Source organism: Escherichia marmotae (genome assembly GCF_002900365.1).
Classification (GTDB): domain Bacteria; phylum Pseudomonadota; class Gammaproteobacteria; order Enterobacterales; family Enterobacteriaceae; genus Escherichia; species Escherichia marmotae.
Genome location: NZ_CP025979.1, coordinates 4,597,085 through 4,650,618, shown reverse-complemented (window position 1 = coordinate 4,650,618; position 53,534 = coordinate 4,597,085). Strand labels below are relative to the sequence as shown.

The 53,534-nt window shown below is 49.1% G+C and carries 65 protein-coding genes, 5 tRNA genes and 3 pseudogenes (2 of these 73 running past the window's edge); 37 read left to right on the top strand and 36 right to left on the bottom strand.

Annotation, left to right across the window (positions count from 1 at the left end; genetic code table 11):
* The 14 genes from C1192_RS23730 to C1192_RS23665 form a co-directional block, all read right to left on the bottom strand.
* A protein-coding gene (locus C1192_RS23730; RefSeq protein ID WP_000144614.1) for a phage NinH family protein crosses the window boundary here: on the bottom strand, positions 1-172 show its 5' portion. It extends 35 nt beyond the left edge of the window; only the first 172 of its 207 coding nucleotides appear in the window; the start codon lies at positions 170-172; the stop codon falls past the left edge of the window.
* A complete protein-coding gene (locus C1192_RS23725) occupies positions 169-780 on the bottom strand; it encodes a recombination protein NinG (RefSeq protein ID WP_038355541.1) in 612 nt (203 codons plus the stop codon). Before C1192_RS23725 ends, C1192_RS23730 begins: the two co-directional genes overlap by 4 nt.
* Positions 780-1,049: a hypothetical protein gene (locus C1192_RS23720; RefSeq protein ID WP_001279421.1), complete on the bottom strand. Its 270-nt coding sequence runs from the start codon at positions 1,047-1,049 to the stop codon at positions 780-782. The genes C1192_RS23725 and C1192_RS23720 overlap by 1 nt, the downstream gene beginning before the upstream one ends.
* Positions 1,042-1,218 carry a protein NinF gene (locus tag C1192_RS23715; RefSeq protein WP_000950973.1) on the bottom strand — a complete coding sequence of 59 codons (177 nt, stop codon included), beginning with the start codon at positions 1,216-1,218 and terminating at the stop codon, positions 1,042-1,044. Before C1192_RS23715 ends, C1192_RS23720 begins: the two co-directional genes overlap by 8 nt.
* Positions 1,218-1,577 (bottom strand): phage protein NinX family protein, encoded by a 360-nt coding sequence (locus tag C1192_RS23710; protein ID WP_000386657.1) that lies wholly within the window; start codon positions 1,575-1,577, stop codon positions 1,218-1,220. The genes C1192_RS23715 and C1192_RS23710 overlap by 1 nt, the downstream gene beginning before the upstream one ends.
* Before the next feature lie 2 nt (positions 1,578-1,579).
* Positions 1,580-1,756, bottom strand: coding sequence for a NinE family protein (locus C1192_RS23705; RefSeq protein WP_000113772.1), 177 nt, complete (start codon positions 1,754-1,756; stop codon positions 1,580-1,582).
* Positions 1,723-1,893 carry a protein NinD gene (gene ninD, locus C1192_RS23700; RefSeq protein ID WP_223368622.1) on the bottom strand — a complete coding sequence of 57 codons (171 nt, stop codon included), beginning with the start codon at positions 1,891-1,893 and terminating at the stop codon, positions 1,723-1,725. Before ninD ends, C1192_RS23705 begins: the two co-directional genes overlap by 34 nt.
* Positions 1,893-2,765 (bottom strand): phosphoadenosine phosphosulfate reductase domain-containing protein, encoded by an 873-nt coding sequence (locus tag C1192_RS23695; protein ID WP_038355542.1) that lies wholly within the window; start codon positions 2,763-2,765, stop codon positions 1,893-1,895. The genes ninD and C1192_RS23695 overlap by 1 nt, the downstream gene beginning before the upstream one ends.
* Complete coding sequence (locus C1192_RS23690; RefSeq protein WP_000736903.1) at positions 2,762-3,202, bottom strand: recombination protein NinB; 441 nt, start codon at positions 3,200-3,202, stop codon at positions 2,762-2,764. Before C1192_RS23690 ends, C1192_RS23695 begins: the two co-directional genes overlap by 4 nt.
* A 76-nt stretch (positions 3,203-3,278) precedes the next feature.
* Positions 3,279-4,715 carry a DnaB-like helicase C-terminal domain-containing protein gene (locus C1192_RS23685; protein ID WP_000131484.1) on the bottom strand — a complete coding sequence of 479 codons (1,437 nt, stop codon included), beginning with the start codon at positions 4,713-4,715 and terminating at the stop codon, positions 3,279-3,281.
* Complete coding sequence (locus tag C1192_RS23680) at positions 4,705-5,538, bottom strand: hypothetical protein (protein WP_038355543.1); 834 nt, start codon at positions 5,536-5,538, stop codon at positions 4,705-4,707. The genes C1192_RS23685 and C1192_RS23680 overlap by 11 nt, the downstream gene beginning before the upstream one ends.
* The gene (locus tag C1192_RS23675) at positions 5,531-5,677 is read right to left on the bottom strand and encodes a DUF2740 family protein (RefSeq protein WP_000166207.1); all 147 of its coding nucleotides are present in this window, start codon (positions 5,675-5,677) and stop codon (positions 5,531-5,533) included. The genes C1192_RS23680 and C1192_RS23675 overlap by 8 nt, the downstream gene beginning before the upstream one ends.
* A gap of 32 nt (positions 5,678-5,709) precedes the next feature.
* Positions 5,710-6,003, bottom strand: coding sequence for a CII family transcriptional regulator (locus C1192_RS23670; protein WP_000251073.1), 294 nt, complete (start codon positions 6,001-6,003; stop codon positions 5,710-5,712).
* A gap of 119 nt (positions 6,004-6,122) precedes the next feature.
* The gene (locus tag C1192_RS23665) at positions 6,123-6,338 is read right to left on the bottom strand and encodes a helix-turn-helix domain-containing protein (protein ID WP_001194218.1); all 216 of its coding nucleotides are present in this window, start codon (positions 6,336-6,338) and stop codon (positions 6,123-6,125) included.
* A gap of 106 nt (positions 6,339-6,444) precedes the next feature.
* Here C1192_RS23665 and C1192_RS23660 point away from each other — a divergent pair, with 106 nt between their 5' ends.
* The 17 genes and pseudogenes from C1192_RS23660 to torI all read left to right on the top strand — a co-directional run bounded on the left by C1192_RS23660 (position 6,445) and on the right by torI (position 14,018).
* Complete coding sequence (locus tag C1192_RS23660) at positions 6,445-7,077, top strand: LexA family protein (RefSeq protein WP_000028392.1); 633 nt, start codon at positions 6,445-6,447, stop codon at positions 7,075-7,077.
* An 89-nt stretch (positions 7,078-7,166) separates the two neighbouring features.
* Positions 7,167-7,478: a hypothetical protein gene (locus C1192_RS23655; RefSeq protein WP_241482968.1), complete on the top strand. Its 312-nt coding sequence runs from the start codon at positions 7,167-7,169 to the stop codon at positions 7,476-7,478.
* 352 nt (positions 7,479-7,830) lie between these two features.
* On the top strand, positions 7,831-8,163 hold the full coding sequence (locus tag C1192_RS26235) for an antitermination protein N (protein WP_023146901.1): 333 nt from the start codon (positions 7,831-7,833) through the stop codon (positions 8,161-8,163).
* An 8-nt stretch (positions 8,164-8,171) separates the two neighbouring features.
* The gene (locus tag C1192_RS23645; protein ID WP_038355545.1) at positions 8,172-8,537 is read left to right on the top strand and encodes a hypothetical protein; all 366 of its coding nucleotides are present in this window, start codon (positions 8,172-8,174) and stop codon (positions 8,535-8,537) included.
* Positions 8,538-8,724: 187 nt separating this feature from the next.
* Positions 8,725-9,036: a superinfection exclusion protein gene (locus tag C1192_RS23640; RefSeq protein ID WP_000776961.1), complete on the top strand. Its 312-nt coding sequence runs from the start codon at positions 8,725-8,727 to the stop codon at positions 9,034-9,036.
* A 75-nt stretch (positions 9,037-9,111) separates the two neighbouring features.
* On the top strand, positions 9,112-9,282 hold the full coding sequence (locus C1192_RS25365; protein ID WP_001183771.1) for a hypothetical protein: 171 nt from the start codon (positions 9,112-9,114) through the stop codon (positions 9,280-9,282).
* Positions 9,283-9,366: 84 nt separating this feature from the next.
* Complete coding sequence (locus tag C1192_RS23635) at positions 9,367-9,675, top strand: hypothetical protein (protein ID WP_000604110.1); 309 nt, start codon at positions 9,367-9,369, stop codon at positions 9,673-9,675.
* Positions 9,672-10,574, top strand: a complete 903-nt coding sequence (locus C1192_RS23630; RefSeq protein WP_038355546.1) for a RecT family recombinase — start codon at positions 9,672-9,674, stop codon at positions 10,572-10,574. The genes C1192_RS23635 and C1192_RS23630 overlap by 4 nt, the downstream gene beginning before the upstream one ends.
* Positions 10,558-11,040, top strand: a complete 483-nt coding sequence (locus C1192_RS23625; RefSeq protein WP_000041322.1) for a siphovirus Gp157 family protein — start codon at positions 10,558-10,560, stop codon at positions 11,038-11,040. The genes C1192_RS23630 and C1192_RS23625 overlap by 17 nt, the downstream gene beginning before the upstream one ends.
* Positions 11,041-11,051: 11 nt before the next feature.
* The gene (locus C1192_RS23620; protein ID WP_000753556.1) at positions 11,052-11,366 is read left to right on the top strand and encodes a hypothetical protein; all 315 of its coding nucleotides are present in this window, start codon (positions 11,052-11,054) and stop codon (positions 11,364-11,366) included.
* 16 nt (positions 11,367-11,382) lie between these two features.
* Entirely contained in the window at positions 11,383-11,547 is a 165-nt protein-coding gene (locus tag C1192_RS23615) for a DUF2737 family protein (protein WP_001214456.1), read from the top strand.
* Positions 11,544-11,975 (top strand): YfdS family phage-associated protein, encoded by a 432-nt coding sequence (locus C1192_RS23610; RefSeq protein WP_038355547.1) that lies wholly within the window; start codon positions 11,544-11,546, stop codon positions 11,973-11,975. The genes C1192_RS23615 and C1192_RS23610 overlap by 4 nt, the downstream gene beginning before the upstream one ends.
* 29 nt (positions 11,976-12,004) lie before the next feature.
* Positions 12,005-12,343, top strand: a pseudogene (locus C1192_RS26135) (ead/Ea22-like family protein); the annotation flags it as partial.
* Positions 12,344-12,524: 181 nt separating this feature from the next.
* Positions 12,525-13,244 (top strand): hypothetical protein, encoded by a 720-nt coding sequence (locus C1192_RS23600; protein ID WP_038355549.1) that lies wholly within the window; start codon positions 12,525-12,527, stop codon positions 13,242-13,244.
* Positions 13,237-13,520: pseudogene (locus tag C1192_RS23595) on the top strand (ASCH domain-containing protein). Before C1192_RS23600 ends, C1192_RS23595 begins: the two are co-directional and overlap by 8 nt.
* 72 nt (positions 13,521-13,592) lie before the next feature.
* Positions 13,593-13,760, top strand: a complete 168-nt coding sequence (locus C1192_RS23590) for a hypothetical protein (RefSeq protein WP_000545737.1) — start codon at positions 13,593-13,595, stop codon at positions 13,758-13,760.
* A gap of 57 nt (positions 13,761-13,817) precedes the next feature.
* A complete protein-coding gene (gene torI / locus C1192_RS23585; RefSeq protein WP_001163428.1) occupies positions 13,818-14,018 on the top strand; it encodes a response regulator inhibitor TorI in 201 nt (66 codons plus the stop codon).
* 101 nt (positions 14,019-14,119) lie between these two features.
* Here torI and C1192_RS23580 read toward each other — a convergent pair.
* Positions 14,120-14,360 (bottom strand): annotated as a pseudogene (locus C1192_RS23580) (YfdY family protein).
* A 385-nt stretch (positions 14,361-14,745) separates the two neighbouring features.
* Between C1192_RS23580 and lpxP the strand changes: the two are divergent.
* Both lpxP and ypdK read left to right on the top strand, forming a co-directional pair.
* A complete protein-coding gene (gene lpxP, locus C1192_RS23570; RefSeq protein ID WP_000484419.1) occupies positions 14,746-15,666 on the top strand; it encodes a kdo(2)-lipid IV(A) palmitoleoyltransferase in 921 nt (306 codons plus the stop codon).
* A gap of 355 nt (positions 15,667-16,021) precedes the next feature.
* The gene (gene ypdK / locus C1192_RS23565; protein ID WP_010723117.1) at positions 16,022-16,093 is read left to right on the top strand and encodes a membrane protein YpdK; all 72 of its coding nucleotides are present in this window, start codon (positions 16,022-16,024) and stop codon (positions 16,091-16,093) included.
* Positions 16,094-16,156: 63 nt separating this feature from the next.
* On the opposite strand, the gene alaC is transcribed toward ypdK, so the two are convergent.
* A complete protein-coding gene (gene alaC / locus C1192_RS23560; protein WP_000785926.1) occupies positions 16,157-17,395 on the bottom strand; it encodes an alanine transaminase in 1,239 nt (412 codons plus the stop codon).
* Between the two features lie 376 nt (positions 17,396-17,771).
* On the opposite strand from alaC, the gene ypdA reads away from it, so the two are divergent.
* The 3 genes from ypdA to C1192_RS23540 are packed head-to-tail and all read left to right on the top strand — an operon-like array spanning position 17,772 to position 21,089.
* Entirely contained in the window at positions 17,772-19,469 is a 1,698-nt protein-coding gene (ypdA, locus tag C1192_RS23550) for a two-component system sensor histidine kinase YpdA (RefSeq protein ID WP_000544386.1), read from the top strand.
* A 14-nt stretch (positions 19,470-19,483) separates the two neighbouring features.
* Positions 19,484-20,218 carry a two-component system response regulator YpdB gene (gene ypdB / locus C1192_RS23545; RefSeq protein ID WP_001516812.1) on the top strand — a complete coding sequence of 245 codons (735 nt, stop codon included), beginning with the start codon at positions 19,484-19,486 and terminating at the stop codon, positions 20,216-20,218.
* A 13-nt stretch (positions 20,219-20,231) separates the two neighbouring features.
* Positions 20,232-21,089 (top strand): AraC family transcriptional regulator, encoded by an 858-nt coding sequence (locus C1192_RS23540; protein WP_038355550.1) that lies wholly within the window; start codon positions 20,232-20,234, stop codon positions 21,087-21,089.
* A gap of 2 nt (positions 21,090-21,091) precedes the next feature.
* Here the strand turns inward: C1192_RS23540 and ptsP are convergent, their stop codons facing one another.
* The 6 genes from ptsP to glk all read right to left on the bottom strand — a co-directional run bounded on the left by ptsP (position 21,092) and on the right by glk (position 28,527).
* On the bottom strand, positions 21,092-23,587 hold the full coding sequence (ptsP, locus tag C1192_RS23535) for a phosphoenolpyruvate--protein phosphotransferase (protein WP_038355551.1): 2,496 nt from the start codon (positions 23,585-23,587) through the stop codon (positions 21,092-21,094).
* 24 nt (positions 23,588-23,611) lie between these two features.
* Positions 23,612-24,649 carry an aminopeptidase gene (gene ypdE / locus C1192_RS23530; RefSeq protein WP_001516815.1) on the bottom strand — a complete coding sequence of 346 codons (1,038 nt, stop codon included), beginning with the start codon at positions 24,647-24,649 and terminating at the stop codon, positions 23,612-23,614.
* Positions 24,649-25,734, bottom strand: coding sequence for an aminopeptidase (ypdF, locus tag C1192_RS23525; RefSeq protein ID WP_038355552.1), 1,086 nt, complete (start codon positions 25,732-25,734; stop codon positions 24,649-24,651). The genes ypdE and ypdF overlap by 1 nt, the downstream gene beginning before the upstream one ends.
* 14 nt (positions 25,735-25,748) lie before the next feature.
* Positions 25,749-26,996 (bottom strand): PTS fructose transporter subunit IIC, encoded by a 1,248-nt coding sequence (locus C1192_RS23520; RefSeq protein WP_038355553.1) that lies wholly within the window; start codon positions 26,994-26,996, stop codon positions 25,749-25,751.
* 20 nt (positions 26,997-27,016) lie between these two features.
* The gene (locus tag C1192_RS23515; protein WP_000038452.1) at positions 27,017-27,343 is read right to left on the bottom strand and encodes a PTS fructose transporter subunit IIB; all 327 of its coding nucleotides are present in this window, start codon (positions 27,341-27,343) and stop codon (positions 27,017-27,019) included.
* Between the two features lie 218 nt (positions 27,344-27,561).
* A complete protein-coding gene (glk, locus tag C1192_RS23510; RefSeq protein WP_000170363.1) occupies positions 27,562-28,527 on the bottom strand; it encodes a glucokinase in 966 nt (321 codons plus the stop codon).
* A gap of 203 nt (positions 28,528-28,730) precedes the next feature.
* Here glk and C1192_RS23505 point away from each other — a divergent pair, with 203 nt between their 5' ends.
* Complete coding sequence (locus tag C1192_RS23505) at positions 28,731-29,987, top strand: ion channel protein (protein ID WP_038355554.1); 1,257 nt, start codon at positions 28,731-28,733, stop codon at positions 29,985-29,987.
* Positions 29,988-30,101: 114 nt separating this feature from the next.
* Positions 30,102-30,428 carry a DUF2502 domain-containing protein YpeC gene (ypeC, locus tag C1192_RS23500; protein ID WP_000490087.1) on the top strand — a complete coding sequence of 109 codons (327 nt, stop codon included), beginning with the start codon at positions 30,102-30,104 and terminating at the stop codon, positions 30,426-30,428.
* Positions 30,429-30,570: 142 nt separating this feature from the next.
* Here ypeC and C1192_RS23495 read toward each other — a convergent pair whose 3' ends face one another.
* A complete protein-coding gene (locus C1192_RS23495; protein ID WP_000186376.1) occupies positions 30,571-31,809 on the bottom strand; it encodes an Nramp family divalent metal transporter in 1,239 nt (412 codons plus the stop codon).
* Complete coding sequence (locus C1192_RS26230; protein WP_420842036.1) at positions 31,790-31,849, bottom strand: hypothetical protein; 60 nt, start codon at positions 31,847-31,849, stop codon at positions 31,790-31,792. Before C1192_RS26230 ends, C1192_RS23495 begins: the two co-directional genes overlap by 20 nt.
* Positions 31,850-32,147: 298 nt before the next feature.
* Here C1192_RS26230 and nupC point away from each other — a divergent pair, with 298 nt between their 5' ends.
* Complete coding sequence (nupC, locus tag C1192_RS23490) at positions 32,148-33,350, top strand: nucleoside permease NupC (RefSeq protein WP_001516818.1); 1,203 nt, start codon at positions 32,148-32,150, stop codon at positions 33,348-33,350.
* Between the two features lie 53 nt (positions 33,351-33,403).
* Here nupC and C1192_RS23485 read toward each other — a convergent pair whose 3' ends face one another.
* The 3 genes from C1192_RS23485 to C1192_RS23475 all read right to left on the bottom strand — a co-directional run bounded on the left by C1192_RS23485 (position 33,404) and on the right by C1192_RS23475 (position 35,991).
* On the bottom strand, positions 33,404-35,593 hold the full coding sequence (locus C1192_RS23485) for a bifunctional diguanylate cyclase/phosphodiesterase (RefSeq protein WP_038355562.1): 2,190 nt from the start codon (positions 35,591-35,593) through the stop codon (positions 33,404-33,406).
* A 207-nt stretch (positions 35,594-35,800) separates the two neighbouring features.
* Positions 35,801-35,876, bottom strand: a tRNA-Ala gene (locus tag C1192_RS23480).
* Between the two features lie 39 nt (positions 35,877-35,915).
* A tRNA-Ala gene (locus C1192_RS23475) sits at positions 35,916-35,991 on the bottom strand.
* A 220-nt stretch (positions 35,992-36,211) separates the two neighbouring features.
* On the opposite strand from C1192_RS23475, the gene C1192_RS23470 reads away from it, so the two are divergent.
* Entirely contained in the window at positions 36,212-36,571 is a 360-nt protein-coding gene (locus C1192_RS23470; RefSeq protein ID WP_000472019.1) for a YfeC-like transcriptional regulator, read from the top strand.
* A 1-nt stretch (position 36,572) separates the two neighbouring features.
* Complete coding sequence (locus C1192_RS23465) at positions 36,573-36,965, top strand: MerR family transcriptional regulator (RefSeq protein WP_038355555.1); 393 nt, start codon at positions 36,573-36,575, stop codon at positions 36,963-36,965.
* A gap of 57 nt (positions 36,966-37,022) precedes the next feature.
* On the opposite strand, the gene gltX is transcribed toward C1192_RS23465, so the two are convergent.
* A complete protein-coding gene (gene gltX / locus C1192_RS23460; protein ID WP_038355556.1) occupies positions 37,023-38,438 on the bottom strand; it encodes a glutamate--tRNA ligase in 1,416 nt (471 codons plus the stop codon).
* Positions 38,439-38,697: 259 nt separating this feature from the next.
* Between gltX and C1192_RS23455 the strand changes: the two genes are divergently transcribed.
* The 3 genes from C1192_RS23455 to C1192_RS23445 all read left to right on the top strand — a co-directional run bounded on the left by C1192_RS23455 (position 38,698) and on the right by C1192_RS23445 (position 38,973).
* Positions 38,698-38,773, top strand: a tRNA-Val gene (locus C1192_RS23455).
* A 44-nt stretch (positions 38,774-38,817) separates the two neighbouring features.
* Positions 38,818-38,893 (top strand) — tRNA-Val (locus C1192_RS23450).
* Between the two features lie 4 nt (positions 38,894-38,897).
* Positions 38,898-38,973, top strand: a tRNA-Lys gene (locus C1192_RS23445).
* 108 nt (positions 38,974-39,081) lie between these two features.
* Here the strand turns inward: C1192_RS23445 and xapR are convergent.
* The 4 genes from xapR to xapA are packed head-to-tail and all read right to left on the bottom strand — an operon-like array spanning position 39,082 to position 42,367.
* Complete coding sequence (gene xapR, locus C1192_RS23440; protein ID WP_001516822.1) at positions 39,082-39,966, bottom strand: DNA-binding transcriptional regulator XapR; 885 nt, start codon at positions 39,964-39,966, stop codon at positions 39,082-39,084.
* 40 nt (positions 39,967-40,006) lie between these two features.
* Complete coding sequence (locus C1192_RS23435; RefSeq protein WP_000651752.1) at positions 40,007-40,165, bottom strand: DUF1427 family protein; 159 nt, start codon at positions 40,163-40,165, stop codon at positions 40,007-40,009.
* A gap of 52 nt (positions 40,166-40,217) precedes the next feature.
* Positions 40,218-41,474: a xanthosine/proton symporter XapB gene (gene xapB / locus C1192_RS23430; RefSeq protein WP_000020394.1), complete on the bottom strand. Its 1,257-nt coding sequence runs from the start codon at positions 41,472-41,474 to the stop codon at positions 40,218-40,220.
* 59 nt (positions 41,475-41,533) lie between these two features.
* Positions 41,534-42,367, bottom strand: coding sequence for a xanthosine phosphorylase (gene xapA, locus C1192_RS23425; protein ID WP_000084579.1), 834 nt, complete (start codon positions 42,365-42,367; stop codon positions 41,534-41,536).
* Positions 42,368-42,615: 248 nt separating this feature from the next.
* Between xapA and C1192_RS23420 the strand changes: the two genes are divergently transcribed.
* Positions 42,616-43,380: a nucleoside-specific channel-forming Tsx family protein gene (locus C1192_RS23420; RefSeq protein WP_038355557.1), complete on the top strand. Its 765-nt coding sequence runs from the start codon at positions 42,616-42,618 to the stop codon at positions 43,378-43,380.
* Between the two features lie 38 nt (positions 43,381-43,418).
* Here C1192_RS23420 and C1192_RS23415 read toward each other — a convergent pair whose 3' ends face one another.
* Complete coding sequence (locus C1192_RS23415) at positions 43,419-44,345, bottom strand: LysR family transcriptional regulator (protein ID WP_001109778.1); 927 nt, start codon at positions 44,343-44,345, stop codon at positions 43,419-43,421.
* Positions 44,346-44,434: 89 nt separating this feature from the next.
* Between C1192_RS23415 and C1192_RS23410 the strand changes: the two genes are divergently transcribed.
* Positions 44,435-45,430 (top strand): bile acid:sodium symporter family protein, encoded by a 996-nt coding sequence (locus C1192_RS23410; RefSeq protein WP_000765619.1) that lies wholly within the window; start codon positions 44,435-44,437, stop codon positions 45,428-45,430.
* Here C1192_RS23410 and C1192_RS23405 read toward each other — a convergent pair.
* The 3 genes from C1192_RS23405 to zipA form a co-directional block, all read right to left on the bottom strand.
* On the bottom strand, positions 45,427-45,645 hold the full coding sequence (locus C1192_RS23405) for a DUF3820 family protein (RefSeq protein WP_000410201.1): 219 nt from the start codon (positions 45,643-45,645) through the stop codon (positions 45,427-45,429). The genes C1192_RS23410 and C1192_RS23405 overlap by 4 nt on opposite strands.
* 1 nt (position 45,646) lies before the next feature.
* Complete coding sequence (gene ligA, locus C1192_RS23400; RefSeq protein ID WP_038355558.1) at positions 45,647-47,662, bottom strand: NAD-dependent DNA ligase LigA; 2,016 nt, start codon at positions 47,660-47,662, stop codon at positions 45,647-45,649.
* 70 nt (positions 47,663-47,732) lie between these two features.
* Positions 47,733-48,725, bottom strand: a complete 993-nt coding sequence (zipA, locus tag C1192_RS23395; RefSeq protein ID WP_038355559.1) for a cell division protein ZipA — start codon at positions 48,723-48,725, stop codon at positions 47,733-47,735.
* A gap of 229 nt (positions 48,726-48,954) precedes the next feature.
* On the opposite strand from zipA, the gene cysZ reads away from it, so the two are divergent.
* The 5 genes from cysZ to crr all read left to right on the top strand — a co-directional run.
* Entirely contained in the window at positions 48,955-49,716 is a 762-nt protein-coding gene (gene cysZ, locus C1192_RS23390; RefSeq protein ID WP_000626012.1) for a sulfate transporter CysZ, read from the top strand.
* 183 nt (positions 49,717-49,899) lie between these two features.
* On the top strand, positions 49,900-50,871 hold the full coding sequence (gene cysK / locus C1192_RS23380; RefSeq protein WP_000034402.1) for a cysteine synthase A: 972 nt from the start codon (positions 49,900-49,902) through the stop codon (positions 50,869-50,871).
* A 382-nt stretch (positions 50,872-51,253) separates the two neighbouring features.
* The gene (gene ptsH / locus C1192_RS23375; protein ID WP_000487600.1) at positions 51,254-51,511 is read left to right on the top strand and encodes a phosphocarrier protein Hpr; all 258 of its coding nucleotides are present in this window, start codon (positions 51,254-51,256) and stop codon (positions 51,509-51,511) included.
* 44 nt (positions 51,512-51,555) lie between these two features.
* Entirely contained in the window at positions 51,556-53,283 is a 1,728-nt protein-coding gene (ptsI, locus tag C1192_RS23370) for a phosphoenolpyruvate-protein phosphotransferase PtsI (protein ID WP_000623129.1), read from the top strand.
* Positions 53,284-53,323: 40 nt separating this feature from the next.
* Positions 53,324-53,534, top strand: partial view of a PTS glucose transporter subunit IIA gene (crr, locus tag C1192_RS23365; RefSeq protein ID WP_000522247.1) — the 5' end (the start) only. It continues 299 nt past the right edge of the window; the window shows 211 of its 510 coding nt (coding positions 1-211); its start codon is at positions 53,324-53,326; the stop codon falls past the right edge of the window.

Here is a 53,534-nt window from a genome sequence, read left to right as displayed (position 1 = left end):
ATCCGCGATGAACCATAAGAACGTCGTTGACGATGGCGTGCATTTTCCCGTCTTTATCATCAACGTATTTTCTGACCGTGCCGCGACTACATTTCAGTCTGCGTGCTACTTCTGTCTGGTTTCCGTATGCTTCAACGAGCATGTCTGGAATGGTTTTTACTGAGAACGTCATGCGGCCTCACTTCTGCTATTTCGCAGGTCTTTGAGTTTCTGTTGGTACTCTGCCTTGATCGCCTTGCACTCTTCGATAGTCCAGCGATGGCGGTTATGGTTTGATTCGATTTCGTCTACTGCTTCCTGCCCGATGCGGCTAATCAGTTCGACGCGATACGGAACGAGATTTCCGCTTTTGTGCTGGTTGCACACCACGCATTGCTTGTGAATATTGCGTTCATCAAATCGGAGTTGAGGTGCCGCAGCAGTTGTCCGGTAATGTCCGGCATCCCACTGAGCAGACGTGATCGTTCCGCATGAGATACATGGTAAGTCGCGGTCTCTTTCTCTGATGAAGGCGTTTACGGCTTGTTGGGCTTGTTTAATCCAGTAACTGCGGGGCTTTAAGGCGAGTTTTCGAATCTTAAGTTTATCTTTCTGTTTCTGCTCCTCTCGTCGTCGTTTCTTCTCTGCTGCTTTTTCCGCTTTTTCGCGTTCTTTGCTTCGTCGTTCGAGTGCTATCTTTGTTCCACACTCTGGAGAACACCACCACTGATTAGCGAATGCAGGGTGAAACCATTCCCGACATTCTTCGTTTTTACATCGTCTTCGCGCTGGTTTAGCCATTATGGTTCGCTCCAGTAATTCTCAATTGCAGCAGCCATTCTCTGCATCCACTCTGCCAGCTTTAACGCGGCTTCTCTTTCAGAACCACATTTAGGGAAATCCTTCATTTCCATGCTGGCCTTATATGTTCTGAATGCAAGGTCTCCGGTAATAACCAGCTCCTGATCAAGCACCGAGCGTTTATTCCGGTGTTGAACGTAATAGACAGATTCAGTACGCATTTCTTCTCTGTCTTTTTTGAAGGAAATAAGCTCAGAGAAATCACTCATCGTCTTCTTCCTCGTACATTGAGCTATTCGGATCGCTCATCAGTTCTGCGCAGCAATCGGAGCACACGTGAACTTCCAGCACATGCAGTTTCTGACCGCAGTTAGCGCACGTTAAAGCTCGCTCGACGCTTTCTTTCTGGTATTGAAGGGATTGGGATGGGCTAAGCATTATTGGATTCTCTGCATCATGAGAAAGACAATCATGGCGGCGCGGAGGGGATTTTCATGTATAGCTCGCTTAGATTTACAGTAGGCCACACCACGTGCACCCCACTCGTCTTCATCGAGATTGATAATGCTAATCCTGTATTTTTCAATAATCGGCCATGCGTCTGCTGGGTTTGCGCATGGGTTAAAGGATCCGCGCTCAACCTCTACTTCAACTGCGTCTCCGTTTACAATGTCTCCCTCAAATGAGACAAACACCATATCGCCATTCTCACCTTCTTTGTAATCCGGTGATCCGTTATGAATGGCTTCGAATACCGCCACGTTAATTTCAAAATCACTTAACTGTGAATAATCCATTGTCATTTCCTCGCACGATGTCTTAGCCACCGGATATCCCACAGATGAGCCGTGTAATTGAAGGTTTTTACGTCAGATTCTTTTGGGATTGGCTTGCGTTTATTTCTGGAGCGTTTCGTTGGAAGGTATTTGCAGTTTTCACAGATTATGTCGGTGATACTTCGTCGCTGTCTCGCCACACGTCCTCCTTTTCCTGCGGTAGTGGTAACACCCCTGTTGGTGTTCTTTCACACCGGAGACACCATCGATTCCAGTAAGGTTGGTTTGGTCGGAAGCGGTTATCTTCTTTGCATTCACCGCACCGATAACATCGCATCATGCAGCCTCCCTCCCGAAGTCGAAATCAAGCTGCCCTCCAAATATTTCGCATGACTCAGAACAAGAGCCGGTATCGAATCTTTTAGCTCGTACCATGTCCTGATACAGGGCTTGATAATCATTTTCTGAATACATTTTCGCGATACCGTCCAGCGACATTCTTCCTCGGTACATAATCTCCTTTGGTGTTTCCCGATGTCCGTCACGCACATGCGATCCCGTGATGACCTCATTAAAAACACGCTGCAATCCCTCCTCATCTTTGCAGGCAAGTCCGATTTTTTGCGTTGATTTTTTAATGCAGAATATGCAGTTACCGAGATGTTCCGGTATTTGCAAATCGAATGGTTGTTGCTTCCACCATGCGAGGATATCTTCCTTCTCAAAGTCTGACAGTTCAGCAAGATATCTGATTCCAGGCTTTGGCTTTAGCCGCTTCGGTTCATCAGCTCTGATGCCAATCCACGTGGTGTAATTCCCTCGCCCGAAATGGTCATCACAGTATTTGGTGAAGGGAACGAGTTTTAATCTGTCAGTGCAGAACGCACCGCCGACGTATGGAGTGCCATATTTCTTTACCATATCGATAAATGGCTTCAGAACAGGCAGTCGCGTCTGAATATCCTTTGGTTCCCATACCGTATAACCATTTGGCTGCCCAAGCTCTGGGTTGATATCAACCTGCAATACGGTGAGCGGTATATCCCAGAACTTCACAACTTCCCTGACAAACCGATATGTCATTGGATGTTCACAACCTGTATCCATGAAAACGTAATGCACGTCTTCACCTGCCCGTCGCTTTTGCTCCATTAGCCAGAGCAAATATGCTGACGTCCTGCCACCGGAGAAACTAACGACATTTATCATGCAGCCCTGTCTCCCCATCTCGCTTTCCACTCCAGAGCCAGTCTCGCTTCGTCTGACCACTTAACGCCACGCTCTGTACCGAATGCCTGTATAAGCTCTAATAGCTCCGCAAATTCGCCTACACGCATCCTGCTGGTTGACTGGCCTATTACCACAAAGCCATTCCCGGCAAGGTTAGGAACAACATCCTGCTGCTTTAATGCTGCGGTAAACACACACTTCCAGCTTTCTGCATCCAGCCAGCGACCATGCCATTCAACCTGACGAGAGACGTCACCTAAGCAGGCCCATAGCTTCCTGTTTTGGTCTAAGCTGCGGTTGCGTTCCTGAATGGTTACTACGATTGGTTTGGTTGGGTCTGGAAGGATTTGCTGTACTGCGTGAATAGCGTTTTGCTGATGTGCAGGAGATCGAATTTCAAAGGTTAGTTTTTTCATGACTTCCCTCTCCCCCAAATAAAAAGGCCTGCGATTACCAGCAGGCCTGTTATTAGCTCAGTGATGTAGATGGTCATCAGAATCCTCCTTTCTTCTTGGACTGCGGTTCCTCACGTTCACGGCGGCGCATTTCAGCAGACTGTTGGTCTGTGTCATAAATAGCGCCATTTGCCTGAATGCAATACACCGTGCCGGTATTGCCATGACGATTGAGACGAAGGATTAGTTCGGTTTCACCAGGTGGAACACTGTCATCAAAAGCACCTTCACGATGGATCCCCACCCAATAATCGCAATCCTGTTCAATCTGCCCTGTATCTCGTGAGTCACTTGGTAATGGGCGTTTATTGGTTCGGCTTTCCAGTGCGCGGTTAAGCTGTGTCAGAAGCACAACAACGCAATCAAGCTCTTTGGCAAGGTTCTTCAGTCCTTTGGTGATCATGCCGTAAGCAAGGTCGTTGCGATCAGCCTTCTCTGCGGTCATTAGTGTCAGGTAATCGACCAGAATCATGCCAACACATCCTTTTTCTCGCTTGATTCGACGGCTTTCGCTGACGATTTGAGCCAGAGATAATCCCGGCGTGTCGTCGATGTAAAGCAGGTCGATTTCACTCAAGCGATTGGCTGTTTCGATCGCCCTGTTGAAGTCACCATCGTAATCACCCTGATAGCCGTCATCAGCGTCATTTGTCGCCGGAAGGTAAAAAATATTCGGGTTAACACCTGACTTCTGTCCTACCAGTTTTTCCAGTATCTGGTCACCTGGCATTTCAAGGCTGAACATCAGAGCGGGCTTTTTCTCATGCACTGCGCAGTTGATTGCCATCTGGCTGTATAGCGTCGTTTTCCCCATCTTAGGGCGAGCGCCAATGACAAACAGAGAGCCTTTCACCAGACCTTTCGGTGACAGCATCCTGTCCAGCGATGGGATCCCTGTGCTCATTCCTCGTTGTTCGCCTGACGGGTCAAATCGCTTCTCAAGGTCGCTAACCCAGTCTTCCATGACCTCACCAAATGAGCGAAGGCCGCGACGCGATCCGGTTTTTGCATGGTCTGTCAGTTGCGTGAAAATCGCCTGAATAGCTTCGTACTTCTGCGTCGCAGTCATTCCGTTGCGGGAATAGAGCAATTCCGTCGCTTCAGTCATGCGGTTGATGGCGTAGCGTTCCATTGCGGTTTCGCGAACCTGCATTGCATAGGCAACGATGTTTGCGGCGCTTGGCGTGTTCTTTGCGATCTCAGCGATATAAGCAAAACCGCCAACAGACGCCGTTAACGATTTACGCTCCAGTTCATCGAAAAGCGTCAGGCCATCTACTGGCTTTTGCTCCCGGTGCATTCTGGTTATTTCTTCGAAAATGATTTTGTGTGGTCGGCTGTAAAATGAATCAGGCTTCAGCATCGCCAGAACTTTCTGGACGCGCTCACTGCTGTCATCATCCAGAAGCAATCCACCAATCACCGCCTGCTCTGCCTCGATGCTATGGGGCGGCGCATAAAAATTATCGGTCATCGTGTTCACCCTCACGAACTTTCAGGTAGGTATTGTCGTTAAGCAGGAAATCAAATCCCTTTTTGTGCCAGACGGTTCCGCGTTGATGGTTTGGGCGTTCTTCGAACATCCATCGGCAATTTTCGCCTACGTAGCTCAAATAATTTCTCCAGTCCTGCATCGTGAACCCATGCCCGTCAAGCTGGCGGGTTATCACTCCGGCTTTGCGCCAGAACGTTCGGATCTGGTTTTTACGCTTGTCATTCAGTGCGCGGATTCTTGGCGCTTCAGGAAGGATTTCGTGGTAAGCATCGACAACATCCTGACAGCTAACGGAAGGTTTTTTCTTGTCAGACTTTTTGTCTGCTGTGGCACTCTCTAATACGTCAGTATTAGAGATAATATTATTATATTCTTTATCTGTGGTAATTTGCTGGTAATCTGCTGGTACAAAATTTGACTGATAATCGTCATATTTCTCTACCGAGAAAACTGAGAATTTACCGTGTGAAACCCAGTCAATCATGCCGAGTTTTTTGAACTTTCTAAGCAGGTACTGAACGCGATCTGGTTTGAGTCCTGTTTCAAACGCCAGAGAGTTTCTACCGCCAAGTAGCTTTCCTCTTCCTACCAGAATTTCTCCTGCGTCAGTCATTACATACTCAGGCGTATGCTTTGCTTTGAGGATTAAGTGAACCCACAGATGCGCTGCTTCTGCATCCTTGTAAAACGGCACATCCATAATTTTACGGTGCAGCAAGGCATACCCCTTACCGCTGCTTTGATGCGGTTGTTGGAGCCTTCTGGCCTCTCTGGCTTCGGCTAGATTAGATATGTTACTCATGACCTTTCTCCTTCTGCATCAGCTTCACTTTTTCCAACTCAGCCCTGAATCGACCAGGCTGCTTGAAGCTGGACAGGAAGCGATCACGTAGTATGTGTTTGTGAATTTTGTCCTGGTAAGGACTGAGTTGTTTTGTCATAATGACTCCTGTGGATTGATCCAGTAATGACCTCAGAACTCCATCTGGATTTGTTCAGAACGCTCGGTTGCCGCCGGGCGTTTTTTATTGGTGAGAATCGAAGCAACTTGTCGTGCCAATCGAGCCATGTCGTCGTCGACGACACCCCATTCAAGAACAGCAAGCAGCATTGAGAACTTTGGAATCCAATCCCTCTTCCACCTGCTGATCTGCGACTTATCAACTCCCACAGCTTCCGCTGTCTTCTCAGTTCCAAGCATTGCGATTTTGTTAAGCAACGCACTCTCGATTCGTAGAGCCTCGTTGCGTTTGTTTGCACGAACCATATGTAAGTATTTCCTTAGATAACAATTAATTGAATGTATGCAAATAAATGCATACACCATAGGTGTGGTTTAATTTGATGCCCTTTTTCAGGGCTGGGATGTGTAAGAGCGGGAATGTCTTAAGCGGCTTTACCGCGTTTAGTTCCGTACTGTAACCAAACCGGATCACAGTTAAGCGCCATAGCAATCTCAAACAAGAAGCGCGGCCGCTTAGTTACTCCAGCTTCAATCAGTTGAATTGATTGCTGTTTAACACCGGCTTTGGTTGCCAGTTCGGTTTGCGTCATTTTTAACGCAATTCGCCTCTTCTTGAGGCGTTCAGAAAGAGTTTGCATATCGCCTCCATCAACAAACTTTCTTGTATTTTCATACAATGTATCTTGTTTGTCAAATACAGTTTTTCTTGTGAAGATTGGGGGGGGTAAATAACAGAGGTGGCTTATGAGTATTTCTTCCAGGGTAAAAAGCAAAAGAATTCAGCTTGGACTTAACCAGGCTGAACTTGCTCAAAAGGTGGGGACTACCCAGCAGTCTATAGAGCAGCTCGAAAACGGTAAAACTAAGCGACCACGCTTTTTACCAGAACTTGCGTCAGCTCTTGGCGTAAGTGTTGACTGGCTGCTCAATGGCACCTCTGATTCGAATGTTAGATTTGTTGGGCACGTTGAGCCCAAAGGGAAATATCCATTGATTAGCATGGTTAGAGCTGGTTCGTGGTGTGAAGCTTGTGAACCCTACGATATCAAGGACATTGATGAATGGTATGACAGTGACGTTAACTTATTAGGCGATGGATTCTGGCTGAAGGTTGAAGGTGATTCCATGACCTCACCTGTAGGTCAAAGCATCCCTGAAGGTCATATGGTGTTAGTAGATACTGGACGCGAGCCAGTGAATGGAAGCCTTGTTGTAGCCAAACTGACTGACGCGAACGAAGCAACATTCAAGAAACTGGTTATAGATGGCGGTCAGAAGTACCTGAAAGGCCTGAATCCTTCATGGCCTATGACTCCTATCAACGGGAACTGCAAGATTATCGGTGTTGTCGTGGAAGCGAGGGTAAAATTCGTATGATCAGGATTGCGGCGCTACTCTCAATACTCTTAACTACCAGCGCCAATTCTGAATGCTGGATTGTCACAAACCTGCACGGGTACGGGGCAATGAATGGCGATCGTTACGAGTTTACAAAAGACAGCACGGAAGATTCCGTTTTCCACGTAACAATAAATGGCGATAAATCATCAGTTTATGAATCAGTTTCTGGTGTCTATCCAGAGATGAAATACACTACTTTGTCATCGAACACTATGGTAGGAGAATACCAGTCTGGAGGAGGAATAACCGTTGAAACCTGGTCAATCACTACTGACAAAAAAGCTCTTTACTCCAAAGTAATGAACATCCCAGGCATGCAACAACTTACATCAACCAAATCCTTTGTTGGTGATGTAGTCGGAACCTGCAACCAGTAATCCTCACCTCGATTTCGACAGCCAAAAAACAAACTATTTTCCGTTTAAAAACAATGGAGTTTGTTTTTCACGCCCATTTTTACAATATTTCTTGTTTACAATATACAATCTTTCTTGTAATTTTAAGCCATCAGCAGGACGCACTAACCACCATGAAGGTGATGCTCTTAAAAATTAAGCCCTGAAGAAGGGCAGCATTCAAAGCAGAAGGCTTTGGTGTGTGTGTGATACGAAACGAAGCATTGGCCGGAAGTGCGAATCCGGATTAGCTGCCAATGTGCCATTGCGGGGTGTTTTCGTTCAGGACTACGACTCCCACACACAACCAAAGCTAACTGACAGGAGAATCCAGATGGATGCACAAACACGCCGCCGCGAACGTCGCGCAGAGAAACAGGCTCAATGGAAAGCAGCAAATCCCCTGTTGGTTGGGGTAAGCGCAAAACCAGTTAACCGCCCTATTCTCTCGCTGAATCGCAAACCGAAATCACGAGTAGAAAGCGCACTGAATCCGATAGACCTTACAGTGCTGGCTGAATACCACGAACAGATTGAAAGCAACCTGCAACGTATTGAGCGCAAGAATCAGCGCACATGGTACAGCAAGCCACGCAGTGAAATGGGTGTGACTTGCTCAGGCCGCCAGAAGCAACGCGGAAAATCAATTCCAGCTTATTACGATTGAGGTGAGATATGGAAGAACAAGCAAACAAGATTCTCGTAGAACTACTGCAAAAAGCCAGCAATGGAATAGATGCGGCTGTTTCATTTAGCCAAGTACAGATTCCTGATGTCATACATCAGCTTTTGATGTGGCACGCCGTATCATCAGCTGGGATTCAGGCTCTCTGTGTATTGGTGATTATAGCATGTGTTTATCTGATGATTTTTGCATGGAATAAAGGAGATGATGCGGATGTCGTTATTTTATCGCTACTTGTCACATCAGGAATAGCGATTACTTCTATTGTTGTTTTCTTCAATTATTTCGACTGGTTGAAAATTTGGCTAGCTCCAAAGCTTTACCTTATCGAATATGCAGCATCATTGGTTAAGTAATTTTAGGCCGCATAGTCGGCCTTTATTTTTGGCATAAACAACAGAATAAACACTGCACTGTGTATTCATTCCAACGAGTGAATACACGGAGCAATGTCGCTCGTAACTAAACAGGAGCCGACTTGTTCTGATTATTGGAAATCTTCTTTGCCCTCAGATTGAGGGCAATTTTTTTGACGGAGGAAATATGAAATTACGTGTCTGGCATATCCCGCAAGTACCTATGAAGCCGTTCATTGTAGAAGTGGCAAGTGTTGAAGAGGGTGTTCGCCTGATGGATGCACTGGCTGATTATGACGCCTTTCAGTATGACAACAACATCAAGCCTGACTACTGCAATGCTAACGGCCTTGAGATGTGGGATGAGAGCCTTACCGATGAAGATTTATCAGAAATGGGGCTTACTGATCGCTGGGTGGATTGGTACAGCGAATGCCAATGTTACGACGACCCACGTAAATATCTCGAAAGCCTGAAAGAAGAAACATCAGCCGCCTAAGCGCGGCTTTACCGCATACCAATAACGCTTCACTCGAGGCGTTTTCGTTATGCAATCAAACAGAAGGAGCATCCTATGCAACAGTTCGCTATTGCAGGGGCGGCATCGGTTCGCCCTTTCAACCCGATTTTATCGGTACAGCATTCACGAAAAAACATTTTAACCGGAGCAGACTTTAAACAACCAAGAATGAAAAGCTTGCTCGAAAAGCTTTGGGATATTTTGAAACAACAAGGCCGTCCATGAGTTTTACAGATAACTGGTCAGACGAAGAATTCATTCGTCAGATGAACAAAATGCTCAATCAGCACAAAGAACAGGAGAAAGATGATGATTCTGACTCTGAATGATAAGCGTGAAATATCGCAAATAATCGCAAGTTTTACTGATGAAGATTACGAACGAATCAACAGTGAAGTTGATCGCCTCTGCAAACGTTGCGACCCAATAAGCGAAATGCTTCGCTCATATAAACCAGATGAACACACTAAGGACGCTATCGACTGGCTGGAAGATGATGACTGTAACTATCAGGAAAAAGCCGCTGAATGGTTCTGGGATGCAATAACCGAAAGAGTTAAGGCTGAATATGCCTTCGCAATATTCAAACGCAGACACATTTTTGGAGAAGCAGCATGAGCAATATCGTTGAATTCGTTAAACAGCAAGAGCAGTTATTCTGCGGAGCATTGACTGAACAGACGGTGACATGGGCTAAGGAAAGCCAGTTTGCAATTCAGTATTTCCAGAAAAATGATTACCTGGCTAAAACAGCACTGGCAAATCCAACCAGCGCACAGAACGCCATCATCAATGTTGCGGCGATCGGCATCACCTTAAACCCGGCCAGCAAACTGGCTTATCTGGTTCCGCGCGACGGCATGGTTTGCCTTGATATCAGCTATATGGGATTACTTCACCTTGCACAGTCGACAGGATCAATTAAGTGGGGGCAATGCAAACTGGTGTACTCAAACGACACCTATGAATCAAACGGCCTTGATTCAGCACCAACCCACAAATACAACGCATTTGGTGAGCGAGGCTCTATTGTTGGTGGTTATTGTACGGTTAAAACAGCAGATGGTGACTACCTCACTGAAGAAATGAGTCTGGCAGAAATTAAAGCTGTGGAAGCAACGAGCAAGGCAAAGAATGGACCGTGGAAGACATTCTGGGAAGAGATGGCGCGTAAAACAATAGTTAAACGCGCCAGCAAATACTGGCCTAAAGCCCAGCGACTGGATAATGCCATTCACCTACTTAACGAAGATGAAGGTATGCATCAGGAACCAGTTATGCCGCACAAATCAGAGGAAGATATCCGCGAAGATGAACGGATACGCCAGCAGGAAATAACGGATAAAGCACAACTTCTTTGTGATGAAATGGCTCAGGCAGAAAACATGGATGATTTGAAGCGATATTTTGCAGAAGCATATCGCCTGACATCTGGAATGAAATTGCAGCAGAACGTACAAGCCATTTACATAGAATGCAAAGCGAAACTGGAGGTTGCCAGTGAGCAAACTGTATGAAATTGCCAATGAATACGCAAAATTGATGGATTCAGATTTAGAACCAGAGATGATTGCTGACACAATAGAAGGCATGGAAGGAGAATTTACCGATAAAATAGAGCAACTTCTTGCCATTATTAAAAATGAGTCTGGTTATGCTGAACGCCTCAAGGAAGAGGCAAAGTCACTGAATGAACGAGCAGCAGTAATTCAAAATAAGATTGATAGCATTATGGCGTATATAGCGTCATCGCTTGAAATGGTTGGCAAGAAAAAGATTCGAGCAGGTATTCACCAGGTAACAATCCGCAAACCGTCAGAAACTGTAGAAATCATCGACTCAAGCGCCCTTCCTCCTGAATACGTTGAGTTTGAAACGACAATTAAAGCCGACAAACTGGCAATCAAACACCAACTAAAAGCAGGAATAAATATCCCCGGCGCTCAACTCAAAGTTGGGAAACCTTCACTTCTTATCAAATAACGGTATCGACTATGAAAAAGACTCCATGGGAGAAATGGGAAGTCGATTTCTTGCGCGAGGTAGCGGCGACAATGCCAGTTGAAGTTATCGCTGAAAAACTGGAAAGGACTGAAAAAGCAGTAATGGCGAAAGCAACAAGGATTGGCGCTGACATTGTTAGCCGACTTCGTGGAAGACGATGGACAAGAGCCGAAGTATCACTTTTCGGTAAGTTCTCCGCAGAAGAAATAGCAATTGCAACCTGCCGCTCAATTTATTCAGTGAGAGCTATGCGATACAAGCTAAAAAAACTCGATGAAGAGAGAACAGGCATACAAATAAATTAACAAAGAGGAATTTACCATGAGAGGGCTTGCATACAATCCCGGCATTCTTCCGGCAGAAATGATTATTCGCCAACGCGTAAAGCCAATGCCATCGAGAGAGGAATTACTTAAGCGAAACTCGTTTCCATCAGTGAATCAAAACAAATATCTGAATGCGATGTGGCGGAGTGGGAAGAAATGAAACAAGTGTCACTAATTGAGATGGATGGTTTTCTGAAAGGTAAATGCATCCCACGAGATTTAAAGGTTAACGAAACAAACGCTGAATATCTTGTCCGTAAGTTCGGTGAACTTGAATCAAAACTGGAAACGGCGTTGCGGGAGTGTCGTTCTGCTGGAATCACGATTGATAACCTTGAGGCTAAATGCGCGAAGATGGCTGCTGAAAATGCCTCGCTTAAGCAATCTGAGAAGGAATTTAATGACTTTTGTCGTGAGGAGTTTAGCGAATGGGAAGATGATGTTACTGAAATCCCAGCCACCGACGCTTTCCTGGCGGATGTGCGGGCGCAGGGTGTGGAGATGTTTGCTGAGTGTGCATACACACTTGAACATCATGATCACGCAGTAGCCTTCGCCGCTGAGCTTCGCAAAGGAGGCAACCAGTGAGCGAAATTAATTACCAGGCACTGCGTGAGGCGACAGAACGTGCAACTTCAGCAATGGAACACCTGTTAATGTTGCCAGTTGATGATGATTTGTTAAGTGAACAGGAACTTAAAGATTACGGTGTGGATATTGATGCGCTCAACGCCTTCAAATTTCTGACCGGACCAGAAACCGTGCTGGCACTGCTGGATGAGCGGGAAAGAAACCTGCAATACATCAAAAGCCGCGATCAGGAGAACGAGGATATTGCTCTTACGGTTGGGAAGCTGCGTGTTGAGCTTGAGGAGACAAAATCAAAACTCAACGAGCAGCGTGAGTATTACGAGGGAGTAATCGCGGATGGAAGTAAGCGCATAGCAGAGTTAGAAAGTGGTTCTCAGGCACAAAAGTTAGTTGAAGCAATCATTGTTGCGATAGAAAACGAACAGGAACGTCTTTTTGATGAAGATTACCTAATGGATTCGAAAGAATGCATTGACGTAATTCGTGAAGAAGTAAAGCGATGGAATGATTCCCGCGCCGCTGGCATTCGCATCAAAGGAGAGTGAGATGACCACTATGAACAGAGAAAAACAAAAGCAAGTTCTCATAGATACAGCTAATCACATAATCAATCGTGATAATACTTCACCATATAGCGAAAATCTTAGGGAACTGGCACGAATTGCACTGGCCTCGCTTGAGGCAGAGCCAGTTGGTGCATTCCACATTGCTGAACAGCAAGTTGACGGCACAAGTGACTATCTCAAGGATGGAGAATGGCCTATTGATAATGGGATTATTGAAGTCTACGCCGCTCCGCCAGTACCGGTAGTACCTGCTGCATTACCTGAGAACGACGATGAGGACGGGCATGACATTGATTATCTTGAGCCATCTGAAGTTTACGCGCTTGGGCGAACAGCTGGCTGGAACGCCTGCCGCGCCGCCATGCTTCATGGTAAATCCGAACAACCACAAAACGCACAACAAAATATTCCGGAAAATATTCCCGGTGGCAACTCTCCGGTAACTCCGGATGGTTGGGTTATAGTGCCGAAGAAACTAACCGCTGAGAACGGCGCTAAGGGTGTGCTATCCGGTGAATTTTCAGAAACTACGTTTATAAGCTGCCCGGAATGCTTTGGCGATGATGATTGCGATACCTGTGACGGGAGCGGACGAATTGAAATTAAAGTACCAGTCACGTGGACGACCATAAAATCCATCTGGGATAAAGGTATTGCGCATTTTGCAGCAAAACCGCCGCAGGAGGTTAACCGTGGCTAACCTGCAACTTGCGTCAAAGGTGAATACTTCGATGCCATGATTCGCGGGGAGAAAACGGAAGAGTATCGCCTGTGTAATGACTACTGGAATAAGCGAATTATGTTCCGGGTGTATGACCGTCTGATTATCACAAAGGGATATCCGAAGCGCGACGATTCCAGTCGCAGAATAGACGTCCCGTATAACGGATATGAAGTGAAAACAATCACACATCCGCACTTCGGCGATAAGCCGGTAAAGGTGTTCGCGATAAAGGTAAATATCGGAAATGAATAACAATCCTCGCACTCGCGGGGATTTCTTTTATCTGAACTCGCTACGGCGAGTTTTGTTTTATGGAGATGATAAATGCACTTCCGAGTCACAGGTGAATGGAATGGAGAGCCATTCAACAGAGTTATCGAAGCAGAGAACATCAACGACTGCTATGACCACTGGATGCTGTGGGCGCAGATAGCACATGCAGACGTAACCAATATTCGAATTGAAGAACTGAAAGAACACCAAGCCGCCTGATGGCGGTTTTTTATTGCCTGATTTGCAAGTTCGATTCCCTATTCGGAGATAGCACTCATGCAACACGAACTACAACCTGATTCACTGGTTGATTTGAAATTCATCATGGCCGATACTGGCTTCGGTAAAACCTTCATCTATGACCGGATTAAGTCCGGCGACCTGCCAAAAGCCAAAGTTATCCACGGGCGAGCAAGATGGTTATATCGTGACCATTGTGAATTCAAAAATAAGCTCTTAAGCCGCGCCAATGGGTAAAATAGCGGGTAAAATATTTCTCACATCTAAAAAACACCATTCCAATCAATCCCCTGCCGCCTCAAGTAGATGTCTGCAGGGGACACCATATCTCCCCCTCATTACCGCCTTCCATACCCCACCAAAGCGGATCATCAAGCCACAAGCCGGGGCAAGAAACATAAATATCCCCGTTGCCAGCTCATTACCGCCAGTTAACCACATAGTGAAGTAATAAATGAGTGCGGCAAGGATCACCATGCCAAAAAAAGAAGAAACGGCAGATGCTATATTCAGTACCTGACCGATATACCCACTAACACAGACAATGCAAAGCGCGAGAAACATCCATAAATAAATCATAGCTCAACCTCCTGCCGTGCTAAAAAACCTGTAACTTCAGTTACTTTTATAGTAAGACAATTCTTATATACTTGCAATTTATGCAACAATTTATCAACATTCTTCTCTTACCCGACCAGCGGTGGAGTTAAAACAAGGTGTTACAAACGGTTCTTTGTCAGGTGGAAAAATATTTATTCAGCATGATTAATAAAAAGTGGCTGAAAACGATCTGCCAGTGTTACAGTAGAAGTACCGCATTCATGCTCCTCGTGGTTTTGTCCTGGCTAGTCTTAACACTCTTTACAGGAACCATTGTCGTACATGATGGCCTAATATATTGAGTGTACCGCTGTCGACATGGAATCTTCTGCGATACAACAATTAGTATCTACAGAAGGTAACTATGTTTCCACAACGCAAATTTTCCCGCGAGTTTCTCCATCCTCGCTACTGGCTCACGTGGTTTGGTCTTGGCGTACTCTGGCTTTGGGTACAACTTCCTTATCCTGTTCTGTGCTTTCTTGGCACACGTATCGGCACGATGGCCAGACCATTTCTGAAACGTCGCGAATCCATCGCGCGTAAAAACCTTGAACTTTGTTTCCCGCAGCATTCTTCTGAAGAACGCGAGAAGATCATTGCCGAAAACTTTCGCTCGCTTGGTATGGCGCTGGTTGAAACCGGAATGGCGTGGTTCTGGCCCGATCGTCGCGTGCGTAAGTGGTTTGATGTCGAAGGCCTGGATAACCTGCAACGCGCACAAATGCAAAATCGTGGCGTAATGGTCGTCGGCGTACATTTTATGTCGCTGGAACTGGGTGGCCGCGTAATGGGACTTTGCCAGCCAATGATGGCAACTTATCGTCCGCATAATAACCAGTTGATGGAATGGGTGCAGACTCGTGGTCGCATGCGCTCTAACAAAGCGATGATCGGCAGAAATAATCTGCGCGGTATTGTCGGCGCTTTGAAAAAAGGTGAAGCCGTATGGTTTGCCCCCGACCAGGATTATGGTCGTAAGGGTAGCTCCTTCGCCCCGTTCTTTGCGGTAGAAAATGTCGCAACAACCAATGGCACCTACGTATTGTCTCGCCTTTCAGGTTCCGCCATGTTGACTGTGACAATGGTTCGAAAAGCCGATTACAGCGGATACCGTTTGTATATCACCCCAGAAATGGAAGGTTACCCGACTGATGAATGTCAGGCTGCCGCTTATATGAACAAGGTTATTGAGAAAGAGATTATGCGTGCACCGGAGCAATATCTCTGGATCCACCGCCGCTTCAAAACACGTCCGGTGGGTGAAGCGTCGTTATACGTTTAACAAACGACCCGTTCTCTTTCCCTCTTCAAATTAGCCACAATAACTCAATGGTTTTTATGGCTTTTTTCTTAAGGCTTTTCCCTTCGCTAAATCGTGAATTATTACTGGCAGAAATTAAACTGTCGTCGATATGAGACACTCGTAAGTTACTAAAAGTAAATAAGAAAATGCCACTTGTTTCAATTTAGTTTTAGGCGTACATTAGCGCCGTCTCGAGCAAATCAGCTCAGAATTCTGGGATGATGCCCACGGCAAAGCTGAGGACTTTTAAGGTCGTTTTGCCCGGTGTCAACTCACTGTACCAGATGTAGTGAAGTCATTCAGGCGTAACAGTAATTACGCGGAGAGATGTAAAGTGAAATATTTCTTTATGGGCATTTCTTTTATGGTCATCGTTTGGGCCGGTACTTTTGCCCTGATGATCTAAAAGCAAACTGTGCAATGAAAAACAGGAGCCGTCTGGCTCCTGTTTGCTTTTCTGAGAATACATTTATTCGCCGTTTTCGTGAATATGTTTACTGCTGGCTGGCAGTAAGCCATCAGCGCGGAACATTGCTTTGATACCTCTGACAGCCTGACGAATGCGGTCACGGTTTTCAATTAACGCAAAGCGTACATGGGTGTCACCGTAGTCACCAAAACCGATACCCGGCGAGACGCAAACCTTCGCTTCATTGAGCAGCTTTTTGGCAAATTCCAGAGAGCCCATCGCTGCATATGGTTCCGGGATTTTTGCCCAAACATACATTGAGGCTTTCGGTATTTCGACCATCCAGCCCGCTTCATGCAGCCCTTTTACCAGCACATCGCGACGGCGCTTATACTGTTCGGCAATGTCGCGCACACACTGCTGATCGCCTTCCAGCGCCGCAATAGCCGCCACCTGCAACGGTGTAAAGGTGCCGTAATCGTGATAGCTTTTGATGCGTGCCAACGCGCTGACCAGCGTTTTGTTGCCAACCATAAAGCCGATACGCCAGCCTGCCATGTTGTAACTTTTCGACAGCGTAAAGAACTCGACCGCTACGTCGCGTGCGCCCGGAACCTGCATAATTGACGGCGCTTTCCAGCCATCGTAGACGATATCGGCATAAGCCAGGTCATGAACCACCAGCACATCGTAGCGTTTCGCCAGCGCAACAACCTTTTCGAAGAACTCCAGTTCCACGCATTGCGCGGTTGGGTTCGACGGGAAGCCGAGGATCATCATCTTCGGTTTCGGATAACTCTCGCGAATAGCACGTTCCAGTTCATTGAAAAAATCAACACCCTCCACCAGCGGTACTGAACGTACCTGCGCCCCGGCAATCACCGCACCGTAGATATGAATCGGGTAGCTGGGATTAGGCACCAGCACCGTGTCACCGTGATCCAGCGTCGCCAGCATCAGGTGCGCCAGCCCCTCTTTCGAGCCAATGGTGACGATGGCTTCTGATTCCGGGTCGATTTCAACGTCGTAGCGATCCTGATACCAGCGAGAAATGGCGCGACGTAACCGTGGAATGCCGCGTGAAGTGGAGTAACCGTGCGTATCCGGGCGCTGTGCTACAGTGCATAACTTTTCAACAATATGCGGCGGAGTTGCGCCGTCAGGGTTACCCATACTGAAATCGATAATATCTTCGCCACGCCGACGCGCAGCCATTTTCAGTTCAGCGGTAATGTTAAAAACGTAAGGCGGGAGACGATCAATACGCGTAAAGCGACGTTCAGGGCGAGTGTCAGCCATAATTTCCTCAGATTAACGTGAGCGCCCGGACCGTCCGAGCGACGCTACCACGATAGGTGGTTGTTTTGAAAATAGCCTGAATAAAATCTGTCTGTCGAGCGTTTTAGCAAAAAAATTTTTGCTGCCATAAAAGAGGAACATCAGTAATAAAACAGGAAATTCTCACCTTTTCCCAAGAAAACACCACCACATTAATTAACATTATAATTTCAATAAATTTACCAACCTGATGTGCATTATCAAGATATGTATTGCCAATGCACCATTTACCTGACAATCCCCTTTTAAATCTGTGGTTTTTCCTCAAAAATGGTCTGCTGGTCATCAGCCCTCAGGTTACCTATCATAGAGGTTTAATCCTTATCCAGAGTTACCCGTGCACGAAATATTCAACATGCTGCTGGCGGTCTTCGATCGGGCAGCGTTAATGCTTATCTGCCTGTTCTTCCTTATTCGTATCCGCCTGTTTCGCGAGTTGTTACACAAGTCGGCGCACTCACCAAAAGAGTTGCTTGCCGTTACCGCCATTTTCTCGTTGTTCGCCCTGTTCAGCACCTGGTCCGGCGTGCCGGTGGAAGGCTCACTGGTTAACGTGCGTATTATTGCGGTAATGTCAGGCGGGATTTTATTTGGCCCGTGGGTGGGCATCATTACCGGCGTAATAGCCGGGATTCACCGCTATCTTATTGATATTGGAGGCGTGACGGCGATCCCCTGCTTTATCACCAGTATTCTGGCGGGCTGTATTTCTGGCTGGATTAACCTGAAAATCCCCAAAGCGCAGCGTTGGCGCGTCGGTATTCTGGGCGGTATGCTCTGCGAAACACTAACCATGATTCTGGTGATTGTCTGGGCACCAACTACCGAGCTGGGGCTGGATATCGTCTCCAAAATCGGGATTCCGATGATCCTCGGCAGTGTCTGTATCGGCTTTATTGTACTGCTGGTGCAAAGCGTTGAAGGCGAAAAAGAGGCCAGCGCTGCGCGGCAGGCCAAGCTGGCGCTGGATATTGCCAATAAAACCCTGCCGCTGTTTCGTCACGTGAATAGCGAATCGTTACGTAAAGTCTGTGAAATTATCCGTGACGACATTCACGCCGACGCGGTGGCAATTACCAATACCGAGCATGTACTGGCCTATGTCGGTGTGGGCGAGCATAACTACCAGAATGGCGATGACTTCATTAGCCCAACGACGCGTCAGGCGATGAATTATGGGAAAATCATCATTAAAAACAATGATGAAGCCCACCGCACACCGGAAATCCACTCGATGCTGGTGATCCCATTGTGGGAGAAAGGCGTTGTGACCGGAACGCTGAAAATTTACTACTGCCACGCGCACCAGATTACGTCCTCATTACAGGAGATGGCGGTAGGACTGTCGCAAATTATCTCCACCCAACTGGAGGTTTCCCGTGCCGAGCAGTTACGTGAAATGGCAAATAAGGCAGAGCTTCGCGCCCTGCAAAGTAAAATTAATCCCCATTTCCTGTTTAACGCACTGAACGCAATCTCCTCATCGATTCGTCTGAATCCAGATACCGCTCGCCAGTTGATCTTTAATCTGTCGCGTTATCTGCGCTATAACATTGAATTAAAAGACGATGAGCAAATCGATATTAAAAAAGAGCTATATCAAATCAAAGACTATATCGCCATTGAGCAGGCCCGCTTTGGTGACAAGCTGACGGTTATCTATGATATTGATGAAGAGGTGAATTGCTGTATTCCCAGCCTGCTGATTCAGCCGTTGGTGGAGAACGCCATTGTCCACGGCATTCAACCCTGTAAAGGAAAAGGTGTTGTAACTATTAGCGTCGCAGAGTGCGGTAATCGGGTCCGCATTGCGGTCAGAGATACCGGGCACGGCATCGATCCACAAGTGATTGAACGAGTCGAAGCGAACGAAATGCCAGGTAATAAAATAGGCCTGTTGAATGTGCATCATCGCGTGAAGTTATTGTATGGCGAGGGGCTGCATATCCGCCGTCTGGAACCCGGAACGGAAATTGCGTTTTACATTCCTAACCAACGCACCCCTGTCGCCTCACAGGCTACGTTATTGCTTTGAGCCGGAGTGATATTGTGAAAGTCATCATTGTTGAAGACGAATTCCTGGCGCAACAGGAACTGAGCTGGCTAATTAAAGAGCATAGCCAGATGGAGATTGTCGGCACCTTTGACGACGGTCTGGACGTGTTGAAGTTTTTGCAACATAACCGCGTCGACGCCATTTTTCTGGATATCAATATTCCGTCGCTGGATGGCGTGCTGCTGGCGCAAAACATCAGCCAGTTCGCCCATAAACCGTTTATTGTGTTTATCACCGCGTGGAAAGAACATGCGGTAGAAGCGTTTGAACTGGAGGCGTTTGACTACATTCTCAAACCGTATCAGGAATCACGCATCACCGGGATGCTACAAAAACTGGAAGCGGCCTGGCAGCAACAGCAAACCAGCAGTACGCCTGCGGTAACAGTAACGCGGGAGAATGACACCATTAATCTGGTGAAAGATGAGCGAATTATCGTCACGCCAATTAATGATATCTATTACGCCGAAGCGCACGAAAAAATGACCTTTGTCTATACGCGGCGTGAATCCTACGTGATGCCGATGAACATCACCGAGTTTTGCAGCAAATTGCCGCCGTCGCATTTTTTCCGCTGCCATCGCTCATTTTGTGTCAATCTGAACAAAATCCGCGAAATCGAACCGTGGTTTAATAACACCTACATTCTGCGACTGAAAGATCTGGATTTTGAAGTGCCTGTCAGCCGCAGCAAAGTTAAAGAATTCAGACAATTAATGCATCTATAAATCGGGGATATCCATGAAAGCAACAGGCTTGCCCGCCAATCAACAATTTTTCGCAGATCTGTTCAGCGGCCTGGTGCTTAACCCACAGCGACTGGGGCGCGTCTGGTTTGCCAGCCAGCCCGCCTCGTTGCCGGTGGGCAGTTTATGTATTGATTTCCCCCGGCTGGATATTGTGCTGCGCGGCGAATACGGCAATCAACTGGCAGCAAAACAGCAACGCATGGTGGAAGGGGAAATACTGTTTATTCCGGCGCGCGCGGCTAATTTACCGGTCAACAACAAACCTGTTATGTTGTTAAGCCTGGTGTTTGCACCAACATGGCTGGGGTTGTCGTTTTACGATAGCCGCACCACCACACTGTTACATCCGGTTCGCCAGCTCCAGCTTCCCAGCCTGCAACGCGGTGAAGGTGAAGCAATACTCACCGCCCTCACCCATCTCAGCCGTTCGCCGCTGGAGCAGAATATCATTCAACCGTTGGTACTCAGTTTGCTGCATCTTTGCCGCAACGTGGTAAATATGCCGCCGGGTCATTCGCAGCCGCGCGGCGATTTTCTCTATCACAGCATTTGTAACTGGGTTCAGGATAATTATGCCCAGCCGCTCACCCGCGAGAATGTGGCGCAGTTTTTTAATATCACGCCAAATCACCTGTCAAAACTGTTTGCGCTGCATGGGACGATGCGATTTATCGAGTATGTGCGTTGGGTGCGGATGGCGAAGGCGAGGATGATTTTGCAGAAATACCACCTGTCAATTCATGAAGTAGCACAACGCTGCGGCTTTCCGGATAGCGACTATTTTTGTCGCGTCTTCCGGCGTCAGTTTGGTCTGACGCCAGGAGAGTACAGCGCCCGTTTTCAGGGCTAAATTTAAAAAGTTAGCTCTGTTTCGAGCAGTGTCAGAATACTTTGAGCATCTTTGGCGGCAAACAGCGATTGGCGGAAGTTTTTATTCACCAGTTTGCGCGCCAGTTGCGAAAAGACTTTCACATGGTTCATTCCTTCGCTAGCGCCCAGCGTCAACATGATCACCAGTTCGACATCGCCCATCTCTGACTGCCAGTCGACAGGTTTCACCAGGCGGGCAATACTGATACTGGAATGGCGGATCCACTGAGATTTGGTGTGCGGGATCGCCACGCCAAAACCAACGCCAGTGGTGACAATCTCCTCACGCTGCCAGACATCTTCTTCCAGCTCGAACGGATGCTCAGTACGCCCGTTAACGCCAAGGTTGCCGCACAGGAACTGAATAGCCTGCTCTTTATTGCTAAAAGTCTGATCAACGAAGATATTCTCCAGCGCCAGCAGCGGACGAACGTCTTCTTGCGGTGTAAACGCAGTGAGTAACGCTTCAATTTCCTGCGCGCTGCGGCACTCGCACGCCTGACGCGCCAGTTCCTGACACGCCTCGCTATCCAGTTGCCGAAGCTGGTTTTTCACCGCCGGAATGCGTGGGCTACTCATACTTAACTCATCCAGACCCAGCCCAAGCAGTAGCGGCAGATAGCGGCTTTCGCCACCCAGCTCCCCGCAAATTCCCACCCATTTGCCCCGCTGATGCGCAGTGGTAATGATCTGCCGCAACATGCGCAGGAACGATGGCGTAATCGGGTTATACAGCGGCGATACGCGCGGATTATTACGATCGACCGCATACAAATACTGGGTCATATCGTTGGAGCCGATACTGAAGAAATCGACCTCATCACAGAAGTGGTCGATGATGTAACACACCGACGGCACTTCCACCATGATCCCAAGCGGGATCGATTCTGCATGGCGCAGGCCATCGCGTTTAAGCTCAACGATTGCCTTCTGGATCTCACTCTTTACCCATAAGATCTGATCGAGGCTGTGCACCATTGGGATCATCAACTGCGCGTTGCCAAAACTGGCAGCACGCAAAATAGCCCGCAGTTGAGTGCGGAACAGACCAGCAAATTCCGGGTAAATACGTACCGCACGATAGCCGAGGAACGGGTTCTCTTCCTGGGGAATGTTGAGGTAAGGAATGCTTTTATCGCCGCCGATGTCCATCGTACGGAAGATAATCGGCTTTTCGCCCGCTGCCAGTAACACCTGCTGGTAGGCTTCAAACTGTTCCTGCTCGTCCGGCGCACTATCGCGATCCATATACAGCATTTCGGTACGGAACAGCCCGACGCCTTCCGCGCCGTTAGCAAACGCGCCTGGTGCTTCCAGAGCAGTGCCAATATTCGCAGCAATATCAATACGCTTGTGATCGCGGGAGTACGCCTGTTGCGCAGCGGCAAGTGCTTGTTGCTGCTGACGTTTATCCGCCAGCGTCTGTGCCACCTGGTAATAACCACTCACCGCGTCATCAGGATTAATCGCCAGCACGCCGCACTGGGCATCAAGCACCGCCGGTTGTCCGGCATAGCATGCTATCGCATCCAGCGGCAGGCCGCTAAGAACGGGGATCATCGAAGCACGTGCCAGAATCAGGGTATGCGAGGTGCGCCCGGTTTTCTCCAGAATCATGCCCGCGAGATTTTTTAGATCAAGGCTCAAAAACTGGCTTGGCGTTAAATCCTCAGCAACCAGAATGGTCGGTTTTTCAAGCACCAGATTATTGCGTGGCTTCAGCTCCGGCCAGGTGATATGTAACAACTGTTCGCTGATATCGCGGATATCGCTGACCCGCTCACGCAGGTAATCGCTGGCAGAGGCAGAAAGTTTGTCGCAAACCTGTTCCATATTACTGATGATCGCCGCGCCCAGCCCCTGATGCTGTTCAGCCATCAGCCGACGGATATTGCCTGAAAACTCGTCATCCTGAATCAGTGACAAATGGGCGCTGAGAATAGTTTTGCTTTCGCCGTCACGCTCACGCAGTTGCTGGTTCAGTTGCTCGGCAAGCGTTGCCAGGCTGTGTTCCAGTCGGGTGGAATCTTGTGCACAGGCGGGGATCGCGCGATAACTGTCGAGATTATCGCTCTGTAATAAGGTCAGTGTACCAATGCCGATACCGCTCGCCAGCACATTTCCATACAACAAATCTGGATTCAGGCGGCTTAATGAACGCGGTAACGGATGTGCCATCAGCTCTGCCTGCGTCGGCTGGACGCTGTCGCTGTCGATAAAGCGCACCTGGATATATTCTTCCAGCACGCGCCGCGCCTGCTCTTCATCGCTGCCGCTAATGTTCAGGCTGCAACTGTCATTAAATAAGGTTCCGGTGCCAATCAGTGCCAGCGAGCTTTTTGCATCGGCCTTCGCATTCTGGCGATGGTTGATGAAGGTCACTGCACTTTGCCACTGGCTGCACTGTTCTTTAAGTTCCCACGCCGGGCGAGCATGAAGACCGTTAGGCAAAGGGCAAAGAAATTGAATCGTTAACATAACCGCTCCGGGTTAATCAGGAGATCATCTGAAATCCGTCAGTTGAACAACGGTCTCACGCGTAATACGTTGAATAAGTGCAGATAAAAGTTGCTGCATTTGCAAAATGTCGCGGCAATCGGCAATCGACGCGGCACAATGGCCGTGGCGGGTGGCAGGGCCCATCACCACTGTGGGTATGCCTGTGCCGGTTAAGTGAATCGCTCCACCGTCCGTGCCGCCGTTGCTGAGCATATCCGCCTGCAACGGCACACCAATTTCTGCCGCCACGCTTTCAATCCACGCGATGAATTTTGGCGGCGCAATCAGCGATTTATCACTTAACACCAGCATCGGGCCGTTACCAATCTGGCGATGGTTAGCCGCGCCATAATCAAAGTTTTTCGCCCAGCAGGCGGTATCCAGCACAATGGCGACGTCCGGCGACACTGCGCGGGTGGCGGTTTGCCCGCCGCGTAAGCCAACCTCTTCGCTGGAACTGGCCACCAGCCAGACTTCCACAGGGAGTTCGGCGTCGTGCAGCTCGCGCAGTAAAGTCACCAGCAGGTAGCAACCGAGGCGGTCATCAAAGGCTTTGCCCATTACCCGCTGGTGAGGGAGAACCTGAAAAGTGGTATCGAAGGTGACGCGATCGCCCGGACGAACTCCCGCCTGCATGACTTCGTCATAAGAACGTGCGCCAATGTCCACGCGCATTGCGCTAACGTCATTTCCCTGCCTTTCGCCATCGAGCAGGCCTGGAATTTTGCATTCTTCACGGGTGGTGATCCGCACCGGCTGAAGCTGGCGGGCGGCCATGCGCACATTACCAACCGGCAGCACGTCGATAGCACCCTCACAGGAGATGCTGCGTACCATAAATCCCACTTCGTCCATATGCGCGCAGATCATCACCTTCGGACCTGTCGATTCATTGAGGCGGATCAGCACCGATCCCAGACCATCAAAACGGACCTTTTTTTGCAGGCGATCCGCTTCCTCCAGCAGGATCTGCCGCACTTCCTGTTCCGAGGAGGCGATCGCATCTGCCTCGCTCAACGCTTTTAATAGCGATAAATCCATTATGCCTCTCCCGTGAGCAACACTGTTTTCGGCATGGCGTACAGCACTTCTGCGCCTTGCGGGGTAACCAGCACGACATCTTCGATGCGCACGCCCCCTTGCCCTGGCAAATAAATCCCCGGCTCCACGGTCAGTAACATACCTGGCAGGAGCATCGTGCTGTCCCGCGGTGAAAAGCGCGGATCTTCATGCACTTCAATACCGATGGCGTGACCGGTGTTATGACCGAAATACTCGCCATAACCAGCCTCGGTAATCACCCGACGCGCGGCGTCGTCAACCTGCTGACAACGCACACCGGGGCGAATCGCAGAGATTGCAGCCAGTTGCGCCTGCAGGACAATCTGATACACGTTAAACAGCGGGTGAGATTCGGCGCTCACCCCTTCGCCATTCACCAGAAAGGTGCGCGTCATATCAGAACAGTAGCCCTGATACAGCGCACCGAAATCGAGAGTGACAAACTCGCCCGCGGCAACAATCTTGTCGCTGGCCTTGCCGTGCGGTAGCGCCCCACGCCAGCCACTGGCAACAATGGTGTCAAAAGAGGCTTTTTCCGCGCCCTGCTGGCGCATAAACCACTCCAGTTCAGCGGCTATCTCACGCTCGCTCATCCCCGCCTGTATAAACCGGCGGATATGTTGCGCACCGCGATCGGCAATCCCACAGGCGAGGCGGATTTTCTCTACCTCCTCCGGCATTTTGATTTGCCGCAGTACGTCCGGCGTGGCGCTGACCAACATTGCATTGAGTTCAGTCTGCCAGCGATGTGCGCTTTCCCAACTCACCTGCTGGCCTTCAAAACCAAGCGTTTGCAGTTGCTCATCGGCAATGAGCTGATTGACGATGGTTGCAAGCGTCTGCGCCGCATCGAGTAAATGTAGCTGGTAGCCTTGCGCACGGGCTTCCACATCCGCGTAATAGCGTGAGTCCACCAGAATGTGCGCGCTCTCACAGCTAATCACCACATAGCCTGATCCGGTGGAGAGTCCCAGATGTGGCTGCTTGTTCTGCCGTGAAGAGAGAAGCACCGCATCAAGCTGTTGTTCCGCAAGCCAGTCGCGCAGCGAAGCGAGTAATGTCATCAGGATTGTCCTTCTTACAGGCTATCGATTAACAATTTGCCTTTGCGGAACATCATCAGACGCAGGAACACCACCATCAGCGCAGTGATGATTGCCCCCAACGCGATCCCCGCCATATAGACGCCGAGGTTAGTAACCAACGGCCATGCCCAGATAGCAGATTCCGGGAACCACTGCACTGCACCCAGCCAGACAGCGGCGGTGGAACCAACAATCGCACCTACCATATAGGACGGAATGGCGGTGATGGGACTTTCCAGCGCGAACGGAATAGCACCTTCACTGATACCCATAAACGCAAGGAACATGGCGGTTTTGCCCTGTGGATAAAGCTGGGCGTTGAACAGGCGTTTGCCGGTTAAACGACGGTCGATAATGGTCGCCAGGCCCAGACCAATCGGCGGAATAACAATAGCGATAGAACGCGCGGTGACGGGTAGTACGTGGTCTGTCGTAAAGCTGAAGGCAACGAAACCTGCCGCTTTGTTGATTGGCCCCCCCAGGTCAATTGCCGTTGCTGCGGCAATTCCCATTGCGTACATCAGCGCGCCTTTTTCACCTGCTGCCGTCAACATGGCGCGAATGCCACCGTTGATCCAGCCACCAAACGGCGTGATCACGTAATACATCGCCAGCATGACAAAAATGGCGGAAAGAATTGGTAATAAAAAAGTGGTTTTGAACGCTAACAGGAAATCCGGCATCTGGATTTTCTGGTTCATCCATTTCACGAGGTAACCCGCGACAATAGAAATAATCAGCGCGCCAATGAAGGTGGACGGCACGGGCGAAGAGGTCGCCCACTGCATGGTGCTGGGGTCAAAATTCAGCAGTTGCGTGGGCTGGGTAGACATCAACCCGCCGATAAACCCTGCCGGGAACGCCAGTTTGCCACCAATGGAGTTAGCCACAAAGGCGGCGAACATCGGAATGGCAAAGCCAAATAGCACGCCGCCAAACGACTGCGACAGCCAGGCAAATTTCAGTAACGAGAGGTCGAAACCGGTAAATTTCCCACTATTGAGCGCATCCATAATGCCAATGTCAGCGGGAATTTTCAGCCAGCTATAAGCAATCAACTGGCTGAAAGCGAGGATCACACCGCCCATAATTAAGGTCGGCACCATGCGTGAAATCCCTGACATCACGTGCTGCGGGAGTTCACCCCAGAAGCTGCTTTTAGAGGCCTGCGGATTATTAACTGCCGCTGCCGCACCGGATGCGCCAGGCACAACGGTTGCACTGCGTTTTTTAATGGCCATAACAATATCCCTGTAAAAAATTACGCCTGTTCAGCGGCAATCATCTCTTCGATTTCTTTGATGATGCCCGCAGCGTTTTTAATTGCGTCCTGCAAAGTGATTTCATAAACATCGCGTGACTCAAAACGTTCGTTATCTTCCGGGGTAACCGCCACGGAGTGGATGATGATGGTCGCCTCTGCGATATCTTGCGCCGTAAGACGGTTCTGGATGCCATCTGCGCCCTGGGTTTCAATTTTCACTTCATAGCCTGCTTCTACCGCCGCTTCTTCCAGCGCCTGGGCAGCCATAAAGGTGTGCGCCAGCCCCATCGGGCAAGCACACAGGGCAATCAGTTTCTTACTCATCGTTATTTCCTCGCTTGGTTATAGTTAGCGAGTGAAATTATGAACGTGCAAAACAAATCGCTGTTACCAGACAAATAATGCTTTTACTGGATAATTAATCCCGTTATACGGAAGTGTGACGCAGGTCGGCCTTGTGATGAAACACAAAGAAAAATCTAATTAACTCTATGATTTAAATGACTATCGGGAGAGATTCCTCCCGATATGACAGGAAGGTTTTACAGGATGTGGCCTAAGGTCTGGCGTAGATGTGCGCCCGAACCGAGAAGTCCCGGATTGTCATGGACGATGAGATAAACCGGAATATCATGGACATATTCTTTAAAGCGGCCTTTGTCTTCAAAAGCGGCGCGGAAACCAGAAGCTTTGAAGAACTCGAGGAAACGCGGCACGATACCGCCTGCAATATACACACCGCCAAATGTCCCGAGATTGAGCGCCAGATTGCCGCCAAAACGTCCCATTATGACGCAAAACAGCGACAATGCCCGACGACAATCGGTGCAACTGTCGGCCAGTGCACGTTCGGTAATATCTTTCGGCTTGAGATTTTCCGGCAGGCGGTTATCGGCTTTCACAATCGCACGATACAGATTCACCAGCCCAGGGCCAGAAAGCACGCGCTCCGCCGAGACATGGCCAATTTCCGCACGCAGTATTTCGAGGATAATGGCCTCTTCTTCGCTATTTGGCGCAAAATCAACGTGACCGCCCTCACCCGGCAGGCTGATCCAGCGTTTATCTACATGGACCAGATGCGCAACCCCAAGCCCTGTTCCGGCACCGTACACCGCGATTGGTTTACCTTCTACTGGTTCTGCTCCGCCAAACTGGATCAGGTGCTCTTTTTTCAGCATCGGGATCGCCATCGAAACCGCCGTAAAATCATTGATAATTTCCAGATGGCTAAAACCGAGGCTCTTTTTCATTTCAGCAATCGAAAATGCCCAGGTGTGGTTGGTCATTGCCACCCAGTCACCGGTGATTGGGCAAGCGATGGCAATACAGCCGTCTTTCACCTCAACCTTATGTTCTTCGAGATAAACGCGAATGACCGCTTCCAGGCTGGGATAATCAAGCCCTGAATAGGTTTTAGCCTGCGAGATTTCGCCACTGGCAATATCACACAGGGCAAGACGTGCGTTGGTGCCGCCCACATCACCGACTAATGCATACTTTGTCATTCTTCTACTGCTCCGCTAAAGTCAAAAGAATTCTTTCTCACACTGTAAATACTTGGGGGCATAACAACAACGCCGGAAAGGCTGGCTCCCTGTAAATATCGATCTGGGTCACACAATTACTTTATCGTTTCAGCACCAATTGCAGCGATGCCTTTATGCAAGCTGGGCAAACTAAGTATCTGATCCCGCATAAGGAATAGAACATGCTCCATCCGCGAGCCAGAACCATGTTGTTATTATCGCTTCCCGCGGTGGCAATTGGGATTGCGTCCAGTCTTATTCTGATTGTAGTGATGAAAATCGCCTCGGTATTACAGAGTTTGCTCTGGCAACGACTGCCGGAAAGTCTGGGGTTAGCTCAGGACTCACCGCTGTGGATCATCGGAATATTAACGCTGACAGGGATCGCGGTAGGACTGGTTATCCGTTTCAGCCAGGGTCATGCCGGGCCAGATCCGGCCAGTGAACCACTGATCGGCGCACCGGTTCCCCCCTCTGCGCTACCGGGACTGATCCTGGCATTAATTCTCGGTCTTGCTGGTGGCGTCAGCCTCGGGCCGGAACATCCGATCATGACCGTTAATATCGCTCTCGCAGTGGCGATTGGCACTCGTCTGTTACCACGAGTTCACCGGATGGAGTGGACTATTTTAGCCTCAGCCGGAACTATCGGCGCGCTGTTTGGTACACCTGTTGCGGCAGCGTTGATATTTTCGCAAACCTTAAATGGCAGTAATGAAGTCCCGCTATGGGATCGGCTCTTTGCACCGTTAATGGCGGCGGCGACTGGTGCTCTGACCACAAGTCTATTTTTTCATCCTCATTTTTCGCTACCCATTGCGCATTACGAACAGATGCAGATGACCGACATCATCAGCGGTGCCATTGTGGCGACGATTGCCATCGCTGCGGGGATGGTTGCTGTGTGGTGTCTGCCACGGTTGCACGCGATGATGCATCAGATTAAAAACCCAGTACTCATGCTGGGAGTTGGCGGTTTTATGCTGGGTATTCTGGGCGTCATCGGCGGACCTGTCTCACTGTTTAAAGGACTGGATGAGATGCAGCAAATGGTGATGAATCAGGCTTTGAGCGCCAGCGATTACTTTTTGCTGGCGCTCATTAAACTTGCCGCCCTGGTTATTGCCGCCGCCAGCGGATTTCGTGGTGGGCGAATCTTCCCGGCCGTGTTTGTTGGCGTAGCGTTAGGGTTGATGCTGCATGAACATGTTCCCGCAGTCCCGGCGGCGGTTACCGTTTCCTGCGCTATTCTCGGCATAGTACTGGTGGTGACGCGCGATGGCTGGTTAAGTCTGTTTATGGCGGTGGTCGTTGTACCTGATACCACTTTGCTACCGCTGCTTTGTATCGTCATGCTTCCAGCGTGGCTATTGCTGGCAGGTAAACCAATGATGATTGTGAATCGCCCGAAGCAACAGCCCCCCCACGATAAGCTTTAACAAAAAATGCTCTCCCTCACGATTTAAGAGTTATGGCGATGAAACGGGGCTTTACCTCCCCGTAATATTGCGTTAACAGGCCGCTGACGGCTTCGATCGTGAAGGAGAATAACAATGTTCAGGTCACTGTTTCTGGCGGCCGCCCTGATGGTATTTACCCCACTTGCGGCAAACGCAGGTGAAATTACCCTACTACCATCGATAAAATTACAAATTGGCGATCGCGATCATTACGGTAATTATTGGGACGGTGGTCACTGGCGCGACCGTGATTACTGGCACCGTAATTACGAATGGCGTAAAAACCGCTGGTGGCGTCACGATAATGGCTACCACCGTGGCTGGGATAAGCGTAAAGCGTATGAACGAGGCTACCGCGAAGGCTGGCGCGACCGTGATGATCATCGCGGAAAAGGTCGTGGACATGGGCACCGTCATTAAACACATTCGCCAATGGAGTACGATGCCTGATGCGACGCTGGAGCGTCTTATCAGGCCTACAAACCCGCGCCATTAAACACGTAGGGCGGATAAGGTGTTTACGCCGCATCCGCCAGTGGCACCACATGCGACGCCAGTTGAACTACAACCCTAGTGCCGTTCCCACCAGCAGCCAGATATTCAACGCGACCACCAGTACTACAATCACCCAACCGGTTTGTTTAACCCATTTGCTGTTAACCAGATCGCCCATCAACTTACTGTCACTGGTGAAAATCAACAGTGGCACCAGCGCCAGGGCAATACCAAAACTTAGCAGCACCTGACTCATGACCAGAATCCGCGTCGGATCCAGCCCCATCAGAATAACAATAAAAGATGGCAACATGGTCACGGTACGGCGCACCCACAGCGGAATATGGAAGCGAATGAATCCCTGCATCACTACCTGCCCCGCCAATGTTCCCACCACCGTTGACGAAAGCCCCGCCGCCACCAGACTTAAACCAAAGACCGTCGCGGCAGCATTGCTTAACAGCGGTTGCAGCGTCAGGTAGGCTTCGTCAAGATCAGCGACCCCCGTATGACCGGAAAAATGGAACGCGGCGGCAGCCGTTGCCATCATCGCCAGATTAACAAAACCGGCAATAGTCATGGCAATAGCCACATCCCATTTGGTGGCGGAATAACGTTGTTGACGCGAACCACCATGTAAATGCTGAGTGAGCGAAGAGTGCAAATAAATCACGTGCGGCATAATCGTCGCCCCTAACACGCCAGCCGCCAGGAAGACCGCCTCCGAGGTTGGTAAACTCGGAATCACCATCCCTTTACTCAACTGCGCCAGGTTAGGCTGAGAGAAAATCAGCTCGACAATGTAAGCCGCGGCAACAAACAGCAGTAGCCCGCCAATCACTTTCTCCAGCGGTTTTTGCCCGCGACGTTGCAGCATTAAAATCAGGAAAGTCGCGATACCCGTCAGCACCGCCCCCTGCAACAACGAAACACCAAGAATCAGTTTGAAACCGATCGCTGCGCCAATAAATTCCGCCAGGTCGGTCGCCATCGCAATAATTTCCGCCTGAACCCAATAGAACCACACTACGGGGCGCGGGTAGTGATCGCGGATTTGCTCTGCCAGATTTTTACCGGTGGCTATCCCCAGTTTGGCTGAAAGAATCTGAATCAGCATCGCCATCAGGTTCGCCCAGACAACAACCCATAGCAGTTGATAGCCGAAGCTGGCTCCCGCCTGAATATTGGTCGCAAAGTTACCGGGATCGATATAACCAATCGCTGCAATGAACGCAGGTCCCATTAATGCGAGCCTCATCTTGCGCGCCGCCCGTCCACTGCTACTCTCAACGCGATAGTTTGTCATCTTGTTGTGCCTCTAAAACATAGCCTTTGCTATGTTTCATGTTATGCTAAACGAGAATGATTATCAAATTCATTTAATTGGATTAGGGTGATTTCTCTGATAGGCCAGGATTATGACTACGAAAAGATTGATGAGTTAAATGTTATGATTATGTTTAATGTTAGCACATTTACATAACTTTCAGCTTCCATACACAACATAGCAGAAATGTATAACAGCTCACTATTTTTGAAGCTTGTCACAGGACATCATTATAGTGTGTGTCAGATCTCGTTTTCCTTAACCATGTTACATAGAATGTGCACGGAAACTTAACCTGCCTCATATTTGGAGCAAATATGGACCGCGTCCTTCATTTTGTACTGGCACTAGCCGTTGTTGCGATTCTCGCATTGCTGGCAAGCAGCGACCGCAAAAAAATTCGTATCCGTTATATAATTCAACTGCTTGTTATCGAAGTGTTACTGGCGTGGTTCTTCCTGAACTCTGACGTTGGTCTGGGCTTCGTGAAAGGCTTCTCCGAAATGTTTGAAAAACTGCTCGGGTTTGCCAACGAAGGTACTAACTTTGTCTTTGGTAGCATGAATGATCAAGGCCTGGCGTTCTTCTTCCTGAAAGTGCTGTGCCCAATCGTCTTTATCTCTGCATTGATCGGTATTCTCCAGCACATTCGCGTGTTGCCGGTGATTATCCGCGCGATTGGCTTCCTGCTTTCCAAAGTCAACGGAATGGGCAAGCTGGAATCTTTTAACGCCGTCAGCTCCCTGATTCTGGGTCAGTCCGAGAACTTTATCGCCTATAAAGATATCCTCGGCAAAATCTCCCGTAATCGTATGTACACTATGGCAGCCACGGCGATGTCCACCGTGTCGATGTCCATCGTTGGCGCATACATGACGATGCTGGAACCGAAATACGTGGTTGCAGCGCTGGTACTGAACATGTTCAGCACCTTTATCGTACTGTCGCTGATCAACCCGTACCGTGTTGATGCCAGCGAAGAAAACATTCAGATGTCCAACCTGCACGAAGGTCAGAGCTTCTTCGAAATGCTGGGTGAGTACATTCTGGCGGGCTTCAAAGTAGCCATTATCGTTGCAGCAATGCTAATCGGCTTTATCGCCTTGATCGCAGCACTGAACGCCCTGTTTGCTACCGTGACTGGCTGGTTTGGCTACAGCATCTCCTTCCAGGGCATCCTGGGCTACATCTTCTATCCGATTGCATGGGTGATGGGTGTTCCTTCCAGTGAAGCACTGCAAGTAGGCAGCATCATGGCGACCAAACTGGTTTCCAACGAATTCGTTGCGATGATGGATCTGCAGAAAATTGCCTCTACGCTCTCTCCGCGTGCTGAAGGCATCATCTCTGTGTTCCTGGTATCCTTCGCTAACTTCTCTTCTATCGGGATTATCGCGGGCGCGGTTAAAGGTCTGAACGAAGAGCAAGGTAACGTGGTTTCTCGTTTCGGTCTGAAACTGGTTTATGGTTCTACGCTGGTGAGTGTGCTTTCTGCATCAATCGCAGCACTGGTGCTGTAAGGCAATCCATTAAAAAAGCCGGGGATTATTTATCCCCGGCTTTTTTATCCCTGCTAATCAACTAATGGCTGCAGGCGACCAATTAAATATCCTTGCAGATATTGCACCCCAAGTTTATGCAATAGCGCTTGCTGCTGTTGCGTCTCTACAAACTCTGCAACCACACTTAACGACTTCGCTTTCGCCAGATCGGTAATCGAGCGCACAATCATCGCATCCAGCGTGTTCGTGACGATATCTTTCACAAAGACGCCATCAATCTTGATGATATCGGCCTTCAAACGTTTTAACCGCTCGTAGTTGGCATAGCCAGTGCCAAAGTCATCAATCGCAATACGGAAGCCAAATTTATGCAGTTGTTCAATGTTATACATACTGCTTTCTGCGTTAGAAAACGCCTGCTCCTCGGTGATTTCGAGAATGACAGCCTCCGGGGAGATGTGATAACGCTTAAACAGGCGAATAATCCGTCCGGCGATATTTTTTTGTAGCAGAGTGAGCGGCATTAAATTTACCGAATATCGCGGTCCTTTTTTGTCACAAGGGTGAGTTGCCAGCCACTTCAACAGGGATTCCAGCACCTGCAAATCGAAACGCGCGCTTAGGTTAAACTGGGCGATAAGTGGCAGAAATTTATCCGGCGTCATAATGCCGCCGTCATATTTCAGACGAGCAAGGATCTCATCATAGCCTTGTCCCTCTTTGTTACGAATGGGCTGGGCGTAGAGAAGCAAATCACCATTATCTAATGCTTTACGAATGGTGTTCAGCAATAGCACCTGTTTGGTAGTCTGCCCGGACGCCATCTCCTCTCGATTATCCAACGCCAGAACGTGATGATGAACGCAGGATTGTTCCGCCAGCCAGCTTAACTGCCCCAGCATGGGCTGCAGGGTTTCCTGATTACCATCAAAACGCCCCCAAGCCGCGCCGTAGCCCATATCCAGGCCGGTGTTGTTCCAGTGAATCTGCCGACTATTGAGGACATTAACCATATGCTGGAGCCGCCCTTCCGTTTCCGGCCCGGTCAGTACCAGCAGCAATTCACTGCCCGGTAGTTGATACAACTTTTCGTTTTCCTGCATCAACGGTAGCAGTGTACGGTAAATTGAGCGGATGCAATGAACGCGCATCACCAGACCGTAATGACGACTCATAAACTCAAGATTATCAATACGCAGGCAGCAAAAACTCTTTCCGGCCTCTTGCTCTTGCGATTGCTCCAACGCGCGAAAGTTGGGTAATAGCGTTAAAGGGTCGGTCAGCGCCTGCAAATGCCAGCGACGGTTAAGCCATTCACTACGATAATAAATGCGCACCATGTAGAGCAGGCAAACGCTAAAAGAAATCAGTACCGCCAGAATAAATGCCAGCGAATATTCTGTTTCCACCCCTTGTAAAAAGTTCTGGTTGTAATTCAGGAGGAAAAGAGTCGAGACAGCCCAGGTGAGATTTAAAAACGGATAGCGAAGCTTACCGACACCAAGAGTAAAGATGATAAAGAAAACGGGCACCAGATAACCGGCAATGAAGTCGTTTTCATAAGGCGTACACATCAGAAGTAGCAGCACGGTAAGAACAGCAAGCCAGCTTAAGGTAAATGCACGTTTCTCTTTGTTCAGTGACGGTGCGATATCTCTGCGCCACAATATCTGCGCAAAGTGGGGACTTACAATCATGCGAGTGAGATAGTAAAAGAACATGTTGTAAATCAACACCGCAGTGAAAAGGCTAAGCAAATCAACGACCGTGAAAATAGCATCTGCATCCCCGAAAAATGTCGATATTTTTAGCGGGAAATCAAAGAAGTTGCCTACAAGATACATGCTGCATTTGATGCCAATCGGCGTCACCAAACCAAGCCAGAAGAGACGTTGCCAGACGTTTCGGGTGGTCAAGCCATAACGCCAACGCGTTCCCAACTGCCAGCGTAATATTGCACAGGCACACAAAACAGCGAAAGTCTGGCTGCCAAGCATGACAGCGGTTTGCAAAAATGAGAGATGAAAATTCCACAGATTAGTGCAAAACATCCCGCATAAAACGGGAACGACACCACGCCAGCCAAAGATGAACACTATTGACAGCATTACGCACAGAGGCATCCACGCCAGAAAGATATAACTGGAATGGATAACTGCAAGTGGCGAAATAAAACGAGATAGCTGAATAAGTACCACGGTGAGCGTAAACGCCAGTGTGAATATCTTGATATTTTTTATCAGGTTATGCTCCACAAACATGAGTACACTACTCTCACTGATCGGGTTTTTCAGGCACACAAATAATAAGTTTATTCGCATCGCGAAGCAAACAGGGGCCGGCCTGCTGCTGTTTTTTTGTCCAGTGATGTTTTCACCAGGCGGCGCTAACCCGGGCGTGGACTGTATTACAAAAGCGGCAAAAAGCAGAGACAAAAAACCCCCGCTTCGCAGCGAGGGTTTGAAATTTGGTGGAGCTAAGCGGGATCGAACCGCTGACCTCTTGCATGCCATGCAAGCGCTCTCCCAGCTGAGCTATAGCCCCACGAGGCGTTTACGTACCAAATTTGCTGGGTGCAAAATTTGGTGGAGCTAAGCGGGATCGAACCGCTGACCTCTTGCATGCCATGCAAGCGCTCTCCCAGCTGAGCTATAGCCCCGTCACGTAAAGCTTGTCGAGTTGACGGGCGGCATCATATGAATTCCGCCCTTATGTGTCAACGGCAAATTGCAGCACCTGGTTTCAATCGCTGAAAAATCAGGCAAATGAACATTTTTGGATTACGTCTCGCATTCAGTAGTTATTCATATCACGGTTTCCTGTAAATTGATGCTATAAAATGAACACTTAATAGACCCACAACTATTCAGGGAATTGTTATGTTCAAGGAGAGGATGACGCCAGATGAACTTGCCAGACTGACCGGTTATAGCCGCCAGACCATTAATAAATGGGTACGCAAGGAAGGCTGGACGACATCACCAAAACCAGGCGTCCAGGGTGGCAAGGCCCGACTGGTACACATCAATGAACAGGTTCGTGAATATATTCGCAATGCAGAACGCCCACAGTGTCAGGGAGAAATACCCGCCCTGTCTGGCGATGCGCCGCTTGAAGTGCTGTTAGCGACGCTGGCGAAAGAGATGACGGCAACTGAACAAAAACAGTTTACATCCTTGCTTCTGCGGGAAGGGATTATCGGGTTATTACAACGCTTAGGGATTCGCAACAGCAAATAATATGAAAAGATTACGCAATAAAATGACCACCGAAGAACTGGCGGAATGCCTCGGCGTGGCTAAACAAACCGTTAACCGCTGGATTAGAGAAAAAGGCTGGAAAACGGAAAAATTTCCCGGCGTGAAGGGCGGCCGTGCCAGACTTATTCTGATCGATACGCAGGTTTGCGAGTTTATTCAAAACACACCGGCCTTCCATAACACGCCGGTTTTTCTCGAGGCCAAAGAACCTCTTGCTGAATACGCACCTGGTATGCGAACTCCGGCTTACCGGCAAATAATCAGCGCGATAGACAATATGACTCATAGTGAGCAAGAAAAAGTTGCGCAGTTTTTATCGCGTGAAGGGATTCGCAATTTCCTTGCCCGTCTCGATATTGACGAATCAGCATAAATAATAAGTAAAAAACGGCAGGATATTATCTCCTGCCGTTTATCTTTTAAGTATTAATTACTGCTGGTTTTCGCATTCAGCAATAAATACCAGCGCTTTATTGATGCGCTCAATGCTGCGTGCTTTGCCAATTGCGTGAACCGTAACATCCAGCGCCGGAGACTGGCCCGCACCGGTAACAGCTACGCGCAGCGGCATACCGACTTTTCCCATACCCACTTCCAGCTCATCCGCTGTTGCCTGAATAGCGTGGTGAACATTTTCAGCCGTCCAGTCAGTAATTGCAGACAGTTTGTCACGTACCACTTCCAGCGGCTGGCGAGCGACCGGGCGCAGATGTTTTTTCGCTGCATCAGCATCAAACTCGGCAAAATCTTCGTAGAAATAACGGCAACTTTGTGCCATCTCTTTCAGGGTTTTGCAGCGTTCACCCAGCAGTTTCACCAGTTCCGCCAGTTGCGGGCCGTTGCGGGTATCAATATTTTCCTGCTCGATATGCCACTGTAAATGAGTAGCGACATACTCCGGCGGCAACGCGTTAATGTAATGATGGTTTAGCCACAGCAGTTTGTCTGTGTTAAACGCACTGGCAGATTTGCTAACCGCGTTCAGGGTGAAGTATTTGATCATTTCTTCACGGGTGAAGATTTCCTGATCGCCGTGGGACCAGCCCAGACGTACCAGATAGTTCAGCAACGCTTCTGGCAGGTAACCATCGTCGCGATACTGCATTACGCTGACCGCACCGTGGCGTTTGGACAGTTTTTTACCGTCATCACCGTTGATCATAGAAACGTGCGCGTAAACAGGTACTGGCGCTTTCAGGGCTTTCAGAATGTTGATCTGACGCGGTGTATTGTTGATATGGTCTTCACCACGGATTACGTGGGTGATTTCCATATCCCAGTCATCAACAACCACACAGAAGTTATAGGTCGGAGAACCATCGGTACGGCGGATAATCAGATCATCCAGCTCCTGGTTACTGAACTCGATCGGACCACGGATCTGATCGTCAAAAACAACGGAACCTTCCTGCGGATTAGCAAAACGCACGACGCACGGTTCATCATCAGCATGATGTTCATGACTGTGGCGGCAGCGACCGTCATAACGCGGCTTCTCGCCTTTTGCCATCTGCTCTTCACGCAGTGCTTCCAGACGCTCTTTAGAGCAGTAGCATTTATAGGCCGTCCCCTCTTCCAGCATCTGATCGATAACCGCGTTATAGCGATCAAAACGTTTGGTCTGGAAGTACGGACCTTCATCCCACTCCAGACTCAGCCAGTTCATGCCATCCATAATGGCTTCGATAGCTTCCGGCGTGGAACGCTCAAGATCGGTGTCTTCAATACGCAGCACAAACTCACCACCGTGGTTACGTGCAAAAAGCCAGGAGTAAAGAGCAGTACGCGCGCCGCCAACGTGCAGATAGCCTGTTGGGCTTGGCGCGAAGCGAGTTTTGATTTTCATGAAATGGCCTTACGTTTAGAAAGATGCCGACAACCGGCAAATCCTGGAAAAATTGAGTGGGCGATATTCTATCACTCCAGCCTGATTCCTCAATGTAGTTCGGGTTGCTACATGATGCATTATTGTTTTCGTTGAGAAATTGCGCAACACGGTCTGTTTTGCGATCATCCTGCTTAAATTTACGACGAACGAACAATTTCTTTGGAAAAGGCGTTGACTCATTTTGAACTCTCCCTATAATGCGACTCCACACAGCGGGGGGTGATTAGCTCAGCTGGGAGAGCACCTCCCTTACAAGGAGGGGGTCGGCGGTTCGATCCCGTCATCACCCACCAACTACTTTATGTAGTCTCCGCCGTGTAGCAAGAAATTGAGAAATGGGTGATTAGCTCAGCTGGGAGAGCACCTCCCTTACAAGGAGGGGGTCGGCGGTTCGATCCCGTCATCACCCACCACTTCGGGTCGTTAGCTCAGTTGGTAGAGCAGTTGACTTTTAATCAATTGGTCGCAGGTTCGAATCCTGCACGACCCACCAATGTAAAAAAGCGCCTAAAGGCGCTTTTTTGCTATCTGTGATTTGCGAAATTGCCTGATGCGCTTCACTTATCACACCTACTATTTCCGGCAATTCCTGTCCCCTCACCTACTGTGTCAATGCTGCCAACAGCTTAACCATCGCAGGCGTCACCTGCTGTGTTTCATAAACAATATATAAATCCGCAGGGATGCGCTCTTTGAGCGGACGGAAAATGACACCTGGCCAGTTCATTTGTGCGTAGCTGTCCGCTATCAATGTGATACCAATACCCATACTGACCATGGCGAGTACCGTTTGCGGTTCATTAACTTCGCGAATAACAACCGGTGAAAATCCCACCTGCTGGCAAACTCGCTGCAAAAAATCCCAGTCAGTGTACACAGGCGGCATTGTAACAAAATACTCGTCACGTAGCGCCTCCAGTGGGACGGTGGAAAATGATGAGAGATGATGCTCTTCAGGCATCGCCACCAGAAACGCCGATTCATGCAACCGTAAGCTGGTAAAACCTGCCGGTGGTTCTGTCGCCATTCGCCAGATCCCGGCATCGAGTTCACGTCGTTCCAGCAGGGCCATTTGCATCGCGGGCATCTTTTCGCGAAAAAGAACTTCAACGTTAGGATTTTCCCTGAGGAATCGCCGCATAACCGGGCGCATCCGTCCCCACATTGCCGTTCCCACTACGCCGAGTTCAATCCGCCCTGCTTCTCCCCGACCTATTTGTTCAACCCGAGCCAATACATTATTTGCATTCACCAGCAATCGACGCGATTCTTCCATCAAGATTTTGCCCGCGTGTGTCAGTACGACGCTGCGCGAATGGCGAATAAAAAGCTGCGTGCCGAGTTGATTTTCCAGCTCTTTAATATGAATGCTGAGCGGAGGCTGAGACATATTTAAACGCGCTGCTGCGCGGCCAAAATGCAACTCTTCCGCTACGGCAAGAAAATAACGGAGCAACTTAAGATCTGTTCTGTATACGCGTTCCATAATTAAGTGCTCCATATAATAAATACATCGTATTAAATTATCATGGCATAAAGTATTTCACCACCAGATATCCGACATACATAAACACAATGGATAATATACCCGGTAATACATTTGGTACAGGAATAGGCAAGCGCACGATTGTAAATAAAGCACCAATACCAAAACCAACGCCGGAAGAAAATAAAATATCTTTCACTAATTAACCTTTATCATAAAAGCAGCTCTGAAGAGCAGAGCTGCGAATCCTTTTAATGAGTCACCGCTTGATGCTTTATCTTTTCAGGGTCATGATTATATTTAAACCCAAAGAAAAATATCACTGCGAGAAAAAGAGCATATCCTGCAAACACCAGCCAGATAGTTTGCCAGTCTTTTACGCCATCTACCGAGAAGTAATCTACTGCCATACCACTCAGAATCGAGCCAACCCATGCGCCGACACCATTTACCATGGTCATAAAGAGCCCCTGCGCGCTGGCACGGATGCTGGAATCAACTTCCTGTTCGACAAATACCGAACCAGAAATATTGAAGAAATCAAATGCACAGCCGTAAACAATCATCGACAGCAGCAGCAAAATAAAGCCGGTTGGTGACGGATCTCCATAGGCGAAGAAGCCAAAGCGCAGCGTCCAGGCCACCATACTCATCAGCATGACGGTTTTGATGCCAAAACGCTTCAAAAAGAACGGAATCGTCAAAATGAAACCGACTTCAGCCATCTGTGAAACTGACAGTAAAATGGAGGGATATTTCACCACGAAGCTATCAGCAAACTCCGGGTTACGGGCGAAATCATGCAGGAATGGATTACCAAAAACGTTGGTAATTTGCAGTACCGCACCCAGCATCATGGCAAAGAGGAAAAAGATGGCCATGCGTGGATTTTTAAACAGCACGAAAGCATCCAGACCCAGCTTGCTGGCAAGCGACGTGGTCGATTTTTTCTCCGCAACCGGAATCTTAGGCAAAGTCAGCGCATAAGCCGACAGCAGCAATGACGCACCAGACGCAACATACAACTGCAGGCTGCTCAATTCCAGATGCAGTAAGCTGACCGCCCACATCGCGACAATAAATCCTACCGTACCAAAAACGCGAATGGGCGGGAAAGCAGATACGGGGTCAAGCCCTGCCTGAGCAAGACAGGAATACGAGACGCTGTTCGATAATGCGATAGTCGGCATAAATGCCATCGCATTAATTAACATCACCCAAAACATCGTATCCGGATCACTCACCGACGCCGCATAAAAAAGTACACCAGCGCACACCAGATGACACAGCATATATGCACGTTCAGCGCGCAGCCATTTGTCCGCGATGATCCCCATAATACCGGGCATAATGATCGCGGCGATACCTTTGGAGCTATAGACCATACCGACGTTCGCGCCGGTGAAATGAAGGGTATTAATCATGTAAGATCCAAGGGTAACCAACCAGCTCCCCCAGATAAAATATTGCAAAAAGGACATTACCTTTAAGCGCATAGCGATGCTCATAATCGTTTCCTTGTCGCATCATATGGCCTCACCCGCGAGGCCGTTTCTTATTGTTTTTCTCAGGCAATTTTGCGCAGAAAGCCGCAAATAAGGTTGATGAAGTTCTGCTTAGAGAGCTCCGCAGCCGCCAGCGTTTGGGCATGTGACAATTTCACATCGCTTAAACCTTCCGCCATATTGGTAATCGCAGAGACCGCAACTACTTTAAGGTCGCAATGGCGAGCTGAAATAACCTCAGGCACCACAGACATACCAACAACATCCCCACCAATAATTTGCATCATGCGAATTTCCGCCGCAGTCTCGAAATTCGGCCCCGGATACGAGACGAACACGCCCTCCGTCAGAGGGAATCCCTCTTCTTTCGCCACTTTTTGTAACAGTGCGCGGTATTCCGCATCGTAGGCATTTGCCAGTGAGAAGAAACGCTCTCCAAAACGATCATCGTTAAGACCCACCATCGGCGTACCTGGCATGGTGTTGATATGATCTTTCAATGCGACCAGGCTGCCTGCCCCCACTTCCGGACGCAGTGAGCCTGCCGCATTGGTGCAGAACAGTAGCTCGCAGCCCAGCAGCTTAAAGGTACGAATTGCGTCAGTCATGATGGTCATTCCACGACCCTCGTAGAAATGTCCGCGACCTTTCATACATACCACCGGTACGCCCTGGAGATGGCCCAGCACTAACTCCCCCGCATGACCATGTACCGTACTTACCGGGAAACCTGGCAGCTTTTCGTAGGAAATTGCGACAGCGTTCTCAATCTGATCGGCCAGCGCGCCCAGCCCGGAACCTAAAATAAAGGCCACTCGTGGCGTGAAATTAGGTTTATAAGTCTTGATAATATCTACGCAAAACAGCGAGTTATGAGAAAATTGAACCTGAGACATATATATCCTTTTTCTGTAGGGTGGAATCTAACGCCTTTTTATAGCGAGGTTGTCCCGGCTCTTACCAATACACTTTTCTCACGCATTCAATAGCGATTCGATATCGATGGATTTATATCTTTTCTCTATTAATCAATGGTAAAAACTGTATTGGCGATATTAATTCCTTTGCATTAACAATATATCGTTTTTAACAAACCACTTTATTAAGCAATCTACTAATAACGATCAGCATAGGGATTTATGCTATGAAAAAACATCTTTTAACTCTGACTCTATCCTCTATATTAGCGATACCTGTTATATCTCATGCAGAATTTAAAGGCGGTTTTGCAGATATCGGCGTGCATTATCTGGACTGGACCAGTCGGACTACCGAAAAATCGTCAACAAAATCACACAAAGATGATTTTGGTTATCTTGAAATTGAAGGTGGCGCTAACTTTAATTTGGGAGAAATGTACGGGTTCTTCGACTGGGAAAACTTCTATAACGGTCGCCATAATAAACCAGGTAGCGAGCAGCGTTATACCTTTAAAAATACCAACCGTATTTACCTGGGTGACACCGGATTTAATCTTTACCTGCACGCGTATGGTACCTACGGATCTGCAAATCGCGTGAATTTCCACGACGATATGTTCCTGTACGGTGTCGGCTACAATTTCACCGGCAGCGGTTGGTGGTTCAAACCGTTCTTTGCTAAGCGTTATACAGATCAAACCTATTACACTGGCAACAACGGCTATGTAGCCGGCTGGGTTGCAGGTTACAACTTTATGCTGGGCAGTGAGAAATTCACTCTCACCAACTGGAACGAGTACGAGTTTGACCGTGACGCTACCTATGCGACGGGTAATGGCGGTAAAGAAGGGCTGAACGGCGCAGTTGCACTGTGGTGGAATGCAACATCACACATCACTACGGGGATTCAGTATCGATATGCGGATGACAAACTGGGCGAAGATTTTTACCAGGATGCGATAATCTACTCCATCAAATTTAACTTCTGATTAATTACTGCCGGGGCTCCCGGCAGTATGAATTCATTCTATATCTGATACAACGGATCCCCTTCCCGCTCAGCCATTAGCGCATGACCCTGGTCTCGTACCACATCCCATAACGCTTCAGCGGCAGTGGAAAGTGAACGGTTCTTCCTGCGCACCAACATCAACTGGCGTTCCACCACCGGCGTAATACGCTTTACCACCAGTGGGCTACCTTCAGGTAATGGCAGCGCCAGTGCGGGAAGAATACTGATGCCGATGCCTGCGGCTACCATCGGGAACAACGTCGCCGGATGACCAATCTCCTGCACAATATTCGCCTGAATACCGTTGCGCGCCAGCGCTGCATCAATCAGCGGTCGGCTGCCTGACGCGTAATCCTGCAACACCAGTTTCGCTCCCTGTAATGCCTGCCAGGCTACATAATCTTCCGCGGCCAGAGAGCTATCGCGATGGCAAAGCAAGAAGAAAGGCTCGGAAAGAATCGCTTCACATTGCAGATCGCCCACTGGGCCTGGATCGATGACGATGCCAAAATCGACATCTCCCTGGCGAATACTTTCCATCACCCACTGCTGCGGACGATCGTGCAGGACAAACTGAATATCTGGATAGCGGCGATGGCTTTCAGCAATGCATTGCGGAATAAGATGCGCGGAAATGGTCTGGCTGGCAGCGACCCGAACTTTTCCGCTCAGTTGTTGCCCCATACGCCCGGTATCGCGCAACGTGCTGTTTAGTTCATCCAGCAGTCGCTCAAGACGCAAAGCCAACTGCAGCCCAGCATCTGTAAGCACCACTTCACGCGTGGTTCTGTCCAGCAGGCGAACACCCGTATGGTTTTCCAGCTCCTTCACACTGTGACTCACTGCCGACTGGCTCAGGCCAATACGCTCTCCTGCGCGACTAAAACTTTTCTCCTGCGCTACTGTGACGAAAACCTTTAATTGTTTTAAAGAATAATTCATCTATTTTCTTCATAAATGGATGCAATAAATCAATTTTATTTCTCAAACTGGAAGAAGCACAATAGAACCATCGATCATCTGGAGTCTTTATGAAACTTTTTCGTATCCTCGATCCTTTCACCTTAACCCTGATCACAGTGGTATTACTGGCTTCCTTCTTCCCGGCCAGAGGCGATTTCGTCCCGTTCTTTGAAAATCTGACTACGGCAGCTATTGCCCTGCTGTTCTTTATGCACGGCGCAAAATTGTCGCGTGAAGCGATTATCGCTGGCGGTAGTCACTGGCGGCTACATTTGTGGGTAATGTGCAGCACCTTCGTGCTGTTCCCAATTCTGGGCGTACTGTTTGCCTGGTGGAAACCGGTAAATGTCGACCCGATGCTCTACTCCGGTTTTCTCTATCTGTGCATTCTTCCGGCTACCGTGCAGTCCGCAATTGCCTTTACCTCAATGGCGGGTGGTAATGTCGCGGCTGCAGTTTGCTCTGCGTCAGCATCCAGTCTGCTGGGGATTTTCCTTTCGCCGTTGCTGGTTGGTGTGGTGATGAATGTTCACGGTGCAGAGGGTAGCCTCGAGCAGGTCGGTAAGATTATGCTGCAACTGTTGCTGCCGTTTGTGTTGGGGCATCTTTCCCGCCCGTGGATTGGTAACTGGGTGGCGCGCAATAAAAAGTGGATTGCGAAAACCGATCAGACATCCATTCTGTTGGTGGTTTATACGGCATTTAGCGAAGCAGTCGTTAACGGTATCTGGCATAAAGTCGGCTGGGGATCGCTATTGTTTATTGTGGTGGTTAGTTGCGTGCTGTTGGCTATTGTGATTGTGATTAACGTCTTTATGGCGCGCCGACTGGGTTTCAATAAGGCGGATGAAATCACTATCGTCTTCTGTGGCTCAAAAAAGAGTCTGGCGAATGGTATCCCAATGGCAAACATTCTGTTCCCGACATCGGTGATCGGTATGATGGTGCTGCCATTGATGATTTTCCATCAGATCCAACTGATGGTTTGCGCGGTACTGGCGCGTCGTTACAAGCGCCAGACCGGGCAGTTACAGTCGCAGCAGGAAAGCCACGGAAAGGTTTAAAGCGGGCGTTTCAGGGGCTGGACCAGTTGCGTCAGCCCCTCCGTTTTAATCAGCAGCGTGATTTGCATTAGCTCACCGAGTTTCCCTGCCGGAAATTCATCTTTGCGGGCAAACCACAGCAGATACTCCTCCGGCAGGTCAATTAAGCGACGCCCTTTGTACTTGCCAAACGGCATTATCGTATTGGCTATTTCAATCAACTGCTCTTTTTCCATCTCAGTTGCCCAACAAACGCAGCATTTCAGCTTCGTCGATCACTTCAATGCCCAGTTCCTGCGCTTTCGCCAGTTTAGAACCTGCGGCTTCTCCGGCAATCACCAGGTCGGTTTTCTTCGACACGCTGCCCGCCACTTTCGCGCCCAGTTCGACCAGGCGAGCTTTAGCGTCATCACGCGACATCTGACTTAAGCTACCCGTGAGCACCACCGTTTTACCAGCAAACGGGCTGTCGATCTCTTCCGCGTTGATGACTACCGGCGCAGGCCAGTGAACGCCTTCCGCCAGCAGTTCACTGATGACATTACGGTTACTTTCTTCGGCAAAGAAGTTGTGCACATGAGATGCGACGACAATTCCAACATCGGGCACTTTTTGCAGCTCTTCAATCGAAGCCGCTTCCAGCGCTTCCAGCGTGCCGAAATATGCCGCCAGACCTGATGCCGTTGCCTCACCGACTTCGCGGATGCCAAGCGCATAAAGGAAGCGGGCAAAGGTGGTTTCTTTCGCTTTTTCCAGTGCGTTAACCACGTTTTGCGCCGATTTCGGCCCCATTCTCTCCAGCCCGGTGAGCTTACCCGCCGTTAACTTGAACAGATCCGCAGGCGTATGGACATATTCTTTTTCAACCAACTGGTCGATGATTTTGTCTCCCATACCGTCAACGTCCATCGCGCGACGGGAAACAAAGTGTTTCAGCGACTCTTTACGCTGGGCGGCGCAAATCAAACCACCAGTACAGCGAGCCACAGCCTCGCCTTCCACTCGTTCCACGTCAGAACCGCATACCGGGCAATGCGTCGGGAATACTACCTCACGAGTATCTTCCGGGCGTTCAGAAAGCACCACGTTAACCACTTGCGGGATCACGTCGCCAGCACGGCGAATCACCACTTTATCGCCAATACGTAAGCCAAGACGTTCGATTTCATCGGCATTGTGTAGGGTGGCGTTGCTCACCAACACACCCGCGACATGGACAGGTTCGAGACGTGCAACAGGCGTAATCGCGCCAGTACGCCCAACCTGAAACTCGACGTCACGCACAAAAGTCATCTGCTCCTGTGCCGGAAATTTAAACGCCACTGCCCAACGAGGGGCGCGCGCAACAAAGCCAAGCTGTTCCTGCTGCGCCAGGGAGTTGACCTTAATTACCACGCCGTCGATATCAAAGCCCAGCGTCGGGCGGTCTTCTTCTACTTTATGGTAGAACGCCAGCACCTCTTCCGCCGATTCGCATAACGTGACGCGATCGCTGACCGGTAATCCCCACTTTTTAAATTGCAGTAAACGACCAAGATGAGTATCTGGCAGCTCACCGCCTTCCAGCACGCCAACGCCGTAGCAGAAGAAAGTGAGCGGCCGCTTGGCTGTGATACGCGGATCAAGCTGACGCAATGAACCTGCCGCCGCATTACGTGGGTTAGCAAACACTTTTCCGCCCGTGCGTCGCGCATCTTCGTTGATCTTTTCGAAGCCCGCCTGCGGCAGGAACACTTCACCACGCACTTCCAGACGCGCCGGGATATTCTCACCGTGTAGTTTCAGCGGAATGGCGCGAATAGTACGGACGTTAGATGCGATGTCTTCCCCGGTAGTGCCATCGCCACGGGTTGCTGCGCTCACCAGTACGCCATTCTCATACAGAATGCTGACGGCAAGGCCATCGAGCTTCAGCTCACAGCACCAGGTCACTTTTTCGTTACTTTTCAGACGATCCTGAACGCGTTTGTTGAAAGCAAGAAAACTCTCTTCATCAAAAACGTTATCCAGCGACAGCATCGGTACTTCATGACGGATCTGGCTGAAAGCCGCTAACGGTGCTGCACCTACACGTTGAGTGGGTGAATCAGGGGTAATCAGTTCTGGATGTTTGGCTTCCAGCTCGCGCAGTTCGCGCATCAGGCGATCGTATTCAGCGTCAGGAATTTCCGGCGCATCCATCACATGATAAAGATATTCATGATGACGAAGCACCGTTCGCAGTTCTGTCAGTTGTTGTTCGATTGATTCCATATCGCACCATCAATGCTAAAAACCCCCGACAAGCGGGGGTTCGAAGAGAAGTTGATTTAATTTAAGTGTATCAGGCGTTAGCGTCTTTCACTTCGCGGATGATGTCCTGATACTCGCGCAGTTTCTGCGGAGTCATCATACGGCGCTGATCATCAAGCACCACGCCGCCCACTTCATCAGCGATATGCTGCGCAGATTGCAGCATCAGCTTGAAGTTTTGCAGTTCATCACCATAAGACGGCACCTGCATAAAGATAGTGACACCCGGTGTAGTGAAATCCTTCATTTCAGGATCAAATGTTCCCGGTTTCACCATATTCGCCAGGCTGAATAACGCCGGGCCACTGCCGTCCGGGCTAAGATGACGATGGTAAATATTCATATCGCCAAAGATAAAGCCCGCCTGCTGAATGCTGTTAAGAAGCAGTTCACCGTTCAGCTCGTTACCGTGATGCGCTGCGACGTTCATAATGATCACCGCTTCTTTGCGCTTCGGCTTATCCATGACAGGCACCGGTTCAGCCACAGGCTCAGGCTGCGGTGCTGCTACGGGTTCCGCAGTCTGGAAAGCCTGCTGCGCCGGTTGTGGCGCTGGCTGTGTCGGCTGCGGAGCTGACTGTACCTGCGAAGCAACAGGCTGTTCAGGCTGCGGCGGGTAGGCCGGCTGCTGTACTGGCTGTGGTTGCTGAACAGGATGCGCTGAATGCGGAGCATGTTGCGGCGATACCTGCGCTTCAGGCGGCTGCTGAACCGGTTGACGCGGCTGCGCAGACGCATAAGGCGGTTGGTACTGGTGTTGCGGCGACGGACGAGCAGCCTCATGCTCCTGAGCGTTAGCCGGGGCATGATTTACGCGGTGAACACGAACCTCACCAACGCCCTCATCATCTTCGACATCCTCGTCATAAGAATCGTCGTCACGTTTTGACTTCATTCGTTTTAATGGCCGATCGCGGAACATAGAAGATCGTTCTTTACGGCTGGTCCAGAAACCATGTACCAGTAAAGCGATTATGGCGATCGCGCCAACAATGATTAATATCAGACGCAAATCCTGCATCATTATATTCTCTGTTGTTCTAACACCTTGCCACCACGGCAAACATTTACTCACTAAGAGTATTTGCCGATTACCTCAAGTGCAAGTGCACTCTTAACTTTCACAGCACAAAGATAGATGAAATCGTGCTTTTTGCTGTTTTTTCGAACATATCCTAACTGTCCATTGCGCAATTACCCGGTAAAATACGCAGAATTTTCCTGGGATTGGTCAAAAGGAGCATATCCTGATTATGATTTCAACATTCACATCTTCCCCACGCAGCGGTTTTTACTATTTTGCGCAAGGCTGGAAGCTCGTCTCGCAACCCGGGATTCGGCGTTTTGTTATTTTACCTCTGTTGGTCAATATTTTGTTGATGGGAAGTGCATTCTGGTGGCTCTTTACTCAACTGGATGCCTGGATCCCATCATTAATGAGCCACGTGCCTGACTGGCTGCAATGGTTGAGCTATTTGCTGTGGCCTGTCGCGGTTATCTCCGTTCTACTGGTTTTTGGCTATTTTTTCTCAACTATTGCGAACTGGATTGCCGCACCGTTTAACGGTTTATTGGCTGAACAGTTGGAAGCCAGGCTGACAGGCGCTACGCCGCCGGATACCGGCATCTTTGGCATCATGAAAGATGTGCCGCGAATTATGAAACGCGAATGGCAAAAATTTGCCTGGTATCTGCCACGCGCCATCGTATTGCTGATCCTCTACTTCATCCCGGGCATCGGGCAAACCGTCGCACCAGTACTGTGGTTCCTGTTCAGTGCCTGGATGTTAGCCATTCAGTACTGCGACTATCCGTTCGACAACCACAAAGTGCCGTTCAAAGAGATGCGCACTGCCCTGCGCACGCGCAAAATCACCAATATGCAGTTTGGCGCATTAACCAGCCTGTTCACGATGATCCCGGTGCTCAACCTGTTCATCATGCCAGTGGCCGTCTGTGGCGCGACAGCAATGTGGGTCGATTGTTATCGCGCTAAACATGCATTGTGGAAGTAACAGTCTCTTGGTTATTTTGTAAACTTTTTGTATGGAAGAGGGGTGGCTTATGCCACCCTTATTCCATCTTGCAAGCCATTATTTCCCTTCTGCATATAGATATGCTAAATCCTTACTTCCGCATATTCTCTGAGCGGGTATGCTACCTGTTGTATCCCAATTTCATACAGTTAAGGACAGGCCATGAGTAAGATTTTTGAAGATAACTCGCTGACTATCGGTCACACACCGCTGGTTCGCCTGAATCGCATCGGTAACGGACGTATTCTGGCGAAGGTGGAATCTCGGAACCCCAGCTTCAGCGTTAAGTGCCGTATCGGTGCCAATATGATTTGGGATGCCGAAAAACGCGGCGTGCTGAAACCCGGCGTTGAATTGGTTGAACCAACCAGCGGCAACACAGGTATTGCTCTGGCTTATGTGGCTGCCGCTCGCGGTTACAAACTCACCCTGACTATGCCAGAAACCATGAGTATTGAACGCCGCAAACTGCTGAAAGCTCTGGGCGCAAACCTGGTGTTGACCGAAGGCGCGAAAGGCATGAAAGGCGCAATTCAAAAAGCAGAAGAAATTGTCGCCAGCAACCCAGAAAAATATCTGCTGCTGCAACAATTCAGCAACCCGGCGAATCCAGAAATTCATGAAAAAACCACCGGTCCGGAGATCTGGGAAGATACCGATGGTCAGGTTGATGTATTTATTGCTGGTGTCGGTACTGGCGGTACGCTGACCGGCGTCAGCCGCTACATTAAAGGCACCAAAGGCAAGACTGATCTCATCTCTGTCGCCGTTGAGCCAACCGACTCTCCCGTTATCGCCCAGGCGCTGGCAGGTGAAGAAATCAAACCCGGCCCGCATAAAATCCAGGGCATAGGTGCTGGCTTTATCCCGGCTAACCTTGATCTTAAACTGGTCGATAAAGTTATTGGCATCACCAATGAAGAAGCTATCTCTACCGCACGTCGTCTGATGGAAGAAGAAGGCATTCTTGCTGGGATCTCTTCTGGCGCGGCGGTTGCCGCTGCATTGAAGCTGCAAGAAGATGAAAGCTTTACCAATAAGAATATTGTGGTTATTCTGCCATCATCGGGTGAACGTTATTTAAGCACTGCATTATTTGCCGATCTCTTTACCGAGAAAGAATTGCAACAGTAATGCCAGGTTGTTAGAAATGCGTAAAAAAGCACCTTTTTAGGTGCTTTTTTGTGGCCTACTTCAAATTTTCGCCCCTCCTGGCATTGATTCAGCCTGTCGGAACTGGTATTTAACCTGACTAATTATTTTGATGCGCGAAATTAATCGTTACAGGAAAAGCCTTAGCTGAATCGATTTTATGATTTGGTTCAATTCTTCCTTTAGCGGCATAATGTTTAATGATGAACGAAACGTCAGCGGCCAACATCCGCCAGCAATGGACTGCATAGAACACTTCGTGCGTCGCGTCTGTTAAAACTGGCGCTAACAATACAGGCTAAAGTCAAACCGCCAGGCTAGACTTTAGTTCCACAACACTAAACCTATAAGTTGGGGAAATACAATGTTCCAGCAAGAAGTTACCATTACCGCTCCGAACGGTCTGCACACCCGCCCTGCTGCCCAGTTTGTAAAAGAAGCTAAGGGCTTCACTTCTGAAATTACTGTGACTTCCAACGGCAAAAGCGCCAGCGCAAAAAGCCTGTTTAAACTGCAGACTCTGGGCCTGACTCAAGGGACCGTTGTGACTATCTCCGCTGAAGGCGAAGACGAACAGAAAGCGGTTGAACATCTGGTTAAACTGATGGCGGAACTCGAGTAATTTCCCGGGTTCTTTTAAAAATCAGTCACAAGTAAGGTAGGGTTATGATTTCAGGCATTTTAGCATCCCCGGGTATCGCTTTCGGTAAAGCTCTGCTTCTGAAAGAAGACGAAATCGTCATTGACCGGAAAAAAATTTCTGCCGACCAGGTTGATCAGGAAGTTGAACGTTTTCTGAGCGGTCGTGCCAAGGCATCAGCCCAGCTTGAAACGATCAAAACGAAAGCTGGTGAAACGTTCGGTGAAGAAAAAGAAGCCATCTTTGAAGGGCATATCATGCTACTCGAAGATGAGGAGCTGGAGCAGGAAATCATAGCCCTGATTAAAGATAAGCACATGACGGCTGACGCTGCTGCTCATGAAGTTATTGAAGGTCAGGCTTCTGCCCTGGAAGAACTGGATGATGAATACCTGAAAGAACGTGCGGCTGACGTGCGTGATATCGGTAAGCGCCTGCTGCGCAACATCCTGGGTCTGAAGATTATCGACCTGAGCGCGATTCAGGATGAAGTCATTCTGGTTGCCGCTGACCTGACGCCGTCCGAAACCGCACAGTTGAACCTGAAGAAGGTACTGGGTTTCATCACCGACGCGGGTGGCCGTACTTCCCACACCTCAATCATGGCACGCTCTCTGGAACTGCCAGCCATTGTGGGTACTGGTAGCGTCACCTCTCAGGTGAAAAATGACGACTATCTGATTCTGGATGCCGTAAATAATCAGGTTTACGTCAATCCAACCAACGAAGTTATCGATAAATTGCGCGCTGTTCAGGAGCAAGTAGCTTCTGAAAAAGCAGAGCTTGCTAAGCTGAAAGATCTGCCAGCCATTACGCTGGACGGTCACCAGGTAGAAGTGTGCGCTAACATCGGTACTGTTCGTGACGTTGAAGGTGCAGAACGTAATGGCGCTGAAGGCGTTGGTCTGTATCGCACCGAATTCCTGTTCATGGACCGCGACGCGCTGCCGACTGAAGAAGAACAGTTCGCGGCCTACAAAGCTGTGGCTGAAGCGTGTGGCTCGCAGGCGGTTATTGTTCGTACCATGGACATTGGCGGCGACAAAGAGCTGCCGTACATGAACTTCCCGAAAGAAGAGAACCCGTTCCTCGGCTGGCGTGCTATCCGTATCGCGATGGATCGTAAAGAGATTCTGCGCGATCAGCTCCGCGCTATCCTGCGTGCCTCTGCTTTCGGCAAATTGCGCATCATGTTCCCGATGATCATCTCTGTTGAAGAAGTACGCGCACTGCGCAAAGAGATTGAAATCTACAAACAGGAACTGCGCGACGAAGGTAAAGCGTTTGACGAATCAATTGAAATTGGCGTGATGGTGGAAACACCGGCTGCCGCAACAATTGCGCGTCATTTAGCCAAAGAAGTTGATTTCTTTAGTATCGGCACCAATGATTTAACGCAGTACACTCTGGCAGTTGACCGTGGTAATGATATGATTTCACACCTTTACCAGCCAATGTCACCGTCCGTGCTGAACTTGATCAAGCAAGTTATTGATGCTTCTCATGCTGAAGGCAAATGGACTGGCATGTGTGGTGAGCTTGCTGGCGATGAACGTGCTACACTTCTGTTGCTGGGGATGGGTCTGGACGAATTCTCTATGAGCGCCATTTCTATCCCGCGCATTAAGAAGATTATCCGTAACACGAACTTCGAAGATGCGAAGGTGTTAGCAGAGCAGGCTCTTGCTCAACCGACAACGGACGAGTTAATGACGCTGGTTAACAAGTTCATTGAAGAAAAAACAATCTGCTAATCCACGAGATGCGGCCCAATTTACTGCTTAGGAGAAGATCATGGGTTTGTTCGATAAACTGAAATCTCTGGTTTCTGATGACAAAAAAGATACCGGAACTATTGAGATCATTGCTCCGCTCTCTGGCGAGATCGTCAATATCGAAGACGTGCCGGATGTCGTTTTTGCGGAAAAAATCGTTGGTGATGGTATTGCTATCAAACCAACTGGCAACAAAATGGTAGCTCCGGTTGACGGCACCATTGGTAAAA

What these genes read in the sequence shown, in the direction of transcription:
- C1192_RS23725 (WP_038355541.1), bottom strand. Translation starts at nt 780, where the DNA reads ATGGCTAAACCAGCGCGAAGACGATGTAAAAACGAAGAATGTCGGGAA.
- C1192_RS23720 (WP_001279421.1), bottom strand. Translation starts at nt 1,049, where the DNA reads ATGAGTGATTTCTCTGAGCTTATTTCCTTCAAAAAAGACAGAGAAGAA.
- C1192_RS23715 (WP_000950973.1), bottom strand. Translation starts at nt 1,218, where the DNA reads ATGCTTAGCCCATCCCAATCCCTTCAATACCAGAAAGAAAGCGTCGAG.
- C1192_RS23710 (WP_000386657.1), bottom strand. Translation starts at nt 1,577, where the DNA reads ATGGATTATTCACAGTTAAGTGATTTTGAAATTAACGTGGCGGTATTC.
- ninD (WP_223368622.1), bottom strand. Translation starts at nt 1,893, where the DNA reads ATGCGATGTTATCGGTGCGGTGAATGCAAAGAAGATAACCGCTTCCGA.
- C1192_RS23695 (WP_038355542.1), bottom strand. Translation starts at nt 2,765, where the DNA reads ATGATAAATGTCGTTAGTTTCTCCGGTGGCAGGACGTCAGCATATTTG.
- C1192_RS23690 (WP_000736903.1), bottom strand. Translation starts at nt 3,202, where the DNA reads ATGAAAAAACTAACCTTTGAAATTCGATCTCCTGCACATCAGCAAAAC.
- C1192_RS23685 (WP_000131484.1), bottom strand. Translation starts at nt 4,715, where the DNA reads ATGACCGATAATTTTTATGCGCCGCCCCATAGCATCGAGGCAGAGCAG.
- C1192_RS23680 (WP_038355543.1), bottom strand. Translation starts at nt 5,538, where the DNA reads ATGAGTAACATATCTAATCTAGCCGAAGCCAGAGAGGCCAGAAGGCTC.
- C1192_RS23675 (WP_000166207.1), bottom strand. Translation starts at nt 5,677, where the DNA reads ATGACAAAACAACTCAGTCCTTACCAGGACAAAATTCACAAACACATA.
- C1192_RS23670 (WP_000251073.1), bottom strand. Translation starts at nt 6,003, where the DNA reads ATGGTTCGTGCAAACAAACGCAACGAGGCTCTACGAATCGAGAGTGCG.
- C1192_RS23665 (WP_001194218.1), bottom strand. Translation starts at nt 6,338, where the DNA reads ATGCAAACTCTTTCTGAACGCCTCAAGAAGAGGCGAATTGCGTTAAAA.
- C1192_RS23660 (WP_000028392.1), top strand. Translation starts at nt 6,445, where the DNA reads ATGAGTATTTCTTCCAGGGTAAAAAGCAAAAGAATTCAGCTTGGACTT.
- C1192_RS23655 (WP_241482968.1), top strand. Translation starts at nt 7,167, where the DNA reads ATGAATGGCGATCGTTACGAGTTTACAAAAGACAGCACGGAAGATTCC.
- C1192_RS26235 (WP_023146901.1), top strand. Translation starts at nt 7,831, where the DNA reads ATGGATGCACAAACACGCCGCCGCGAACGTCGCGCAGAGAAACAGGCT.
- C1192_RS23645 (WP_038355545.1), top strand. Translation starts at nt 8,172, where the DNA reads ATGGAAGAACAAGCAAACAAGATTCTCGTAGAACTACTGCAAAAAGCC.
- C1192_RS23640 (WP_000776961.1), top strand. Translation starts at nt 8,725, where the DNA reads ATGAAATTACGTGTCTGGCATATCCCGCAAGTACCTATGAAGCCGTTC.
- C1192_RS25365 (WP_001183771.1), top strand. Translation starts at nt 9,112, where the DNA reads ATGCAACAGTTCGCTATTGCAGGGGCGGCATCGGTTCGCCCTTTCAAC.
- C1192_RS23635 (WP_000604110.1), top strand. Translation starts at nt 9,367, where the DNA reads ATGATTCTGACTCTGAATGATAAGCGTGAAATATCGCAAATAATCGCA.
- C1192_RS23630 (WP_038355546.1), top strand. Translation starts at nt 9,672, where the DNA reads ATGAGCAATATCGTTGAATTCGTTAAACAGCAAGAGCAGTTATTCTGC.
- C1192_RS23620 (WP_000753556.1), top strand. Translation starts at nt 11,052, where the DNA reads ATGAAAAAGACTCCATGGGAGAAATGGGAAGTCGATTTCTTGCGCGAG.
- C1192_RS23615 (WP_001214456.1), top strand. Translation starts at nt 11,383, where the DNA reads ATGAGAGGGCTTGCATACAATCCCGGCATTCTTCCGGCAGAAATGATT.
- C1192_RS23610 (WP_038355547.1), top strand. Translation starts at nt 11,544, where the DNA reads ATGAAACAAGTGTCACTAATTGAGATGGATGGTTTTCTGAAAGGTAAA.
- C1192_RS23600 (WP_038355549.1), top strand. Translation starts at nt 12,525, where the DNA reads ATGACCACTATGAACAGAGAAAAACAAAAGCAAGTTCTCATAGATACA.
- C1192_RS23590 (WP_000545737.1), top strand. Translation starts at nt 13,593, where the DNA reads ATGCACTTCCGAGTCACAGGTGAATGGAATGGAGAGCCATTCAACAGA.
- torI (WP_001163428.1), top strand. Translation starts at nt 13,818, where the DNA reads ATGCAACACGAACTACAACCTGATTCACTGGTTGATTTGAAATTCATC.
- lpxP (WP_000484419.1), top strand. Translation starts at nt 14,746, where the DNA reads ATGTTTCCACAACGCAAATTTTCCCGCGAGTTTCTCCATCCTCGCTAC.
- alaC (WP_000785926.1), bottom strand. Translation starts at nt 17,395, where the DNA reads ATGGCTGACACTCGCCCTGAACGTCGCTTTACGCGTATTGATCGTCTC.
- C1192_RS23540 (WP_038355550.1), top strand. Translation starts at nt 20,232, where the DNA reads ATGAAAGCAACAGGCTTGCCCGCCAATCAACAATTTTTCGCAGATCTG.
- ptsP (WP_038355551.1), bottom strand. Translation starts at nt 23,587, where the DNA reads ATGTTAACGATTCAATTTCTTTGCCCTTTGCCTAACGGTCTTCATGCT.
- ypdE (WP_001516815.1), bottom strand. Translation starts at nt 24,649, where the DNA reads ATGGATTTATCGCTATTAAAAGCGTTGAGCGAGGCAGATGCGATCGCC.
- ypdF (WP_038355552.1), bottom strand. Translation starts at nt 25,734, where the DNA reads ATGACATTACTCGCTTCGCTGCGCGACTGGCTTGCGGAACAACAGCTT.
- C1192_RS23520 (WP_038355553.1), bottom strand. Translation starts at nt 26,996, where the DNA reads ATGGCCATTAAAAAACGCAGTGCAACCGTTGTGCCTGGCGCATCCGGT.
- C1192_RS23515 (WP_000038452.1), bottom strand. Translation starts at nt 27,343, where the DNA reads ATGAGTAAGAAACTGATTGCCCTGTGTGCTTGCCCGATGGGGCTGGCG.
- glk (WP_000170363.1), bottom strand. Translation starts at nt 28,527, where the DNA reads ATGACAAAGTATGCATTAGTCGGTGATGTGGGCGGCACCAACGCACGT.
- C1192_RS23505 (WP_038355554.1), top strand. Translation starts at nt 28,731, where the DNA reads ATGCTCCATCCGCGAGCCAGAACCATGTTGTTATTATCGCTTCCCGCG.
- ypeC (WP_000490087.1), top strand. Translation starts at nt 30,102, where the DNA reads ATGTTCAGGTCACTGTTTCTGGCGGCCGCCCTGATGGTATTTACCCCA.
- C1192_RS23495 (WP_000186376.1), bottom strand. Translation starts at nt 31,809, where the DNA reads ATGACAAACTATCGCGTTGAGAGTAGCAGTGGACGGGCGGCGCGCAAG.
- nupC (WP_001516818.1), top strand. Translation starts at nt 32,148, where the DNA reads ATGGACCGCGTCCTTCATTTTGTACTGGCACTAGCCGTTGTTGCGATT.
- C1192_RS23485 (WP_038355562.1), bottom strand. Translation starts at nt 35,593, where the DNA reads ATGTTTGTGGAGCATAACCTGATAAAAAATATCAAGATATTCACACTG.
- C1192_RS23470 (WP_000472019.1), top strand. Translation starts at nt 36,212, where the DNA reads ATGTTCAAGGAGAGGATGACGCCAGATGAACTTGCCAGACTGACCGGT.
- C1192_RS23465 (WP_038355555.1), top strand. Translation starts at nt 36,573, where the DNA reads ATGAAAAGATTACGCAATAAAATGACCACCGAAGAACTGGCGGAATGC.
- gltX (WP_038355556.1), bottom strand. Translation starts at nt 38,438, where the DNA reads ATGAAAATCAAAACTCGCTTCGCGCCAAGCCCAACAGGCTATCTGCAC.
- xapR (WP_001516822.1), bottom strand. Translation starts at nt 39,966, where the DNA reads ATGGAACGCGTATACAGAACAGATCTTAAGTTGCTCCGTTATTTTCTT.
- xapB (WP_000020394.1), bottom strand. Translation starts at nt 41,474, where the DNA reads ATGAGCATCGCTATGCGCTTAAAGGTAATGTCCTTTTTGCAATATTTT.
- xapA (WP_000084579.1), bottom strand. Translation starts at nt 42,367, where the DNA reads ATGTCTCAGGTTCAATTTTCTCATAACTCGCTGTTTTGCGTAGATATT.
- C1192_RS23420 (WP_038355557.1), top strand. Translation starts at nt 42,616, where the DNA reads ATGAAAAAACATCTTTTAACTCTGACTCTATCCTCTATATTAGCGATA.
- C1192_RS23415 (WP_001109778.1), bottom strand. Translation starts at nt 44,345, where the DNA reads ATGAATTATTCTTTAAAACAATTAAAGGTTTTCGTCACAGTAGCGCAG.
- C1192_RS23410 (WP_000765619.1), top strand. Translation starts at nt 44,435, where the DNA reads ATGAAACTTTTTCGTATCCTCGATCCTTTCACCTTAACCCTGATCACA.
- C1192_RS23405 (WP_000410201.1), bottom strand. Translation starts at nt 45,645, where the DNA reads ATGGAAAAAGAGCAGTTGATTGAAATAGCCAATACGATAATGCCGTTT.
- ligA (WP_038355558.1), bottom strand. Translation starts at nt 47,662, where the DNA reads ATGGAATCAATCGAACAACAACTGACAGAACTGCGAACGGTGCTTCGT.
- zipA (WP_038355559.1), bottom strand. Translation starts at nt 48,725, where the DNA reads ATGATGCAGGATTTGCGTCTGATATTAATCATTGTTGGCGCGATCGCC.
- cysZ (WP_000626012.1), top strand. Translation starts at nt 48,955, where the DNA reads ATGATTTCAACATTCACATCTTCCCCACGCAGCGGTTTTTACTATTTT.
- cysK (WP_000034402.1), top strand. Translation starts at nt 49,900, where the DNA reads ATGAGTAAGATTTTTGAAGATAACTCGCTGACTATCGGTCACACACCG.
- ptsH (WP_000487600.1), top strand. Translation starts at nt 51,254, where the DNA reads ATGTTCCAGCAAGAAGTTACCATTACCGCTCCGAACGGTCTGCACACC.
- ptsI (WP_000623129.1), top strand. Translation starts at nt 51,556, where the DNA reads ATGATTTCAGGCATTTTAGCATCCCCGGGTATCGCTTTCGGTAAAGCT.